The sequence below is a fragment of the Soonwooa sp. T0.1_25 genome, from assembly GCF_057652215.1.
This window is the reverse complement of sequence record NZ_JBYFBZ010000005.1, coordinates 115,343-173,013: the sequence shown is the minus strand read 5'-3', so window position 1 is coordinate 173,013 and position 57,671 is coordinate 115,343. Positions and strand designations below refer to the sequence as shown.

Sequence of the window (57,671 nt, the reverse complement as noted above, 5' to 3'; positions counted from 1 at the left end):
CATCGCACCATAAAATCTTTGAAGATATACTTCATCTTTCATCGTGCTTTCCCCTTTGTAATGCAGGATTGAATACTTTCCGTAGTAGTAATTTTGATAGCCATGTTGCGCAATCGTATAACACAAATCGATGTCTTCGCCATACATAAAGTAAGCTTCATCAAAACCTCCAACCTCTTGATAAACAACTTTTTTAACAATTAAAAAAGCACCTGTAAAAACCTCACATTCAGCGATTTCAAATTCTCCGATGTCGTTACGGTAATATGTTTTAGCATCCGATTTTTTAGAAAAAGGCGTAAATAATTTTTCAAAAGAATTGCGCATATCTGGCACAGACCTTTTACTTTCTGGTAAAAAAACACCTTGTTTATCATGCATTCTTACACCAAGACAACCAAATTTTGATTTAGAATCTGCAAAATCCAAAAGTTCTTTAATATAAAAACCTTCAATTTCCGTATCTGGATTTAGGATTAAAACATATTCGCCTTTCGCATGTTCGACACCGATATTATTCGCGATCGAAAAACCATGATTTTTTTGAGAAGCAATAAAATTAACTTTCGGAAACTCTTGAATTAAATTCTTCCAATCATCATTGGGAGACAAATTATCCACAACAAGGATTTCGAAATTAACATCAGTAAAATATTTATTAATCGACAAAATACAATTGCGAAGCAAATCCGCAACATTATAATGAACAATAACAACACTTATTTTTACCATCAAGTCCTTCTTCTATAGTTTTTCGTTATAAGGCAAACGATTGACGATCGATCTTCCTAACGATATTTCGTCAGCATATTCGAGCTCATCACCAACGGAAATTCCGCGTGCAATACTCGAAAAATGAACATTAAATTGCTTAAACTTTTTATAAATATAATAAGCCGTCGTGTCGCCTTCCATCGTAGCACTTAGCGCAAAAATCAATTCTTTAACTTCGCCAGTTTCCAGCTTTTTTTCGATACTATCAATATGCAATTGCGCAGGACCAACACCTTCCATTGGCGATATTTTACCACCAAGCACCAAATATTTCCCTTTGAATTTTGACGTATTCTCAATCGCCATAACATCGCGAACATCTTCGACAATACAAAGTACTTCCGCATTTCTTTTGTCATCCGCACAGATCTCGCAAATATCATTATCCGAAAAATTATGACAATCTTTACAGTATTTAATATCCGTCACTAAATTCTGAATCGCATTTCCTAAAGCCACACCTTGCGACGCTGGTTGTCTAAGAAGATGCAACGCCAAGCGCAATGCAGACTTTTTCCCTATGCCAGGAAGTCCAGAAATCTCATCAACCGCTTTAGCCAAAACTTTACTTGGATAATCCATTTACTTCTTAAGACTTTCCTTTCTTTCGTAGGTTACAAAACAATAATTGAATGCATTTTTTTCGTCTTTGCTATGACAATCTCTTTTGGTTTCTGCCCAAATTTTAGAATCAATTTTAGGAAAGAAAACATCAGCATCCATTTCTCCCTCAACAATTGTCACTTCCAATCGATCCACCAAGTTTATCGTTTGCGAGTAGATATTTCCACCACCGATTACAAAAACTTCGCTATCAATTTTTTTGGCATGCTTTAAAGCTTCTTTCAAACTTGGTACAATCAAAATCCCTTCTTCAAACCAATTATCCTTTCTACTAACCACAATATTGGTACGGTTAGGAAGTGGACGACCAATACTTTCGTAGGTTTTGCGCCCCATAATAATAGGATGACCAGATGTTAGATTTTTAAAATGTTTTAGATCTTCGGGAAGATGCCACAAAAGTTGATTATCTTTTCCAATGGCATTATTTTTCCCCATTGCTACAACAATACTTACCATGTTGAAAAAATTGCTTATTTTACAAAACTACATCTTCTACAGTTTTAAAAAAAATTTATACAACTTAGATTTTTAATTTTTGTAATTTTGATGTTTAAAATTTTAGAAAAATCATTTATGAAAAAATATTTCATCCTTTCCGCAGTTGCTTTTATGATGTTGATGTCATGTAATAAGGATAAGGAAATTCTTAATAATCTCAACGACTACAATATCTCCATGGAAAGCAAAGGTTATCACTTTGGTGACAAGCTTAACATTCCGCAAGAAGTTCTTAATAACGCAGAAAGCATCACGATTAATTTTGGCGATAAAGAAACGAGCAATTTAGTTATCGACCCTAAATTCTTCACACTTGGTGACAATGCGGTAACTTTTAATATCAAAAAGAAAGATGGCCAAGTTTTAACACAAGATGCCACCATTAATGTTTTTGCTAAAAACCCTGAAGCAACAATCGCCTACGACATCATTGCAGAATATCCACATAATCCTCAAAATTTTGTACAAGGTTTCCAAATTGAAGGTAACACCATCTACGAAAGTGATGGTCAAAACGGCGCTTCACAAATCTTAAAATATACACTTGGATCAACAACGCCAATTGTTGCAACTAAAAATCCGGAAGATGTTTTTGCTGAAGGCAGCACAATTATTGGCGATAAAGTCTACCAATTAACTTGGAAGAATAAAAAAGGCTTTATTTATGACAAAGCAAGTTTAAAACTTCTTTCAGAATTTGCTTATCCAGATGAGATTGGCGAAGGTTGGGGTTTAACTTACGATGGACAATATTTGATTTTATCAGACGGAACAAAAAGCATTTATTTCTTAGATCCGAAAAATCCATCAAAAATCGTTCGCGAAATCGCAGTTGCTGGCAATACAGAATCTTACGACCAAATTAATGAACTAGAATATTACAAAGGCTACATCTATGCGAATGTGTGGATGAAACCAATTATCTTGAAAATCGATCCAAAAACTGGTGAAGTTGTTGGCAAAATGGATTTCACAAACATTGCAAAAGAAAACACAACAAGCACAGATAACGTCCTTAACGGCATCGCCTTTAAAGGTGAAAATATGCTAGTTACTGGTAAAAACTGGCCAAAAATCTATGAAGTGAAATTCAAATAATTTCTAAAAATAAGAATTCAAAAAGTCCAAGTTAATGCTTGGACTTTTTTATTTATTTTTGAATTATAAATCGCTAATCTTATTTAATTAAATGAAAAACTTATTGTTTTTGTTCTGTTTGATGCCTTTTTTGTTGTTTAGTCAAACCGAAATAAAATCCGACAGCCTTAACTTAAGAGACAGTCAAGGGATTTATTTTGACGACTATGACAACATCTATTTGTACAATGCAAAAAGTTTTAGTTTCACTAAGTATGATACTTTAGGTCTTAAAGCTGCGCAACAAATGCTGCCAAGACCTTTCCGAGCACAAGCGATTAATAATCCGCTTAACATCGTTTTCTTTTCCGAGAACACACAAGAGATTAAACTAACGGACGCCAATCTTAATGACATCCAAAACATACGCCTTTCGGAGAATTTTAATTTCATAAAAAGAGTCTATGTTGAAGATCAACAAAGCCTTTGGCTACTGGATGATAGCTCGAAAAAGTTAATTCAATATAATTATAGAAATAACAAAATCGTTAACAGCTTCCCTTTTTACCAAAACATGGAAGACATCCTCGACATGTTGGTGTACGAAAACAAAGTTTATTTATTAAAGAAAAATTCTTTTTTAGTTTTAAATTTAAGAGGCGAAATTCTTGATATAATCGAACTAAATCTACCAACAAAACTAAAACGTGAAAACGAGACAATTTTAGTTTTTACAAAACCCGAACTCATCCAATATTCCACCGACAAAAAAGTAAAAAAATTGAGTTATAAACAAGACTCAGAAATTGTGGATAAAAATAAGTCAGGATTTTTGGTTCGCAGCAAAAACAAGCTATATCTTTACAAGCCCGAGTCGTAAAACACTCAAGCTTAATAATCAATAACTTAGAACAAAATAAGATCATGCATATTGCTGTAACTGGAAATATTGGCGCAGGAAAAACGACTTTAACAAGAATGCTTTCTAAACATTACGAGTGGGAAGCGCAGTTCGAAGACGTTGATCACAACCCTTATTTGGACGATTTTTATGGTGATATGTCAAAATGGTCTTTTGCATTGCAGATCTACTTTTTGGGAAGCAGATTCCGTCAAGTTAAAGAGATTCGTGACAGTGGAAAAAACGTTATCCAAGATCGTACGATCTACGAAGACGCACACATTTTTGCAGAAAATCTTGCAGAAATGAACCTGCTTTCGGAGCGCGATTATAAAAATTATTTATCAGTTTTTAACTTGATGAAAGACTTCGTTTCGGCACCAGATTTGCTAATCTATTTAAAAGCCGAAATACCAACTTTGGTACGTCAAATTGCGAAAAGAGGACGCGATTACGAGACAAGCATTAGTATCGATTATTTGTCAAAACTTAATAACAAATACGAGAGTTGGATTTCTAATTACAAAGAAGGAAAACTCCTAGTTATCGAAGTTGACAAATTAGATTTCGTTGAAAAACCTGAAGATTTTGGTTACATTCTGGAAAGAATTGACGGAGAACTGAACGGTTTGTTCTAGACAAAATTTCGGCAATTGAAGGATATGGCTAACTGCCAAAAATGAAGATTGACACTTTATTATTACAAAAATCCTAAAAAAACCTTATCATGTTAGAGGTTATATACAACAGTAATTGCCCGAAATCCCGAGCTATTCTCGAATACTTGGACGAGCACAACATCAAGTTCCAATTAATTGATCTAAAGACGCATCAATTATCTGTTTTAGAACTTAAAAATTTGGTTAAAAAACTAAATATTAAGCCGCAATATTTCTTAGACAGAATTAACAAATGGAAAGAAAAAACTGGAGCTAAAATCAAAGCTTTGACCGACGATAACATCTATGACATCTTACACACAACGCCAGATTTAATAGAAAGTTCAATCTTGATAAAAGGAGAGGTAGCCATGCTCGGAACACCGATTGACAACATCGAATACTTTGTTGAAAACCTATAACAAAAGGGCTTCGCTAAAAACTTCAAAAAAATTAACATAGAATATTCTATTTATTTTCAAAAAGATTTGTCAATGCGAAAAAATATTCGTTATTTTGCAACCTCAAATATCATATAGTAAAAAGAACATCGAGATATGTCAAGAATTTGCCAAATAACAGGTAAGCGTGCAATGGTAGGAAACAACGTTTCTCACGCAAATAACAAAACGAAAAGACGTTTTGAAATTAACTTATTAGAGAAGAAATTTTATCTTCCTGAGCATGATAAGCATGTAACTTTAAGAGTTTCTGCTCACGGATTAAGAGTAATCAACAAGATTGGAATCGAAGAAGCTATTGAAAGAGCTGTAAGAAACGGATTTATTAAATAATTTTAAGCAATGGCAAAAAAAGGTAACAGAGTTCAAGTAATTCTAGAGTGCACAGAGCACAAAGAAACAGGTATGGCTGGTATGTCAAGATACATCACTACCAAAAACAAAAAGAACACTACTGAAAGATTGGAGCTTAAAAAATTTAACCCAGTTCTTAAGAAGTATACTCTACACAAAGAAATCAAGTAATCTAATCCATTAAAGATATTTAAAAATGGCAAAGAAAGTTGTAGCAACCCTTAAAGATGGTTCATCTAAAAAGATGACTAAAGTTGTGAAAATGGTAAAATCTCCAAAATCAGGAGCTTACGTTTTCGAAGAAAAAGTAATGAATGCAGACGACGTAGATTCTTATTTGAAAAAATAATTCTACAAGATTTGTAATTGTATAAATTAACTACTCAATTTTTGGGTAGTTTTTTTATTATCTTTGAGGAAAGATTTTCTGAAACAAATATCAAACATTTTGGTTTCCAAATAATCTACAATCAAAAATTAAAATTCGAAATTCTCTGAAATGAGTTGGTTCAAAAAAATATTTAAAAAAGAAGAAAAAGAAAGTCTTGACAAAGGACTTGAAAAATCTAGAGAAGGTTTCTTTGATAAAATTTCTCGAGCAGTAGTTGGTAAAAGCACTGTAGATGACGAGGTTCTGGATGATCTAGAAGAAGTGCTGATCGCTTCCGATGTTGGTGCAGAAACAACCATTAAAGTCATCAAAAGAATTGAAGAACGTGTTGCAAGAGACAAATACGTTAACGTATCTGAACTTGACAATATACTAAGAGAAGAAATTTCGGGTTTGTTGCTAGACAATCCTCACGCCTCGACCGAGAATATTGATATGAGCAAAAAACCTTATGTCATCATGGTCGTAGGTGTTAACGGCGTCGGAAAAACGACGACTATCGGAAAACTGGCACATCAATTTAAATCCCAAGGTCTTAATGTCGTTCTTGGTGCTGCTGATACTTTCCGTGCTGCTGCGGTGGACCAATTGGTTATCTGGAGCGAGCGTGTTGGTGTACCAATTGTAAAACAAGCCATGGGGTCAGATCCTGCTTCGGTTGCATTTGACACGGTACAATCGGCGGTTGCGCAAAAAGCAGATGTTGTAATTATTGACACCGCTGGTCGACTTCATAATAAAGTTAATTTGATGAACGAGCTTTCTAAAATCAAACGTGTTATGCAAAAAGTTATTCCTGATGCACCACACGAGGTTTTACTAGTTCTTGATGGCTCTACAGGACAGAACGCTTTTGAGCAAGCAAAACAATTTACAGCAGCAACAGAAGTTAATGCTTTAGCGGTTACCAAATTGGACGGAACAGCAAAAGGCGGCGTGGTTATCGGTATTTCGGATCAATTTCAAATTCCTGTAAAATATATTGGAGTGGGAGAAAAGATGGAAGATCTACAACTATTCAATGGTATGGAATTTGTTGACTCATTTTTTAAGAAGAAATAATATTTTTTCCAATAAACACAAAATCACACAAAATATTAACTTAAAAAATTAAATTATGAGTTGGCTAGGATGGATAATTTTTGGATTAATTGCTGGAGCAATTGCAAAAATGTTAAGACCAGGTAATGATCCTGCAGGATGGTTAATCACCATTATTATTGGTATACTAGGGAGTATGTTAGGGGGCTTTATAGCTGACCTTATTGGTTTTGTCAAACCCGATAGTTTTTGGAGCTTTTCGAATTGGGTCTTCTCAATAGCAGGAGCTATTTTATTACTCTTCATCTATAGTAAACTGACTACTAAAAGATAAGCTTTAATATACTTAAAAGATAAAAACGTTTAGAATTTCTAAACGTTTTTTTTTATTTTATTGTAAATTACATAATATTTATTATTTTAGCATCATCAATCCTAAAATAATTTTTATGAAAAAAATCTTTACAAGTGTTTTAGCTTGCGGATTATTTACTACAGCTTTTGCACAATGGAGTCCGACTTCTATGCAAGGTGAAAAACTTCGACCAGAGATTAATGCTACAATACATTATTCTTTAGATTTAGATGCTTTACGTTCTCAACTTAAAAGCGCTAAAGAGATGGGCAAGGGAGCGAAACCAGTTATTGTATCCTTACCCACTCTGGATGGAAAAATAGAAAAATTTGCAGTTTACAGTCTTCCTGTAGTCGTAAAATCATTAGCCGACAAATACCAATTGGGCTCTTATACAGGGGTTGGTGTCGATGATCCTACGAAGTATGTTAGATTTAGTACTGCTCCTAATGACTTCCAGTCGATGCTTTATCAAAATGGAAAGTACGAATTTATTGAGCCTCAAAATGCTGCAAAAACTGTATATGCTGTTTTCCCAAAAACAAATAAAAATTCTACAGAAAAAGCTTTTGAATGTAAGGTAAATGAATCTTTTGCATCGAAACAAGATCTTGAAAAATTGGCTAAAAACTCGGATTTCAGTAATCGTGCTAACGATTTCCAAAAGAATAGCGACAAAAAATACCGTACTTATAGACTAGCATTATCTGTAACTGGTGAATATACGCAATACTTCGGTGGCGTTCCACAAGCGCTTACAGCGATGAATGCTACGATGACCCGGGTAAATGGTGTTTTTGAAAAAGATTTTGCAATCCATCTTAATTTGCAAGATTTCCCTCAATTAATATATACTGACCCTAATACCGACCCTTATTCTCCTGCCTCATCCGGAGCGTCAGGAGCTTGGAATAACGAAATCCAAAAAACTTTAACCAGTGTTATTGGAAATGCTGCCTACGACATAGGACATCTTTTCGGTAGATCTGGAGGTGGTGGTTCTGCAGGAGATATCGGTAATGTTTGTCGTGATGCAGGAGGACCGACTGATAGTACTTCAAAAGGATCTGCTTATACTTCACCTGGATCTGGTGCACCAGCAGGAGATAGTTTTGACATCGATTATGTTGCACATGAGATGGGGCATCAATTTGGTGCTTGGCATACCTTTGCTCACGGAATACACTCAGGCAGTGTAGCACATATGGAACCAGGATCAGGATCTACAATTATGGGATACGCTGGGATCACCAGCTATAATGTACAACAACACTCTGATCCTTATTTCCACGCTATAAGTGTAAAACAAGTTCAGGATTATGTTAACACGCAAGCTTGTGATGTTAACACACCTATTACTAATAACCCGCCTGTAATTGCAGCAATGCCAGACGTAACTATCCCTAAAGGAACTGCTTTCGTACTAACAGCTTCTGCAACTGATGCAGAAAACGATGCTCTTATTTATACTTGGGAGCAATATGATGGTGCTACAGCGGCTGTTACAACGGTTACAGGAAATAACACACAAGGACCAAAGTTCCGCTCAATAATGGGAACTTCAAGTCCAACAAGATACTTCCCTAAATTATCAATGGTATTAGCTGGTACACTAAGCAGCGCTACTGAATGGGAAGCTGTATCTAATGTTGCAAGACCTATGAATTTCCGAGTAACAGTGAGAGACAACAACCCTGATGTTAAGCAACAACAAACGCAATTTGGGGCTCAAAAGGTAACTGTTGGTAACGATGGACCTTTTAAAGTTAACACTACTAAAGTATATACCAACGCACCATCACCAATCCAATGGGATGTTGTGAATACAACAGCAGCACCTTATAATGTTTCTAATGTAAAAATAGACTATACAACAGACAATGGAACAACTTGGACAACATTAATTGCTTCTACACCAAATACAGGAACTGCAAATGCTGATTTAACAAGTTTAACATCAGGAAGCAATATTAAATTAAGAGTTTCTGCAATTGGAAATGTATTCTACGCAGTCTCTAATGTAACGGTATCGTCAATGGTTGGATGCGATGGAACTGCTCCTGCAGGTCTTACAGCCACCGGAATCACCCAAACATCTGCACAAGCAGCTTGGGATCCGATTGCTAATGCGACTTATAATTTCAAATACAAAAAAGCTGGTGATAGCAACTGGATAGAAGCTAATGGTTTAACAACAAACTCATACAACTTAACTTCTTTGAGCATTAATACATCTTATGACATTAGTGTAGCAGCAGTTTGTAACGGTACAGTTGGCGCATTTGCAAACTATAACTTTACAACAAAAGGCATAGAATATTGTACTGCTACAGCAGGAAATGCAACATTCGAAAGTATTAGCAATGTTACTTTTGCAGACATTAACAAAAACTCTACTGCAACAGTTGGTTATGAAGATTTCACAAGCGTTGTAGGTAATGTGACGAAAGGTACTACTTACGATTTCACTGCTAAATTCTCGGGTACAAGTTATTCGTCTGACCAAGTAATTGTTTGGATTGACTACAATAAAGATGGCGACTTCGATGATGCAGGTGAACAAGTATTAGTATCTGCTAAAAAGACTTCACCATGGACTGGTAGCATTACAATCCCAGCAACTGCAGCTACAGGAACTACAAGAATGAGAGTTCGTCTACAAGATACTTCTTTAGGTCCTAACGCAACACCTTGTGGAAGTAGCAATTACGGTCAGGTTGAAGATTACACACTTAATATAGGAACTTTAGCAGTTAATGATGTACAAGCTAACAATAAGTTACAAGTATATCCTAACCCTGCAACAGATATGATTAACATTTCTAATATTACAGCTAAATCTACTTACCAAATCGTAAATATGGCTGGTCAAGTTGTAGCAAATGGTCCGACAGACGGTAAAGTTCAGGTTTCAAAATTGGATAAAGGTGTATACATTATCACTGTTGAATCTAATGGTCAAAAATCTCAAACTAAATTCATCAAGAATTAATACATAAATTCTTAGTAATAAATAAGCCCTTCCAGATTTTGGAAGGGCTTTTATTTTTTTTAAAATTTTAAAAGAAATTAAAGTGAATTTAGCTTTTCAATAAAATCTTTAGTCGCTATTTCTAAGTCTTGAAAACTCGAATTATTATAGACTACGAAATCCGCTTTTTTAATTTTTTCACGCTCTGGCATTTGTTTTTCAATAACTTTCTCAACTTCACGATAAGTTTTCCCATCACGATCCATGACACGTTTTATCCTTGTATTTTCGTCCGCCGTAACTAACAAGCTTTTAAAACATTTTTTATGAAGTCCAAGTTCAAACAACAAAGCAGTCTCTTTAAACAAAAATCTCGCATCATGATTTTTAACCCAATTTTCAAAATCGATAGCCACAGCAGGATGAATTAAATGATTAAGCTGCTCTAGTTTTGATTTATCATTAAAAACAATATCCGACACATACTTTAGATTGTATACACCGTCAGTATAAGCCTTCTCCCCTAGTAATTCTTTTATTTTCTGAATTAAAACTTCATCTTCATTAACTATATCTTTTGCACAATCATCAGAATAATAAACTGCAAAACCTTCGCTCTCAAGAATCTCAGCTACACTTGTCTTTCCCGAGCCAATACCACCAGTTAATCCAATGATATTCCTTGTTCTTTGTTCTTCCATTTTAATAACCAAAAACTTCGTTGAAAGAATAAGTTTGATCCAGTCTTACACCTTTTTCAGTCATTTTTAAACTTGCTAATTCGTTGTGCGCATCATGTTCAAAATAAATAAGATATTCGTTATCCACACATTGTTTTAAGAATTTTTCCTTCTCAGCTACTGTCAACAAAGGTCTTGTATCATAGCCCATCACATACACCAACGGAATATGTCCAGCAGTCGCAATAAGATCTGCCGCAAAAACAATCGTTTTTTCTTGATATTGGATAACAGGCAACATTTGCTTTTCTGTATGACCATCCACAAAGATGACATCCATTTTCAATTCTGGCGCAAATCCATAATTTCCCGTTTTAGGAATCGGCAAAAAGTTAAGTTGACCACTTTCTTGAATTGGCAAAATATTCTCCTTTAGGAAGCTTGCTTTCTCGCGAGGATTTGGATTAACCGCCCAATCCCAATGGTTTTCATTAGACCAAAAATGTGCATTCTTAAATGCAGGACGATAACCCGATCTGTCATCATTCCATTCGATAGCGCCACCACAATGATCAAAATGCAAATGCGTCAAAAATACATCTGTAATATCTTCTCTTACGAAACCATACTTTGACAAGTTTTTGTCCAAACTATCATCGCCCCAAAGCGAATAATGTCCAAAGAATTTATCATCTTGTTTATTACCAAGACCGCAATCGATAAGGATTAATTTTTTACCATCTTCAACTAGCAAAGAGCGCGTACCGAGTTCGATAAGGTTTTTCTCATCAGCAGGGTTGGTTTGTTTCCAAATAGATTTTGGGACGACGCCAAACATCGCACCGCCATCTAACTTGAATTTTCCACATTGTATGGGATATAATTTCATATATATTTTTTATTTGATTTAAATTTAAAATAATTCGCCCGGACTTTTAGGCTTGGTTAAATTAAGATGCCTATAAGCTTTCTCCGTAACTTCCCTACCACGCGGCGTTCTAATAATAAAACCTTCCTGAATTAAATAAGGTTCATAAACTTCTTCCAAAGTTTCAGGATTTTCGCCAATCGAAGTTGCCAAAGCGCTGATACCAACAGGTTTTGCTTTAAAATTCTGAATCATCGTCAACAAAATCTTATTGTCCATTTCGTCCAAACCAAATTCGTCAACATTAAGAGAATCCAGAGCATATTTAGTAATATTAATTTCGATTTCACCGTTACCTTTTATCTCTGCAAAATCGCGTACACGACGAAGCAAAGCATTAGCAATTCTCGGCGTACCACGACTACGTCTTGCAATTTCGATTGCAGCATCTTCGTAGATTTTAATACCTAAAACTCGGGCACTTCTAACGATAATTGTCGACAGCAATTCGATATTATAATATTCTAATCGCGACTGAATCCCAAATCTCGCCAACAAAGGTTTTGTCAACATACCAGATCTTGTCGTTGCGCCAACCAATGTAAAAGGATTTAATCCAATCTGTACGCTTCGAGCATTAGGTCCAGTTTCTAACATAATATCGATCTTGAAATCCTCCATCGCAGAATACAAATATTCTTCAACAATAGGCGAAAGTCGATGGATCTCATCAATGAACAAAACATCGTTTTCTTCAAGGTTGGTCAACAAACCAGCAAGGCTTCCTGGCTTATCAAGTACTGGCCCAGAAGTAATTTTGCAACCAACGCCCAACTCATTTGCGATAATGTGCGACAAAGTGGTTTTCCCAAGACCTGGTGGTCCATGCAAAAGAACATGATCTAAAGCTGCACCACGGTTTTTGGCTGCTGCGACAAAAACTTCTAGATTTTCTAAAGTCTTACGTTGTCCCGCAAAATCCTGAAACGTCTGGGGACGAATTTGCTCCTCACTCATCAACTCTTCAGGCGAATAATTGTCTTTATCGGGATGAAGAAACTCCGGCATTGTGTTAAAATATTAATGTTGATACTCAAAGATAAGATTTTCTCCTCGGAAAAAAAACCTAGCAAGCGACTAATAAAAAATAAATTAAAAATTAGGTTTAATATAATTTTGTAAAGCACTGAATTAAAAGTAAATTTGTAGAAATCTAATAAAAAAAGTAAAAATATATGTCAACTTACGTAGTTGTTGGTCTTCAATATGGAGATGAAGGAAAAGGTAAAATAACCGACGTTCTGTCTGCAAAATCTGACTATGTTGTACGCTTCCAAGGTGGCGATAACGCAGGTCACACCGTATACGTAGGCGAGGAAAAATTCGTACTTCACCTTCTGCCTTCTGGCGTATTACAATGTAAAGGAAAATGCATCATCGCGAATGGCGTGGTTGTTAATCCTAAAGCATTCATCAAAGAAATTGAAACTATCGAATCTAAAGGTCTAAAAACTGACCACGTATTCATCAGCCGTAGAGCGCATGTTATCATGCCTTATCATATCTTGATGGACACTTACCGCGAAGAAGAAAACGGTGGTACACAAATCGGAACTACAAAAAAAGGAATTGGACCTTGCTACGAGGATAAAATTGCTAGAATTGGTATCCGAATGATTGACCTTTTGAACCCTGAAGTTCTTCGTGAAAAAATCGAAAAAAACTTAAAAGTAAAAAATTCAATTTTTGAAAAATATTTCGAAAAACCAACTTTAGATGTTGAAGAAATTTATAATGAATTCCTTGCTTTAGGTGAAAGGTTAAAAGACAGAATCGTTGATACAGAGCTAGAAATTAACGAAGCAATTCGTGACAACAAAAATATCTTGTTCGAAGGTGCACAAGCCTTAATGCTTGACATCGATTTCGGAACTTATCCATACGTAACATCATCTTCGCCATCGACAGGTGGCGTTTGTACAGGAGCTGGTGTGCCGCCGACAGCTTTACAAAACTTAATTGGGGTTGCAAAAGCTTATACAACAAGAGTTGGTAACGGACCTTTCCCGACAGAGTTGGACAACGAACTAGGTGAAAATATTCGTCAAATCGGAGGTGAATTTGGTGCGACAACTGGTCGTCCTCGTAGAACTGGCTGGTTAGATTTGGTATCGCTAAAACACGCTTGTATGATCAATGGTATTAATAATCTTGTGATCACGAAATTGGATGTTTTATCAAATATCGGAAAACTAAAAATTGCTACACATTACAAAACTGAAGACGGAAAAGTTATCGACTACTTCACATCTTCAACAACTAAATTGTACAATTACGAACCTATCTATGAAGAGCTTGAAGGTTGGGAAGAAGATATCACAAAAGCAAGATCTTATGATGAACTTCCTGCTAATGCTAAAAAATACATTGAGTTTATAGAGAATTATTTAGGCATCAACGTATATTTAGTTTCTGTTGGACCAGAACGCTCGCAAAACATTATCAGAAAAGAGTTATTCTAAAATATAAAACCTTTTAAAAGCTTCGAATTATTCGGAGCTTTTTTATTTAATTTAAGAAATTTTAAGTTTTTTAACATTTCTTTTTAACAACTTTGGAATTGTAATTGTCATTGCTAACACGATAAACAAAATTATTTCGTTATACATCATAACGATATAATTATAAAAGGAGATTGTTATGAAAAAGATATTTTTAAGCGGATTCGCTACGATAATGTTGGTTGTTTCTTGTAATAAACAAGATAAGCAGGTTGAAAAATCTTTAGAGCAACAAAAAATTGAATATCAAGCTCGACAATTAGACATTGAAAAACAAAAGCTAGCTATCGAAAAAGAAAAAATGGAGTTTGAAAAAACAAAAATGAAAGATAGCATTGCAAAAGCTGAAGAGACTAAAAAAGCCGTTGTTAACAATACGTCAACATCTACTAAAAAGAAAAGAAGTTCTGGCTCATCAAGCTATAACAACAATAATAGTTACGCCAGCTCATCTGGTAGCTCTAACGCTGGATCGTCTTCTGGTACAACAAACACGGCGCCTCAGAAAAAAGGTATGAGTTCTGCTGCTAAAGGTACCATTATTGGTACAGTTGGTGGTGCTGCAGCTGGGGCAATTATTTCTAAGAAAAATCCAGGACTTGGTGCTGTAATTGGCGGCGTTGTAGGTGGTGCAACTGGTTATACCATTGGTAGATCCGAAGACCGAAAGTCTGGTCGTGTACAAAGAAAGTAGTAGTTAGTTATATATTTTTATGAAAAGATTGTCTATTTTTAGGCAATCTTTTTTTATGCTGTATCTACTGCTGACAACAACTTTATTACTTATTATCTTTTATGGATTAGGAAATCTGTATCAAAAGTTGTTGCCTTTTTATGAAGAAAGAATTTCGACTAATATTTTTATTGGACTTTCGATTACAACAGCAATTTGGACATTAGCAGCTTTTTTCGTTCCTATTAATTATATAGTAGAAATAGTTTTTTCGATGGTAGGTATTATTTCTTTCATCTATTTTAAAGCCTATCAAAAGTTTTTTATCTTTTTTAAACGACAGTCAAAGTTTTTCTATTTCTGTTTGTTAGTAATATTGATTGTCGGTAGTTGTTACCCTTTCATTCTCGATCATTTTGGATATTATGTTCCAACAATTAAATGGACACAAGAATATGGATTGGTCAAAGGTATTTCTAATCTTGATATGCTTTTGGGACAATATTCGCCTTGGCATATTTTACAAACGGGATTTTCAAATTTTATCGATCCTTATTTAAGACTGAATATTTTTTTACTGATTGTATTTCTAGTCTACATTTTCGAATCTCGAGCTTGGATCGGTCTAGTTTTCACGCCAATATTTTTTGTTTTTGCACAATCGCCAAGTCCAGATTTACCAACCTTGATATTAAGTTTTATCATTGTTAAAGAAGTTCTCAGCCAATCGCGACATGCGAAGTTTTTGTTTCTATTGTCATGTTTAGCATTCATTATAAAACCTACATCCTTCTGGTTAATAATCTTTTCCTTCATTTATTTTTGGTTTATCAAACGCAACAAGGTTATTTCTTTATTGCCAGGCTTTTGTTTAATCCTACTCTATTTTTTAAAAAACATTTGGACGTTTGGACATCCATTTTTCCCTATTGGTTTTCCAGATTTGGGCTTAAGTTGGCAACCAAATCCAATACTTTTAGAACTTTCTAAACAAACCAGCACAGAGCTGAGTTACGATTTACAGTACAGTTATCAGGATATACAAAAATTCAGTTTTAAAGATTATGTTTTTAATTGGCTAAATCTTGACGGCATCAAAGGCATTATCCACAAATTATTTGTGTTAACTCTTGTTGGACTCATTTTTTTATCAGTTTTAAAAAAGAAAAAAATACTAAGTTTATTAGTAGGATGTATCTTACTAAAAAGCATTTTAGTGCTTATATTTTCTGCTCAATATCGTTTGTTTTTGGACGTTTTCTTAGTCTTTGGAATTTTAATTTTTGCTAAAACTTGGTTTTCATTTGCGAAATTAAGTTTTATAAGTCTATCGATTATAGCCATTATTATTTTAAGTATTCCGCAAACTTTACAAAATTCTATACCAAGCTTTAATCTAGGAAAAATGATGACTTGTTGGGATGCAAAACAATTATTGCGTCCATCTTTTTTTTCATTAAACAAATACAAAACTTATCAAATCGGGAATCTGAAATTCAATATTGTTAAAGATTATCCATTCTCGTTTGACACAGCCTTACCTGCAATTTCTCCCGATCATCTCCTCGATTATCAAAAAGCGGGCATCTTTCCCCAAAAAAGAGGTCTAGACTTAAAAAATGGATTTGTTTGGAAAAAAATGAGCCCCCAAGAACAACAGGAACTTCAACGGATTATTAATCAAGTATACCCTTAGCATCCCTCTATTCATCAATATTTAGGCATAAAAAAACCTCCACACGAGGTGGAGGCAAAAACACAAATGATGAAAAAAATTATTGAGATCGTAAATTAAGAGTAATAAAACTCCAATGTATTGATCTATGTTAAGAAATGAAAAAAGAATTTTTCGAGAATCTTAACGTCAGCGAATTTAAAGCATTTTTTATTAAATGCAAACTTTTTTTTCCATTTTTTTAAAACCATGCTATGCATAAATAATTTTTGCGAGAAAAAATATAATTCACAATTAATTAAGATTTCAATTAAAAAAACGAATAAAATCCTAAAAAATAATTTATTTTTAGTCGCATCATTAATGTACTTGAAATTTTTATTGTATAAAAATAATCACTTTTATAATTTTGACCATATTTATTAATCAAAACTTCAAAAACTATTAAAATATGTGCGGAATTGTATGTTTGTTTGATGCAAAACAAAAAACAGAGACACTGAGACCTCAAATCTTAGAAATGTCCAAAAAAATCAGACATCGTGGACCAGATTGGTCAGGAATATTCCAAAACGAAAAAGTAATATTCTCACACGAAAGATTAGCTATTGTCGATCCAACTTCTGGAAAACAACCTTTGTTTTCAACAGATGGAAAACTGGTTCTGGCAGTCAACGGCGAAATCTACAACCATCAAGAACTTAGAAAAGAATTTCCAGAATATACATTTTTAACAAAATCTGACTGCGAAGTTATTTTGCCTCTTTATCAAAAATATGGAAAAGACTTTTTAGAAAAGTTGAATGGTATTTTCGCATTTGCTCTTTACGACATCGAAAAAGATGAATACCTCATTGGTCGGGATCACATGGGAATTGTGCCTCTTTATCAAGCTTGGGATAAACAAGGTCATTATTATGTTGCCTCCGAACTAAAAGCATTGGAGGGTTTTTGTAACAAGATTGAAGAATTCCCAGCTGGACATTTATTATTTAGCCCAGAAGGTCACGAACCGCAAAAACATTATGGTCGCGATTGGGAATCTTTCGAGCAAGTTAAAGATAACGAAACTGACATTACAAAAATTAGAAAAAGCTTAGAAAAGGCTGTCCATCGACAATTGATGAGCGACGTTCCTTATGGTGTTTTACTTTCTGGCGGATTAGATTCTAGCATTATTGCAGCAGTTACTGCAAAATTTGCACGTCAACGCATCGAAAGTGGAGATACGCAAGAAGCGTGGTATCCAAGATTGCACAGTTTTGCAGTTGGATTGGACACCTCTCCCGATTTGGTCGCAGCAAAAAAAGTTGCAGAACATATCGGTTCAGTTCATCATGAGGTTAAATATACTGTTCAAGAAGGATTGGATGCCATTCGAGATGTTATTTATCATTTAGAAACTTATGACGTGACAACCATTCGTGCATCGACGCCAATGTATCTTTTGGCAAGAGCTATAAAATCTATGGGGATTAAAATGGTGCTTTCTGGTGAAGGCTCCGACGAATTATTTGGAGGATATCTATACTTCCACAAAGCGCCATCTGCACAAGCTTTCCATGAAGAGAATGTTAGAAAATTAGGAAAACTTCATCTTTATGATTGCCTTCGCGCTAACAAATCTTTAATGGCTTGGGGCATCGAAGGTCGTGTACCGTTTTTGGATAAAGAATTTATAGATGTTGCGATGACCATCAATCCAAAAGACAAAATGATTACCCCTGATCGTATGGAAAAATGGGTACTCCGAAAAGCATTTGAAGATCTTTTACCAGAAAATGTCGCTTGGCGTCAAAAAGAACAGTTCAGCGATGGCGTTGGCTACTCATGGATCGACACATTGAAGCAAGTTGCTGAAGAAACTGTCAGCGACGACATGATGGCAAACGCAAAATACTGCTTCCCAATTAACACGCCAATGAGCAAGGAGGAATACCGCTACAGAAGTATTTTCGAAGAACATTTCCCTAGTGATAGTGCTGCATCTTGTGTGCCGTCCGTTCCGTCGGTTGCTTGTTCTACCCCAATCGCTTTAGAGTGGGACGAAGCTTTCAAAAAAATGAATGATCCAAGTGGTCGTGCGGTTAAAGTCCACGAAACAGCCTACTAAATCAACATTAACGAATATTAAAAAAAGCGACTTCAAGATTGAGGTCGCTTTCGGTTTTATTTCCAATGTATAAGTCCTAACTTTGCAAAAAATACAGAATATTGGGACTTTTCAGAGTATATGTTGACTCCTTCAAAGGCTTATCCAAGGAAGCTTGGATGCTATCGATTGTCATGTTAATTAACAGGTCAGGATCGATGGTGTTGCCTTTTTTGGGTGTTTACATGACAGACAAATTAGGATTCGGATTAAAAGAAGCGGGATTGGTATTGATGTTTTATGGCATTGGTTCGGTTATCGGCTCTTGGATTGGCGGTTATCTCACCGATAAACTTGGAGAATATCGTGTCCAGAGTTTTAGTTTGTTTTTGAGTGCGCCGTTATTTATGTTCATTCCATTTTTTCCAACATTGGAAGGGATGATGAGCATTATATTAATACAAAGTATCATCAGCGAATCCTTTCGTCCAGCCAATTCTGTTGCGATCACAAAATATGCTAGACCAGAAAATATAACGCGAGCTTTTTCATTAAACAGAATGGCGATTAATCTTGGATTCTCAATTGGTCCAGCTTTGGGCGGAATATTATCGGCGATTTCTTATAACTTTTTATTTGGTGTAAACACTGTTGCAGCACTTATTGCAGGCATAATGTACGTTGTATTTTTTAGAAAAAGAAACATCATTTTTAAAGCTAAGCAAAAACTTAGAAAAAAAGAGGACATCATAAAACCAGTTGGAAAATCACCTTACAAAGACTTGAAATTCATTATATTTTCATTGCTTTGTATGTTATTCTCAATTTGTTTTTTCCAATTTTTTAATACAATTCCTATTTTTTATAAAGAAGTTGCGCATCTCGACCAAACCAGCATTGGATACATTTTAGGTTATAGTGGCTTTATCATCGTTGTTTTAGAAATGTTGATTGTTAACTTTGCAGAAAAGCATTTTACAATTGGACAAACCTTATTTGTTGGAGCTTTGGCATGCGGAATTTCGTATTCGTTACTGGCATTTGATCATCATATTTTCACCTTGTTATTATCGATGACAATCTTGAGTGTTGGTGAAATTTTAGCACTTCCATTTATGTCAACTGTTACAGCGATGCGATCTGAAGGCTGTAACAAAGGTGCTTACATGGGACTTAATGGGATGGCATTTTCGTTTTCATTCATTATCACACCGATTTTAGGAACTAATGTTGCCAGCGAACTCGGTTTTAATACACTATGGATTGGCTCAGGAATTATCCTTGCCATTGCAGCTGTAGGACTTTGGTGGATCAGCAACCTCATGCTACAAAATAAAAAATCCGAGCATTAAACTCGGATTTAGCTTTTAAATACGCTTCTTATTTCATATTGCGGACTTCGTTAAGGAAGTCAACAATATCGTCACCAGAATAATCTGCCATTCCCTCTGTGATATGTGCAACGTTTCCATTTTTATCGAAGATAACCGTCGTTGGTAAACTTCCTCGGAAAAACTCTGATGGGATATTCCCGGTTGGGAAATAAACTGGTAAATCAAGTTTTTTATTAGTCATAAATTTGACCGCTTTGTCTTTGTTAGATTCTGCTTCCAAAATCACAAAAGCGACATCTTCTTTGTCTTTAAATTTGTCATAAAGCTTTTTGATAGAAGGCATTTCGGCAATACACGGTCCACACCAAGTTGCCCAAATATTCATAAAAACAACTTTTCCTCTTAGCTCTTCAAGACTTAAAGATTTTCCTTTTACATCAACAAAAGACATTTTAAAATTAGATTCTTTTACGAGTTTTGGGTCATTCGCATTTCCCGTAATTTCGGCTGGTAATTCTAATTTTGGTTGAAAAAAGCCTAACTTCATAAGACCTTGTTGGGCATAAGCTTTAACTTCTGGGACAAAAACAATGGACAATGCAAGTCCAATCAACATTATATTAAATGATTTTTTCATTATATTTTTAATTTTCGGATTCATAATAATTTATTTTAAAAGAGTTTCTAACTTAAATATCAATTCAAATTTTAAGTAGAAAAAAACGAATAAAAAATTATGAAAAAAGTGCATCACGCTGCTGCTGATACAGTATATACAGCGGAATAGATCGCGAAAGTGGGAAATCAACATTAGAATTTTCTAATTGTTGATATTCTTGAAAACGAATTTTTGAATTAAAATCGAAGCTTAAATCTTCCGATTTCTTCTGTTGAATAGAAAACTTTTCTTGCTTATTTTCTAAAGCAGCAAAACTACAAGAGCTAACCGATTTAAGACTTTGTCCGCAATAATTTTCGATATTGAGACTGTGCGTCAATGCGATTTTGATACCGCAAGATGCCAACAAAATACCAAGGCTTAAACATAAAATGCTCAAGCTTTTTAAGAATTGTCGGTGCAAAATCAAAGTCTTCATCATTGCAAAATTAACATCAATAATTATTTAAAACTAATTTTTAACAAAGTTTATAATTCAAAAAAATCCGCTTCTCGAGAATTTCAAGAAACGGATTCACACACAATTAACTATAAATTTATTTTTTTGTAAACTCTGCAAAAACAGTGATGTCAACATTTTTACCGACAGCTGCTCCTGATGGATCATAGCTTACACCATAATCGAAACGATTAATTTTAAACTTAGTTTGGATACCTAACTTCTCATTCCCTTGTTGATCTTTAGTTTTTCCACCATAAGTCAAAGTCACAACAATTGGCTTAGTCACTCCCTTTATTGTTAAATAACCTTGCAACACATAAGTGTTATTTTTTGCTTTGTGGATCGATGTACTTTTAAAAGTCATCGTTGGGAATTTTTCAACATCGAAAAAATCAGCACTTTTCAAATGTTTGTCACGAGGCTCAACATCGGTATCAATAGAATTGGTATCAATTGTAAAATCAAATTTTGCATCTTTAAGATCTGCATCACTTGTTAAAATTGAAGCATCAAACTTATCAAAACGCCCTTGTACAAAGCTAATTCCCATATGTTTGATATTAAAATTAAATGAAGAGTGCATTGGATCAATTGTCCAAGTTGATTGCGCAAATGACATTGTCACGGCATACATTAACATAAAAGATAAGAATAATTTTTTCATAATAATTGAGTTTTAAAATGAACTGCAAAATTAGTAATATAACTAAAAAAGCTACTTGATGTATGATAATAAATCGTGGCAAAAGTTTACTTTTGTTTTTTAATTAAATTTTAAGAATGAGTTCTGCAACTTTATTATTACTATTCGTATTCTCATATTTTATCGGATTACTCGTGATTTCTTATTTTACAAGCCGTAATTCTGACAATCAATCTTTCTTTATCGGGAACAAAAAAAGTAAATGGTGGCTCGTTGCTTTTGGGATGATTGGGACGAGTCTTTCGGGCGTAACTTTCATTTCGGTTCCAGGTACAGTTGGTAAGATGACGGACGGCGCTTATCCGTTTGGTGGCTTCGAATATTATATGATGGTTGTTGGCTTTTTCATAGGCTACTTCATCGTTGCAGCCATTCTTCTGCCGCTTTATTATCGCATGAATTTGACTTCGATTTATACTTATTTGGGTAAACGATTCAATGTTGAAGCACACAAAATTGGTTCTGTATTTTTTATTATTTCCAGAGCGATTGGCGCGACAGCAAGATTATATTTGGTGGTTAATGTTTTGCAAATTTTCTTGTTAGAGCAAATCGGAATTCCGTTTTGGTTAACGGCCTTGGTCTTACTTTTAATGGTTTTACTTTACACGTTTGAAGGTGGTGTAAAAACCATTGTTATCACCGACACTTTGCAAACTTCTTTTATGATTATCAGTTTGGCAGCGTGTATTATTTACATCCTTAATCATCTTAATATTTCTGTTGGCGATGCTTATACACTTCTAGAAAAACAAAACTACACGCACCTCATCAACACAGATATTAATTCGAAAACATTTTTCTTAAAAACCATTATTGGCGGTATGTTTATTACGATTGCGATGACCGGGCTTGACCAAGAAATGATGCAAAAAAATATCTCTGTCGACAATCTTAAAAACTCAAAAAAGAACATGTTGACCTTTGCAGGAACATTGTTGATTGTGAATTTTGCATTCTTATTTTTAGGTGGTCTTTTGTATTTATTTGCATTGCAAAATGGTGCCGAATATGCACAAATCACCAAATTGGTTAACGGACAAGAAACGATACAAAACCTTTTCGGGATGAAAGATGCAGCAGGAAATGTTAACAACATTATGGGTGACGACCTCTTCCCTGCTTTGTCATTGCAAGGTTATTTCCCGATTTTTATTTCGGTGATTTTTATTATTGGACTTATCTCGGCATTGTTTCCTTCTGCTGATGGTGCTTTAACAGCCGTTACAAGTTCTTATTGTGTCGACATTCTTAACATTAATGAAGACCAAACAAAATCTGAAAAAGAGAAAAAACGACTTCGTATGAAGGTACATTTAACTTTTACAGTAGTTTTCTTTATTTTAATTATGATTTTTAAAGCAATTAACGACAAATCCATCGTTTATCTCATCATGGAAGTTGCAGGTTACACTTATGGACCACTTCTAGGATTATTCGCTTTTGGAATCTTTACTAAATATCAAATTTCAAAAAAAGGAAGCATTTTAGCGGTAACTTTAATCGCGCCAGTTTTGACTTACGTTATCAATTATCTTGTAACCAATTATACGTATTACCGCATCGGTGTTGAATTAATTGTGTTAAACGGACTACTAACTTTCATCGGATTATATTTAATTAAAAACAATAAAACAATCGAACATGAAAAAGCTTAGCATCTTTTTTCTTTTAGGAATGTGTCAATTTATTTTTGCACAAAATTTTGAAGTTTCTACTTTAAGAATTGGTGACCTAAAAGTCTTTATGCCAAAAACTGAAGCTGATAAAATTGCAAAAAAAGCGCTTCAAACTTTTGAAGATTACGAAAAAACCAACAAGGTTAGTCTTAATGGAGAAAATGTTGATGTGACATTGATGGACCAATGGGTTGACGAAAACAAACCAATGCAAAAGCAAGTCTATTCACTTAAAACGAAAAGTCCAAAATTCAAAACAAAAAGCGGAATGGGCGTTGGTAATACAAGGGATCAACTTATCGACACTTATAGAAATTATGCAAATTTCGAAGTTCATCAATATAAAGATGAAAACGGCAAAAATGACAAACAATCTTTTTTTACATTAAATGATTACGATGCTGGCACTTACTTAACTTTTGTGATGGAAAACAATATTGTTGTAGAAATCATGGTCGGAATGAACGAAGGTTGCTAAAGTCTAAATTAACAAGCAAGTAACACCTGTTAAGTTTCGAAAACAAAAACAAAAATCGTAAATTCGCAACACGAAAAAATTTAAAAATGAGTAAAAATATCGAAGAGCTAAAAAGCTTGAGTACACAAATCAGAAGAGACATTGTAAGAATGGTTCACGCAGTTAACAGTGGACATCCGGGCGGATCTCTAGGATGTGTAGAATACTTCACAGCCCTTTATGGAAAAGTAATGAACTACAACTTGCCTTTCACAATGGAAGGTAAAAACGAAGATTTATTCTTCTTATCAAACGGACATATTTCTCCGGTATTTTACAGTACACTAGCTAGATTTGACTTCTTCCCAGTAACAGAATTAGCAACTTTCAGAAAGCTTGATTCTAGATTACAAGGTCACCCAACAACACACGAAGGACTTCCTGGTATTCGTGTAGCATCTGGCTCTTTAGGACAAGGACTTTCTGTAGCTTTGGGCGCTGCGCAAGCTAAAAAGTTAGATGGTGACAAGTCAATTGTGTATTCACTTCACGGTGATGGCGAATTACAAGAAGGTCAAATTTGGGAAGCTTTGATGTATGGCGCAGCTAAAAAAGTTGACAACATCATCGCAACTATTGACTACAATGGAAGACAAATCGATGGCGATACAGATGATGTATTAAGCCTTGGTGATCTTCATGCAAAACTAGAAGCTTTCGGTTGGTTGGTTCTTGAAGAGAAAAACGGAAACGACCTAGAAGCAGTTATCGCAATTTTAGAAAAAGCAAAATCGGAAACTGGAAACGGAAAACCTGTTGCTATTCTTCTACATACAGAAATGGGACAAGGTATCGATTATATGATGGGATCTCACGCTTGGCATGGTAAAGCGCCAAACGATGAGCAATTGGCAAGTGCACTTCAGCAACTTCAACTTGACGAAATCACAGACTACTAAACATCTAATAATCGAAACAAAAAAGAAATCCTCATGAAATATACATATACAGAAAAAAAAGATACAAGATCTGGCTTTGGAGCAGGTTTGGCAGAATTAGCAGATACCAATCCAAATGTTGTTGCACTTTGTGCTGACCTTATTGGTTCTCTTAAAATGGAAAAATTCATTGAGAAAGCACCAGAAAGATTCTTCCAAGTTGGTATCGCAGAAGCTAACATGATGGGTATGGCAGCAGGTCTTACCATCAACGGAAAAATCCCTTTTGCTGGGACTTTCGCGAATTTTGCAACATCTCGTGTATACGACCAAATCCGCCAATCTATCGCTTACTCTGGCAAAAATGTAAAAATCGCAGCATCTCACGCAGGTCTTACTTTGGGTGAAGATGGCGCAACACACCAAGTTTTGGAAGACATCGGCATGATGAAAATGCTTCCTGGTATGACAGTAATCAATCCTTGTGATTATAACCAAACTAAAGCAGCGACTTTGGCAGCAGCTAAACACGAGGGTCCAGTATATTTAAGATTCGGACGTCCTGTAGTTCCAGTTTTCATTCCAGAAGATATGCCTTTCGAAATCGGTAAGGGTATTCTTTTGCAAGAAGGTACAGATGTGACGATTGTTGCAACTGGTCACTTGGTTTGGGAAAGTCTTTTGGCAGCGGAAGTTTTAGAAAAAGAAGGCATTTCTTGTGAAATTATCAACATCCACACCATCAAACCTTTGGATGAAGAAATCATTCTAAAGTCTGTTGAAAAAACTGGTAAAATTGTAACGGCTGAGGAGCACAATTACCTAGGTGGTTTGGGCGAATCTGTTGCAGGAATGTTGGCGAGAAGAAGACCAACGCCTCAAGAATTTGTTGCAGTACACGATACGTTCGGTGAGTCTGGGACGCCAGCTGAGTTGATGAAGAAATACAAAATTGATTCGGACGCAGTAATCGAAGCGGTTAAGACAATCATTAACAAAACAAAATAAATTAAATCCGCACTTAGTTGCGGATTTTTTTTCAATATGTTTAAACGAGCTCTCAATATGCTGACAACCGAGCACAATATTCCAATTGAGAAGATTGGAAACTTTAATGGTGTGGAACTTTGGATAAAACGCGAAGACCTCATCCATCCTGACATTTCTGGCAACAAGTATTGGAAGCTTTTTTACAATGTTAAATATTATTTGGAACAAAATCCAAAAAATCCAAAACTCATCACTTTTGGTGGTGCCTTTTCCAATCATATTGCGGCGGTTGCAGCTTTAGCAAAAACTTTAAACATCCCAAGTCTTGGCATTATTCGAGGTGAAGAGTTAAAAGATAAAATCCACGACAATCCTACTCTTTATCAAGCTTTTAATAATGGAATGGAATTTAATTTTGTTTCAAGGGAAAGCTATCGCAACAAATCTTTTTTAAGCCAAAATTTAAAACAAAACTTTCCAGAAGCTTTGATCATTCCAGAAGGAGGAAGTAATAATTTGGCAGTTGAAGGCATCCAATGCATGCTCAATGAGCATACTAAAGATTTTGATTATCTTTGCAGTGCAGTTGGCACAGGTGGAACGATTGCTGGGATTTCAAAATTTGCTGAACCCCATCAAAAAGTTATCGGAATAAAAGTTGTCCAAGACGACAGCCTCGAAAATCTTATTAAAAATTGGTCAGGACAATCAAATTTTGAATTATTAAATGCCTTGGAAGCGCGTTATGGCAAAATAACAGACGATAATATTCGTTTTATAAATGATTTTTATAAACGATATCAAATTCCGCTAGATCCAATCTACACAGGAAAAATGATGCAAAAATTAATGCAACTTATCGATAATAATTATTTCGAAAAAGGGACAAAAATTTTAGCATTTCATACTGGAGGATTGCAAGCGACAGCGGGTGCTAACCAACAACTTCAAAAGAAGAATAAAACATTGATTCAGTTTTAATTCTTTTAAAAATTTTGAAACTTAAAACAATTATGAAGAGAATATTTGCTTTAGTTTGTATCATGACGCTTGGATTTGCCAAAGCACAAACTTGGAAAACGGAAGATCAATACATCCAACGATTTGCGAAATACGCGGTCGAAGAAATGGAAAAATATAAAATCCCAGCAAGTATAACTTTAGCGCAAGGCCTTTTAGAAACTGGCGGCGGACAAAGTCGATTGGCTCAACAAGGCAACAACCATTTCGGTATCAAATGTAAAGAAGACTGGATTGGTAAAAGTATGAAGCATACGGATGACGCACCTAACGAATGTTTCCGCGTTTATGATGATCCACGTCAATCTTACGAAGATCATTCTATTTTCTTGTCAACTCGTAAATATTACACCAAGCTTTTTGATCTGGATATGAAAGATTATCGTGCTTGGGCACATGGTCTCAAAAAAGCGGGTTACGCGACCAATCCACGTTATGCTTATATTTTGATTGATAAAATCGAAAAATACAAACTCTACGAATTTGATAATACGTCGACAGATCAAGTCTATTACGCCGTTCTAAAATTATATCCTGCACTTAATAATGATGCGGTTTTTATGGCACAAATGGACCAAAACAAAGCCAATTCTAAAGTAACGCCTCCGACTGTTAAAGCAACTTATGAGCAAACATCTTACGCGCAATATCAAAAAGACGTCAACAAACAGAGCGAGACACTTTCTGCTCCAGCTTTACTTAAAAATATTTTGGTGAAAAATCATCCAAATGGTGGTATGAAGTTTTTTGTTGTTCCAGTAGATACAGACGTTGCAACGATTTCTAAAAAATTCGGAATCAGCGAAAAGAAAATCATTAAATTCAATGAGCTTAATAGCAATACTTTGAAGAAAAATGACATTGTTTTCTTAGACAAAAAGTCATCTTCTGGTAATGTTGATACTTACAAAGCTGAGATTGGTGAAAATATGCACGACATTTCTCAGAAATTTGGGATTAAACTTTCCAAACTTTATTCTAAAAACAGAATGGACGAAGGTCAGCAACCACGCGTTGGGCAAGTGATCTATCTTAAAAATAAAAAACCGAGAAGCTAATTTTAATTGACGATTTTAGATTTAGGATTTTAGATTGATTAATTAAAAACAGTTTTTCAGACAATAATAAATTCATAACAAAACATGTTATATCAAAGAAGTTCTGCCTTATTTGACGAGGCACAAAAGTATATTCCTGGTGGTGTTAACTCGCCTGTAAGAGCTTTCAAATCTGTTGGAGGCGTTCCTATTTTTATGAAATCTGCGAAAGGCGCTTACCTTACAGATGCTGATGATCGCACTTACGTTGACTACATCAACTCTTGGGGACCTGCGATTTTGGGACACACACATCCAGTTGTTTTAGAAGCAATTCAGAAACAAGCAGAACATGGTTTTTCTTACGGAACACCAACCGAACTAGAAACCGAAATTGCAAAACTTATCGTCGACAATGTTCCGAATATCGACCAAATCCGTATGGTTTCTTCTGGAACTGAAGCTTGTATGAGTGCCATTCGTTTGGCTAGAGGTTTTACAGGAAGAGACAAAATCATCAAATTCGATGGTTGTTATCATGGACATTCGGATTCGTTTTTAATAAAAGCTGGAAGTGGCGCTGCAACTTTCGGAAATCCAAATTCGCCTGGTGTTACCAAAGGAACGGCGCAAGATACTTTAATTGCTACTTATAACGACATCGAAAATGTTGCTGATATTTTCCGTCATAACCAAGGCGAAATCGCAGCTGTTATCGTAGAACCTGTAGCAGGAAATATGGGTTGTGTTTTACCAGAAAATAATTTCCTTCAAAATCTTAAAAAAGTTTGTCAAGACAATGGCGCTTTATTGATTTTTGACGAAGTGATGACGGGTTTCCGTTTGGCTTTTGGTGGCGCACAAGAAACTTTTGGTGTTGACGCTGATATTGTAACATTCGGGAAAGTTATCGGTGGCGGAATGCCAGTTGGTGCATTTGCAGCTAGACAAGAAATTATGGATTTTTTAGCGCCTAACGGTCCAGTCTATCAAGCTGGAACTTTGAGTGGAAATCCTTTGGCGATGCGTGCTGGTTTAACAACCTTAGAGTTGATTAAATCTGATAAAGATTTTTATAACAAAATCAATAAAACAACTGAAACTTTAGATTTCGAAATTGGAAAAATTCTTAACGAAAAAGGCTTAAAACATCGCATCAACCGAAAAGGAAGTATGATGTCCATCTTCTTTGAAACCAACAAAGTTTCGAACTTCCAAGAAGCCTACGATTCGGTTTACACTTGTGTTTTCAATAACTTCTTTCAACAAATGTTAGCAAACGGAATTTATCTTCCGCCAAGTGGTTACGAAACTTGGTTTATCTCCGCTGCGATCCAAGATGCAGAAATTGATAAAACTCTAGAAGCCGTTAGAAAATTTGAATTTTAGATAAAATAAAATCCCCAAGATTATTGGGGATTTTTCTTTGTTATTTCTTAACAACTTTTCTACTAAGCGTTTTTTGATTTTCTAATGTCACATTAACAATGTAAATACCAGAAGGCAGAGATTTGAAATCGATACTATTTTTAGATTTTACGCGACTTACGACTTTACCACTTATATCAACAATATTAATTTCTGATACCTTTACACTTGTTGAAATATTAAGAATATCTGCAACAGGATTTGGTGCCAATTTAATTTCAGAATCTTTGTGATCTTGTGTTGACAAATAATCGACAACATTCAAAGTATAATCTTCTGTTTCGCCGTAAGCATCATTCATATTACAAGCTTTATCGGCTGTTGCTCCAGATTGCGTCACAGTTGCTAATCTTACACGCATTCTGTATTCTCCATTTGCTATATTGTCTGGGATTGTAATATCTTTTGATAAAACACCTTGGTCAATCGTACCAATATAAGTGAACTCGTGCGGCTCAAACAAGAAATTTTTATTATAATCTATCCAAACCGAAACCGACTGATTGTACCAACCGTAACCTATTTCCGCTTCAAAATTATAGGTTTCGCCTTTTTTAACATTTGCTTTTTTGGCAGTAAAATCATTAAAACCATTTGTAGAACAATCTGAAGCGTTAACTAGATCAGCAAACTTCACATTCTTTATAACTGCCCCATCCGAACAGTCCAAAGTTGGCTCACAGTAAACATCTCGAACATCTAAGAAACATTTTACTTTTCTATCTACAAATTCATAATCATTGTTTCCGCAATTAGAATTAAGATGTGTATAAAATCTAACTACAATATCTTCAGCTGGTTTGAAAACGACTTTGGCACTACCCGACGCCAGAATTGTTGGATTAGCTGTATTTTCTGAAATCGTAATAAAAGCTGGACCATTATCTAAGGTCGCTGCAAATTCGTAACTAACATTTTTTGTAAGCTTCACCATCGTATACTCACCAGTAAAACCCCACTCTGCCACAATTTCATTAGAATTATTACAAACAGGTGTTACAACTCCTGAAGGATAAACGCCGTTGGGAGCAATAGTACAACCAGTAATCTGCGCATGCATCAATGTCCCGAACGATAAAAGTCCGAGAGTCGATAAAAACTTCTTCATATAAATTTTATTTTTAGTCCCAGCGAAGATATAAATATTAAATAAATCGAAATAATTGAAAATTTTTAAATATAAAATAAATATAATCTCTAAAACACTACAAATACACTACAAATCGACGAAATTAAAACTAACTCAAGAATAGTCTGTATAAAAAAGCTTGTCAATTGACAAGCTTTTTGTTTGTATTTAAAAAAGAAAAATAAATTACTTTTCTAAATATTTTTTTAAACCTTTTAGAATTTCTGTCCAACCAATGTCATAGTTTTCTACTTTAAAATCGTCTCCAGCATCAGACAATTCGTCAATATTGTTGTGATTAAGATTTACAATCGTTTTACCATCCTTTTCTGAAAGCGTCCATGTTAAATGCGTTACAGCTTTGCTAAAATCAGGATGCTCCCAAGTATGTTTAAAAATCTGATTAGGAATAACTTCTACAATTTGACAACGATGCCAAAATCTGTTCTTGCCACCAGGTTCAAAAAAATTAAAAACAGCATCTTTTTCTAATATAAAATCTGGAATATCAAAATACCAATGTTTCATGTCATCTTTATTGGTTAATGCTTTCCAAATTTTTTCTATTGGAGCATTTATGATAATTTCTTTTTCTACCTTAGTTTTCATAGATTTTAATTTTCAGGTTTTGCTTTATCATATTGTTTTGGAAAGAAACAATTTTCATTATTTTCAAAACTATTAAGCACCGGGAAATAAGGATTTCTTAAAAGTTCTCTTGCAAGGAAAATTAGATCCGCTTCATTATTTTCAAGAATTTCTTCCGCAGACTTGGCATCAGTAATCAAACCAACAGCGCCAGTTTTAATACCAGTTTGTTGTTTTATCTTTTGCGAAAAAGGAACTTGATATGAGTTGAACAACGTAATTTTGGCACCAAAAATATTTCCGCCTGAAGAAACATCAATTAAGTCCACAGATTTAGTTTTTAGGACTTCTGCCAATTTAACATTCTCATCGATATCCCAACCGCCATCTGCATAATCGGAGCCCGAAACGCGTACAAACAAAGCAACATTTTCATCGATAACTTCATTAATCGCTTCAACAATTTCTAAAAGAAAACGGATTCTATTTTCGAAACTTCCACCATATTCATCGGTTCTTACATTCGATAAAGGCGATAAAAATTGATGCACCAAATAGCCGTGCGCCGCATGAATTTCTATAACATCACAACCCGCTTCTACAGCACGTTTGGCCGACTTTTTAAAATCTTGAACTAAATCTTTTATAGCATCAACACTTAAAACTGTTGGCTCACAATCGCTCGGCTGAAACGGAATCGCACTTGGCGCAACGACTTCCCAACCACCATCTTCCTTAGACAATTGTTTTCCGCCCCAAGTTGATGACTTTCGCCCTGCATGCGCTAACTGAATCCCAATTTTGGACTTCGTAAACTTATGTACAAAATCGACAATCTTCTTTATCGACTTTTGTTGCTCATCATTCCAAAGTCCTAGACATTTAGGTGTGATACGACCATCAGGAATAATGCCTGTCGACTCAATCATGATAAGTCCAGCGCCACCTTGCGCGCGACTAGCGTAATGTACAAAATGAAAATCATTAGCAACACCATCTTCCGCCGAAAACATACACATTGGCGACATAACGATTCGGTTTTCTAACGTGACATTTCGAAAACTTATTGGCTCGTACAACTTCATTATTTCGAGAGTTCTAAAAGTTTAGTTTTTAATAATTCGTTGTTATCAAAATAAACAGGGAAGCGCATTTTCTTACTATAACTTTCCCAATTACCTTCAAAAACAACCAAAGCCAAATTATCGATAAGTGTTTTCATCGCTAAACTTCCAGTAAAAATGCCTGTATGTTCGTGAAGTTTTTGTTCTTGAAAATCGAATTTATAAAAGAGAGTTGACATCTTAGAATTTCCCATTTGAGAATTAGAGTCAAGCGTTAAAGTTCCTGTAAAATCGCAAATTATCCCTTCGACATCCGATTTTCCTTTCACTTTTATTTCCTTTGGAAAAGCCGTAACATCAACTTCTGTAATATTAACTAAAATTGGGGCTCCATTATTTATTTTTCCGACAAAAGCATTTTTATCATTTAATAAATAAGTTTCCAAAGCTTCTTTCGTTTGTGAAAAAAACAAGGCGGAAAATAGAAATACAAAAAGATAAATTAATCTCATAATACCCCGAATTGCGCTAAGTGATGATCGAGATGTTTTGCCATCATATTATTCCATTCTTGAGAATTGAGTACGCCAAAACTCGCACTTTCTTTACCATCAAAAGCACTTGCACCAAGTTGTTGCGTCTTTTGAAGAAAACCAATTAATCGTTTTTTTTCTGTTTCAAAATCTTTGCGATCTTTGACCACAAACATTGGTCCCGTCGGCAAATTTTGTTTGTACGGAAGCGCGTTAGTCACTTTAGGTTTCACGAATTTTTTCATCATCCATCTTGCAAAAAATCCAGGCTTTTTATGTTTTTGTGGCTCATAAATTAACTCGTAAGTCACATTGCAATGCGCTAACATTTGGTCAACGGACATTTTGCCCCACTTTGCCGATGTTTCTGGTGTTAATTGATTAATTGCTTTGATGTAAACCTCAACATCTGAAGCATTAAATATATTTCGCATGATAAAATTTTATGAACTTAAAATTACTTTAATTTTCTCTTGAAGAAGACGATTAGCTTGTTTTTTTTTTCCACATTAAAAACAAGTATAAAATGACCAAAATTGCTCCAAAAATAATTATAAAACTATCCAGTTTTGTTTGACTTTGGCTTATCTCATCAAGATTTTTTTTGTTTTATTTTTGAATATTGTCAATACTCGTCTTAATAGATTGCAATTCGTTTTGCTCTCTTAGAAAGCGCGTTTGCAAGTGTCTTTGATTGTAAATATTATAGTTATTAATATCGTTAAGAGCCAAATAATTTTCCGCAATCACTTTGTAGATCCCTTCATTTAAAAGTAAATCGCCAATATTAGCAGCCAAACTATCCGCTTTACTCAGCAACTGTAAGGCTTCTAGATGCTTAACATTCTTCATGTATACATCCGAAAGTCCTTTGTAAGCAAATGCTTCGAGACTTCTGGCTTTTTCTTTCTGAGCAAAATTAATGGAATTAAGAAATGATTCTTCAGCCTTATTTTTATCATTTAGATCCAAATAACAATATCCGATATTATAAAAAACGACACTTAGATTAACTTTAGATTGCAATGCTGGTGCAATTTTTTCAAAATTTTTGACAGCAATTGTAAATTTAGAAAGAGCCAATTCTGGATTTAGTTGACTTTTATAAATCATACCTCGCACCGCATAAGCCTTTCCTAAAACGGAAAATTTTATCCTAGAACTATCAGGCATCTTTTGACTATGTTGGTCAATTTGGTCAAGAAAACTTAGACTTTTATTAAAAACCTCCATCTGTTGATATTGAATCGCAATCGAGATCAAAATCTGAGCTTTGGTATCGGAGTTGGTAATCTCGCCCAACAAATCCTGAACTTTGGTGACGGAAATTAATGACTTATCAAAATCGCGTTTTGCAATGTATGCTTTGGAAAGTGTTAAATAAAGTTCTGCCTTTTTATTAACATCGGATTCATCTTTTAATAACTGATTCGAAATTTTAATCGTCTCTTCAGGATTTCTAAAAAGATGGTCTTTAGCTTTATTAAACAAGGCTTCGCGAGGATTAGATGCCAATGTCAAAATCCCAAAACTACAAAGCATAAAACATATTAATAATTTTTTCATTTGTTGCTTTGATTAAGCTGTTGGATATACGCATTGGGTGACATCCCTGTAATTGATTTAAAAACAGTTGTGAAGGCACTGTGCGACGAAAAGCCCGAAACATCAGCCAAATAACTTACTTTATAATTAAGATATATCGGATTGGTTTTCAACACTTAAGCTATGTAATTAACTCGTAATTCATTAATGTAAAGATGGAAATTTTTGCCATTATATTTATTAATAATTTCTTAAAGATACTTTTTATTGGTTTCTAACTGTCCTGCGAGAACAGCCAACGACATTTCTTTATTTAAAAATTGATCGGAATTTTCTAGCTCGTCCAACTTTTGCAAAATCTCGTCTTCTTTCTCTTTAGAAATTAAAATACTCTTCTTCGGTTGTTTAACTTCTGACTCTTGTGGCTTGTTGTCATCTCCAATTTGAGGTTCCGAAGTTGGCTTGGATAAATCCGCCTTTGCGTCAGACAATTTTTAAAAATACGATTTTTGATTTTTAAAAAGGTCCAATTGTTTCGCAAGCTCTTCTTTTCTTTTATATTCAAAAAAGTAATAAATCGCTAATTCCGCAACAGCAACAGCAAAACCAATTAGTAAAAATCTTGTTAAAAAACTAGCATCTTTATGGCCTTGCTCCAGACTTTGTTGCTCCCGAAGTTCTGTCAATTTTAACAAATATCGGATGGTTTCTTTCTGACTGGCATCTATTTTTGCTCTGCTATCGACAAAAAGTTTTTCGTAAAATCTATACTTATCTTCGTTTTGAAGTGCGAGATAACTTTTTGACATCTGATCATAAATCCTAGATTTTAAAACCAAATAATCAGCACCTTCCACATATGCTAAAGCTTTTTCTAATATAGAAATCGCTTCCGAATAGTTTTTATCTAAAAAGCTAAGTCGCGGCAATCTTTCGTAAGTCAAACTGTATAAAAACACTTGCTCCGACTTGTTATCAACAACTTGCTTTGTTGCAAATAATATAGTTTTTGCCCTGTCAATTTGTTTGCGATTCAGGTCAATACTTGCTTGTAAAAGGTCATTTTCTGTTTTAATAATAAAATTCTCAGTGGTCTGACTTTTAAGATAAGTGTCACTTTTTTGAAACGAACTGAGAGCTTCATCCGTTTTTTTATTCACCGAAAAATTGATGGCTTGTAGTTGATAAATCTTCGCAATCGTAATATTATAATTTTCGTCCGATTTGTATAAAGATTGATCTTTCAACAATTCTGAACTCAATTTTGAAGATTGTGAATAGAGCTTTAAATTTTGATATTGTTCCGCCAAAGCATAATCTCTAATAAGGTTTGCAAAGTCTTGATTACTCTGGTGCAGAATATTATTATCTTTATCCAAAGACATTCTCACAGATTGCACGTAATCACCCTTCATCGCATAAGCTTGCGCCATTAGGTTTTGTAAAACCAAACGATGTGCCGGATTTTGCTCACTTATTATAAAGCTTTGTATAAAGTTAATGGCCTCATCTGGATTCTGATAAATCTTTTGCACGCTCTTATCCACCAATGATGAAAAGTCATTATTCTTTTGTCCGTTTAACAACGAAAACATCAAAAACATTAAAAGAATTAGATTCTGGGGACGCAACATCTAACAAAAATAGCTTTTTAAGTGATTGCTGACTAATATTCTTAAAATATTTTTTTTCAAATTTTAGAATTTACAAATACATAAAACACTGATTTTAATTAAATTAAACATTTAACACTTTAAAATTTCATGAATCTTAAAACACATCTATTTTGAAAAAATGAATAAAGCCTTTAAAATTGTAAAACTTAATTTAAAGAAGAAAAAATATAATAAAGAGTTACAAGCGTTTGTTTCAAGTGATGTCAATTTCGTTATTCGGAACAATGTCTTATGGACAATTTTATATTACTGGCGAAGGACTGCAACCAATGGATGTTAGCATTAACGGAACAGTTGTAGGGAGCCAAGGTGGAAAAAACCAATAGATGTGGAGCCCAACTCAGTCAATCGTTAATGTGGGCGGACTAACGACTGGTAACCTAATCGAGAATGTCGTTGTCTGTGATAATGTTTCAAGAATCGCTGGTTATATGACCAATCCTCAAAATAACCTTAACGAAATGGCGAGCTATGACAAAAATAGTGCGAGTTAGACTTATCATCATGGTCTTGCTCAAAGTCAAGATGGTCTTAATAGCTCGAATTGGGGTGTATCTGCAGACGGATTTACACTTATAGGTTATGGCATCTTATCGAATACTGCTACCAGAGCTATCAAATAGACTGCTGAAAATGGTATCGAAAATCTAGGAAGTCTTTTCCCTGAAAAAAGTACAAGAGCTAAAGGCATAAGCGCTGATAAATCTGTTGTTGTTGGTTTTCAAGATTTAGCATCTGGTCAACGTGCAGCAACATATTGGAAAATGGGGCACAAACGGTTATCAATAACGCACAAGGAACACCTACTTTTGGTGAAGCCAATCGTGTGTCAGCAGACGGAAAAGTTATAGTTGGTATTGTTGGTACCTACCCTTTTGTATACACCGAAGAATCAGGTTACCAATCTATTACACACGAATTATCTAGCAATTTCAATCGAGGTGGCGCAGCTGACGTAACCGCTGACGGGAAAAAAGTTGTCGGGTTTTTCCGAAACTTCCCAGGAAGCCCCTACGGTGGTGATGGTTTCATCTGGTCGCAGACAAATGGTTTGTTTAACCTTAATACTTATGTATCAAGTTTTGGCATCGATTTAGGAAATTACACTTTAGCGTTACCTCTTGCCATTTCTGGCGACGGAACCAAAATTGTTAGTGTTGCAAGAACCCCAGATTTTAAAACTTATGGCTTTATGGTCGATCTTACCACTAATCTTTCTACTGGAAATACATCCGCAAAATCTGATATCAAAATCTACCCAAATCCCGTAAAAGATGTCTTAAACATCACTAATGCTAAAAACATTAAATCTGTTGAAGATATTAATATGACAGGACAGAAAGTTGCTTCTGTAACAACTAATCAAGTTAATGTATCCAACCTTCCAAAAGGAAATTACATTGTAAGAGTTACTGACGCGACTACAACAACGACACAAAAAATCGTAAAAGAATAGGTTAAATCATATTTTTTAAGTTTAGGTTATAAAAAATGAGCGACGGATTAATCCGTCGCTCATTTGCTTTTTTTTAGCGTTTAGCGTTTAGCGTTTAGCGTTTAGCGTTTAGCGTTTAGCGTTTAGCGTTTAGCGTTTAGCAAAATTAATTCATAATTCATAATTCATAATTCATAAATCAAAAACCTATTCCTTAATTTCCATTTTAGAACCTGCTGTATGGCTGTTCATTTGAGGTGCGTAATAGTTTTGCAAAGTTGAAATCCCTGTTGAAAAAACACCAGAAGCATTTGCCACCAAATCATATTCAAAAACATATTTTCCTTTCGGCATATATTCGATATAGAAATTAGTTGACGCATCTTTTGTCGATTGATAATAGCCAAGATTATTTTTCCATTGATAACCAGAGATAACATCCAAAGGCTCCGTTCCCGCAGCGCGCATATCCTTCAACTGAACATATTCCATATTTCGGTCGGTGTTAAGAATCATTCTCACCGTAATTTTATCACCAACTTTTAATGGCGTATTTACAGTAATTGGTTTTAATTCTTCACCATTTTCAGTTTTAATTTTTCTGAAATATTCTTTTTTAATAGAGATATAACTTTCAGAAGATTTTATTTTATCCAAATCCTCATAATATTGCCAGAACAATCCTCCTTGTACAATTCCAGCACCCGTTTTTGTTACTGTTACTTTTCCTAAAGATTTATCAACATTAGAAGAAGTTTCGCTCATTTTGATATAACCAGTCGCTTTTTGTTGCGCTTGACTCATATCTTTATTTCCCCAAACAATTGTTGCTTTATCACTTTCTGGCGTTGTCCAAGATTTACCAGAGTTTAAAATCGTAAAAATAACCTCAGCTGTACTTCTCGAAGTTCCCCATGAGTTAACTTCTTTTTGAGTAATTAACCAAATTTTCAAATCTTCTATAAACTGAATATCATTTGGTTTCAAAGTATTAAAAGCTTCCAAAGCGCCTGCATGATTCACAACTTTTGAAGAATACCAACCCCAATCATTAAGATTTTGTTTCCAGTAGACACCTTGCGTTTTAGAATTTGTAGACGTTTCTTTAAGATAAGTCATCAATTTTGTAGACACATCTTTTAATCCATATTGATCAAATAACATCGCCGCTCTATGTAATCCAAAGAATGTAAAATCTGCAAACTTCGCCGTTTTTGCTTTTTTAATAACAAGATTTTTCAAAGCTTTTGGATTAGCAGTCAAAGGATAATCTTTCTCCCAATAATGTCTCGCATCCAAATATTCTAATGAAGCATTGCTCCAAGGATTTTCTTTGCGAACATCCCAATAACGATTGACATTGCTATCCACATAATTAATTAATTTCGAAATCATTTGTTTTTGAGAATCCGATTGATAATCTTTAACATTGTGCTTTAACCAAAGGTTTAATTTTCCCAAATTTTTAAGAATATACAACGACAAATAATAAGAACTCGGATAACCAGAATACCAACTAAAACCTCCATCAGGATTCTGAAGTTGTAACAAAGCCTGCCAATCATCAAGAATCGAATTACGCATTGTGTTTGCATCAAACAATCTAGACAATTTCGTCATTTGCTCTTCCTCGGTTTTACTCTCCAACATCCAAGGCGTTTCATCCAAAAGAAGTTGTTTTAATTCTTGATTTTTTTCAAGGTTTGATGTTAAAAGTCCTTTTGATTGATATTCGTCAAAAATCGTTTTCATTCTTGGATTTGCACGGAAAACTTCAGACGCAATAACATCCGCAAACCATTTGTTAAAGATAACATCTGCCGAGTTTTTGGTCTCGTTTTTAAGACTTGGCAGGGCAAACATCACTTCCCAAATAGGATTGGTCGTCAGCTCCAAAGTATTTCTGACATTAGAAACTGTCGTCGAATTGTTATTAATTAAATTCTCAATTTCAAAAGTTTTAGTTTCGCCTTCTTTTACAAAAATCGGTGTCGCATCTGTCACCAACATTCTGTTAGGAAGCACTGCAACAGCTTTTTGTTCGCCGTCAGAATATTCACCAGCTTTCGCAACAACTTTTATAATAATCGACGAAACATCTTTCGGTGTCGTCAAAGTCCAAGACAAAGCGGTACTCGAATTTTCTTTTAAACTAAAAGCTTGTTCAACATTATAACCAGCAACTTGCGTAAGATTAGTTAATTTAAATTTCTCCGAAATATCTTCATTGGTAAATGCATCCAAAATCTGAAGTTTTGCATAACCAGTCAAAGCTTTTGATACCAAACTGTTGATTTTTGTTTGGAATGTCAACACATCACCTTCTCTTAAGAATCGAGGATAATTTGGCGTCACCGAAAAGTCTTTTTGCGTTACCACCGTTTTTTCCAAATAAGCAGATTTTGCATCTTTAGTATGTGCGAGCAACATCAATTTCCATTTGGTTAATGCCTCAGGCGTTGTAAATTCGAAACTTACATTGCCTTTATCATCAGTTACTAAACTTGGATAGAAAAACGCCGTTTCATTTAGGTTCTCACGAACTTTGATGTTTTCTAATTCTTTGTCCTCTGTATTATAATCAGCAGATTTATTTTTAGGTTCTGCAATCATATTTTGCACAACTTCCACATTATCATTGGAAAACTCCTCCTTAGAAGCAGCTGCCCTCTTCATAACTTTAGCTGATGGTGCTGCAGCCATTGCAACTGCGCCAGCATTAGATTCATAAGTCAAAGATTGACTTACAAAATGTGGTTGCATCCAATTAAACTGTGGCTCACGGATATTTTTAGTATTCGAATATTTAAGGCGTTTATTATAATACAATTGCTTCAAAGCTGTATTAATACGATAATCGTTGATGATGTCGCTTCTATAAAATATATTATTAAATGAATATCTGTTAGCTGCAAATTTGTCCAAAGACATGTCATACATATTCGCCAAAACCTCAGCCATCACTTTTTCGTTTTCTGCGCCAGAAACTGTCAACGTCCATTTTTCCTTAGAATTTGGTTGTAACTTATCACGGAAGGTTGTGGTTTCAATTTTCAAAGCATCCTCTTTTCCTTTTATCGGAACATACAAAGTTTCGATTTGAACATCATTAAAACCTGCTAAAACGACTTGCACATTAAGAACTTCCGATTTTTCAGAAATGTTAATTGGATAATTTAGGAAACCATTTTTCAAATCTTTTCTTTCGAAAACAGTATTGCCGTCACCTTTTTGAACATAAATATTTGCAATCGCATCTGGAACCGCCGAATAAATCATCAGATTAGCCGTTTCTCCAATTTTGTATTCTTTCTTGTCAAAACTTGTGTTAAGGAAAGTTTTTTGTTTAGAATTCAAACTCGATTTACTCCAAACTTGAAAATCCTGACTCGTTTTGATGCTGTCTTTACCTTCAATATTATAAAAATCTAATCTGTAATAACCAGCATTTAGTTTACCAATGTTGAATACAGAATCTTGCGCCGTTTTATCAAATAAAATACGTTCTGAATTCCAGTTTTTTGGAAGATCGGTTTTATCAAATCGATCATTTGGGAAAAGATTTACAAATTCTGATTTCGACATCTTCGGCAAATCCTGAATTTGATCTTTAAATTGACTTCTGAAAACGCGTTGCGGCTCTTCCAACTTCGTCAATTTAGCATGATAAGATTTTTTAAGATTTTGATTGTTATAATTTTTCGTTTCAACATTTAATTTAATATCATCATCCGAAAATTGGTCTTTAAGCGGCGTTGCATCGATATAATGCGAAACCGACGACACAGTCAAATTTGTATCTGCAGATTGCGTTTCGCCAGCAATATCCGTCGCGCTTGCATTTATGTTGTATTGATCAACTTGGACGCCTTCTAGTTTTTCGTCCTTTTTTAAATCTAAAATAATCGTGAATTCGCCTTTGTCATTGGTTTTGGTTTCTCCCAAAATCGAATTTTCGTTATCATAAATTCTTGGATACCAAGAGAAGTATCGCCAACGAATATTTTGTTTTTTAATCTCATATTGAATGTTAGAATTAGACAACGGAACACCCGAAAACATCGTTGCTTTTCCTTTTAATTCAATCTTTTGACCGTATTTATATTCATCTTTAATCGGTTCAAAATTCAATTCGAAAGTTGGACGTTTGTATTCTTCGACCAAGAAATCTTTTTGTTCCGAAATATCTAATTTTACATCATCAATCACTAAAGTGAAATTTCCATTAAGCTTCGACTTTGGCAGCGTAAAACTTCCGTTATATGAACCAAAATCATTAGTTGTAAAACTTTGCTTTGCGATTTCTTCGCCATTCGCATCTTCCAAAACAATTTCTTGCGAAAGCTTTGCTACAACAGATTCTTTATTAGCATCCAGCTTTGTATTTATAACTTTGAAATAAACGATTTGTCCAGGACGATAGATTTGTCGATCAAGGAAAATCTGTGCTCGATATTCTTTCTTCGCTCTATTTTCATTTCGATAATCATTGTTAGAGCCATAAGTTTGTCGTAGCTCGACATCTCCAGTTTTGGTATCTTGTAAAAGATGATAACGATAGTAAGATTTCTTAGTGGTAATCGGCAATTGAAAGCTCGAATCTTTGTTAATCGTCACCACATTGTTAGATATAGATTTTGCATTCGGAAGATATTCGAAAACCTTTAAACTTGGATTTTTTATTAAACTTCCGTTATCAGAATTAATCCACAACAACTCCGAATTATCTTGATTTTTATTGGAAATATTTTTATAAATCGACTTTGCGGCAGACACTAAAAAATAATTGCCATAATAATTAATTGGATTGTCGCCATCGACCAAATATTCCAGCATATAGATTCCTGCAGGAAGCGCTTTAACCTCAAATGATGTTTTATGGGTTTGAAAATCTTCTTTTGTTGGAACTTCAAAATTTTCAGTTTTCACTAATGTTTTTTTAACACTTGAAAACTTCGAATTATATGGATCAGAAACAAAACTTAAAAATCCTAAAATATCGTCTTTAACTTGATAAATTTTCAACTGAATGTTTTTCACATTTTTAGCTTCAACAACGACCTGAAATGGTTTGTTAGCTAAACTTGTCGGCTCAAGATAAAGATTAGCATTAGGTTGAATAATGCTGTTTTCTAGATTTTGAATATTTCCTAAAAATCCAGATTTTGGGTATTTTGATTTTGCATTTTTAATAATTTCTAAAGCTTCTTTTTGCTTTTTATTTGTTATTAAATCCGAGGCAAGATTTGACGCAATCAGCACTTTGTAATCGCCTTCTGTCGCATCATTATACAAGACTTGCCATTGCTTTTTTAAGCTTTTATCATTAGGATTTCTTTGGATTTGATAAGCTAATTTTTCAGACTTAAAATACAATTTTGCATTCCCAGAATTTGTCGTTATTAAATCATCATAAACTTGAAGAATTGTTGGTTGATTCGCGTCTAATTCATTCTTAGTAAACAAGTTAGAATCATTTAAAAATCGAACATATTGCGTCGACGCCCAATCTAACATCGTCGGAAAATATTCTTCATCATAAGCGCCATTAAAAATACTTTTATAGGAACTTAAATTAATCGATTTAAGTTCTTCTTTTTTGTCAAAAACCAGTTGATATTGTTTTAATAAATAGTTTTTGAAACCGAGATTAGTCCAAGTCTCAATCTGAGAAACATCTTGATTGTCAACATTGGTACGACTTCTAATTTTCCATTGTACAGAATCGTAATAATCCTTGATAAATTCGGCTTTCAAAACCTCCAAAACCAAATCTTCCTTACCAGAAAAAGAATTTTTTGTTTCTTCAATTTTTTTAAAAAAACGACTGGCATTATCATTTTCGGTATCGTCAAAAATGGTTTTAACAATGCTAAAATCACCTTTCAGGGCTTTAATTAACTCTGGTAGATTTTTATCTTTCATGGCTTGTTTTTGAATATTTTGAAAAATCGTTTGGTTGGACTTAAAGTTTCCTTTCTTCGCCTGTTCTTTAATGATTTTCCATTGTTGCTCGTAGTAATTCTGTCCAAAAACTGGAGCCGAAAAACTAGTCAATAACAACAATCCTAAAGTAGGAATGAGTTTTTTCATAAACTTTTATTTATCAAAATCACATTACAAAAGCTACAATTTTGTTTACTTTGTAATATAATGTCAGTTTTAAAATTAGCAAAAATATATATTGTAGACAGCCAAATTTATGTTTCCTTAATGGGAACAATGTTGGCTGCTTTTTTCTTTTTGGAACAAAATACATTCCGTTTTCCCAAGCTGTACCTCATTTTTCTAACATTTTTCAGTGGTTATCTTTATACAAAATACCAAGGGCAAGGTCGAATATTTAAAAAAATATTAATATTCAATTTTTTTACTGGTATTATTTGCGTTCTCCTGATCATCAGAAATCATAACGAAATTGTCTTATTAAAATGGTTATTAATAGTTGTTCTGGGACTTTTGTACAACAGTAATTTTCTTGCGAACACCATTCGTAACATACCATTTGTCAAAATTTTCTATGTTGGACTAGTTTGGGCCTTATCCTTTGGATTCTTAGGATTGCCAGAAGTTAATTGGCCAATTATCGGATTTAGCTTTTTTTTCATCTCCGCACTTGTTTTGCCTTTTGATATTCGCGATATGAAATACGATACAGTCGTCACTTTCCCGAAATTAATTGGTATCAAAAACACAAAATTACTCGCCTATTTTTTGATTATTCTAGCAAATATCATAAGTATTTTATTTTTCAGAATAGATAGCATTATTGCATTATTGTTAACATCTTTTGTAAGTTGTATTTTGATATTCTTCGCATCTGAAAACAAAACTGATGCTTACTTTTCTTTTTGGATAGAAAGTTGTTCCGCACTTCCACTCATTATTTACTTGGCGATTAAATATTACCTCCTTTTTTAAGAATCCGATTTGACTTATCTTTGTAGGACTAAATCAATTTCTATTTTGAGAATTAATAAACTCAGTCTTCGTAATTTTAAAAATCACGATTATCTACAGCTAGATCTTTCTGCGCAAATCAATTGTTTTGTCGGAAATAATGGCGTGGGAAAAACGAATATTCTAGACGCTTTGTATTATCTTTCTGTTGGTAAAAGCTTCCTCGGAAACTCCGATTTTAACAATGTTAAAAACGATTGCGATTTCTTTAGCATCGAAGCGGAAGTTCAAAATGAGAAGAAAGAAGATATTCTCAAAATAATTCTTAGTAAGGAAAGTAAGAAAGTGATTAAAAAAAATGACAAATCTTATGACCGACTCGCAGATCATGTTGGTTATTTGCCATCCGTTATTATTTCGCCTTATGATCAAAATTTAATTTCGGATTCTGGAGAAAGCCGCAGAAAATTTTTAGATGCGATGATTTCTCAAACTGATAGCGATTATCTTTTTGCTTTAATACAATATCAAAAGACCTTACAACAACGAAATGCGCTTCTAAAAAGCTTCGCAAAAAATAGATATTTCGACAAAGATAGCCTCGAGATTTATAATGAGCCTTTGATAAAACATGGCGAAAAAATATTTGCAAAACGTAAAAACTTTGTTGAACTTCTTAATCCAGTTATGCAAAACTTTTATCAAAGTATTTCTGGCGGAAAAGAAGAAGTTTTTATAACTTATCAATCGGACTTAGAACAAGATTTTTCTGATTTGCTTACTCAATCTTTAGATAAGGATCGGGTGCTAACTTACACTTCCAAAGGCATACATAAAGATGACTTGCTTTTTGAAATGATGCATTATCCCATTAAAAAAGTAGGATCGCAAGGACAACAAAAGACTTTTTTGGTTGCGTTAAAACTTGCACAAATGATTCGTATCAAAGAATTGACTGATAAAACACCCATCCTTTTATTGGACGACATCTTTGATAAACTAGATGATAAACGTGTAACACAGTTAATTGATCTTGTTAATCAAGAAAATTTTGGACAAATCTTTATTACAGATACACATAAAGAACGTACAGAAAGTATTTTGAAAGACATTAAAGAACCAATCAACATCTACGAAATCTAAAAATAAAAAATGCCAGATATATTCTGGCATTTCGCATATAATAGAATGGTTATTAATCACATTTAGACATTCACGATAATTGAAAAAAGCTTAGTAGTAGTCTTTGTCTAAATATTTCTATCAAAATTTCAAAAAATATCTAAAAAATCCAAAAATCAGGGGTGGACATTGGGGTGGACAAATTATTTTACAAATAAGCGATACTGATTATCAACTACATATAAAATTTCAAAAAAAAATAATTTGATACACTTTTTTTGGATATATTTGTTAATATGATAAAAATATACCTCTATTTTTTCTTTTTTGCATTTTGCGGAGCCACTTACAAAGCACAACAACTTGAAAATTTGTCTACAATCGAGACAAATTATGTTGTAAAAGCCTCAGAAATAAACAGCGAAAAAGAACTTATCACATTTCTAAACTCAGATTCGTATAAAATAATAAGTAACAAAAAAGAAATCATAAACAAAGTTGTATTAGCAAACTTTTTTTCAAAACAATTAGACAGATCTAATCCTAAAAGTCTTCAACTTTACAAAGATGCGTTAAAATTATCGTCAGATATCAAAGACAAGAATTTTTTGATATGGTTTTATACAAGCTTTGGATTCTATTATTATACCTATAATGATTACCCCAACGCATTACCTTTATTTTTAAAAACATCAAAACTATTAGAAAACAATCACGATAAGGACATTATTGATTCTTGTAATATTTTAAAATTAAATGGCTTCTTTTGGTCCACAATTGAAGATAACAATAAAAGTAACGAATATCTCGAGCGCGCTTTACAACAATGCTCTACTAATAACCAAAACTATGGGACAATACTTAACAACATTGCCCTTAATTACATCAAGTTAAATAATTTTCAAAAAGCACTGACATATCTAGAAAAAACGAAAGCTGCCGCCGTTAATATTAATGATAAAGTCCGTTATGCAAAAGCTTTAGGAGATATTGCCCTTATAGAAGCTACTAGAAAAAATTATGATAAAGCCGTAAATCTTCTTAAAGAAGACATTGCAATATCTGATAAAGAAAATAGTGACAGAAATAAGATGTTCGCCGAAATTCGATTAGCTACAATTTACATCGATATGAAGCGCTACGAAGACGCAAAGAAACTCTGTAATGATGCTTTAGATTATATTAAGACAAAGACTTATTTAGCAAGTTACGAACTTGATATCCAAAGACTGCTATTGAAAATTTCAATAAATGATAAAAATGATAATGCAGAATTGTATGCAAGAAGAAGAATTGAAAGTCTGAATAATCAAATTATATTACAAGATGGTGTTGAAGCCGTAAAAATGGCAAACTGGCAAAGCCAAAAAGAGCGTGTAGAATGGCAATTAGAAGCCGAACAAAACAAAGCGGAAAAGTCAAAAGTTATTAAATGGTTCTTACTTGCAGTCAGTCTTTTGCTCTGTGGCCTTGTTGCAAGTATTTATCAACTTAATAAAAGAAAAATTCGTTTACTGAAAAGTAGTTTTGAAAAACAGATTTTAAAATTCAAATTAGACCAAGTTGAGTCCGATAAAAAATTACAATCGACTAATACTTCTTTAGCAAGCTTCAAAGCCTATTTGGTTGACAGAAATAAACATATCGACAAGATTGACACTGAAATTAGCAAACTCCGAGAAACAGGAAGATCAACAAAAACACTTTCCGCAATGGAGGAATTAAAGATATCGCATTTGGTTACCGACGAAAATTGGAATAAATTCAAAGAGGTTTTTATCCGAGAAGAGCCAGAATATTATCAATACATCATCAATTCCTTCCCAGGTTTAACAGAATCTAACCTACGCATTATCCTTCTTAACAGATTAGATCTTAACAATATAGAAATCGCTCAACTATTAGGCCTTAGTGTTGATGGCGTTAAAAAATCAAAGCAGCGACTTCGTAAGAAGTTCGACAATGACGATACTTTTGTAATTTAAAAACTATAAAAAACTAGAATCAAACGAAAAAGGTAACAAATCTCGAACCGATTTTGTTTTAAAAATCTCACCTTCTAGAGAAGCAAAATAGATTTCGATAGGTTGATCTTGTTTAGCCTCATACTCCAAAATACTTTGGCGACACGCACCACAAGGCGGAATTGGTTGAGAACTAAGCATATTACGAGGTGCACCAATCACAAACATTTTAGTAATTTGTGCTTTAGGAAAATTCGCAGATGTCCAGTAGATGGTCGTTCTTTCTGCACAAAGACCAGAAGGATAAGCCGCATTTTCTTGATTACTTCCTGTAATAATCTCACCATTATCAAGCAAAAGTGCACAGCCTACCAAGAAGTTAGAATAATTTGCGTAGGCATTTTCTCGAACTGCTTTTGCAGCTTCAAAAAGTTTCTTTTCAGTTTCGTCAAGATCCTCATATGAAGGAATCACGTGAAAACTGATTTTGATTTCTTTTTCCATTTTTCAAAAATCGGAGGGTAAAAGTACGCCTTTTTTAGTTATCACAAAACTATTTTTAATCTTTAGTAACGAAATCTCCGATTATCTTTTTTCTCTGACAAAATTTTCTTAGCTGTCAATCGTTTTTCAATCTGACTTTTACGTGGTTTTGTCTGCTTTCGTGGTTTTTGAACAACAACAGAAGCATTAACGATATTAAGAATTCTTTCGATAGCAATCGCTTTATTTTCAAGTTGCGTTCTTGCTTCGGTAGACGTCAATTGCAAAACTCCGTCGTTGTTAATACGATTTTTTAATTTTTCCAAAATCAACTCAATTTGCTCATCAGAAAAAAATTTAGTTTCCGAAACTTTCCACATCGCAGTAACCGCCGTCTCAACTTTATTTACATTTTGACCGCCAGCACCACCACTTCTTGATGTTTTAAAACTAAGTTCCTTAGAAAAATCATTCATCTCTGTATCTATTAATTATCGCTTTCAAATCTATTCGGTTCACTTTTCCGTTTGGAGTTCTCGGGATATTTTCAATAAAGATAACATCTTTTGGACGATCAAGCTTACGACGGTAATTTATATTTGAAATTTTAATTTTTAAATCTTCACTCGGCGGAGCCTCAACAACTGCGATCATTTTTTCACCCAAAACGTCATCAAGAATCGCTGTAACAACAACTTCGTAAGGTATTTCTTTCTTTATTAAAGCTTCAACTTCTTCAGGAAAAATTTTGGCACCACCAGAATTAATTACATTATCAATTCGTCCTAAGAATCGAAATTGATTTTCCCCAATTATCTCGACCAAATCGTTGGTTACAATAAGATCCGGACTAATATTTGGTGCATTTATAATAAGACATCCGCTCGGACTAATACTAATATTAACACCTTCAAAACAAGTAAAATAATCTTCAGTAATTGGATAAATCTTTCGTAGTGCGACATGAGACAAAGTTTCGGACATGCCGTAAGTCTCAAAAATCTCTTGATTTGAAGTTTTTAAACTGTCATAAATTTTCTTTTTTAAACTTTCCGAAACAGCTGCTCCGCCAATAATCAGTTTTTTAATTAAATGTAATTTATCTAGAGAATGCTCCACTTGCAAAGGCGTCATTGCACAAAAATCGACTTCTGCCTCTAAATTTGCAAGCGCATCCGACTTAGGCTCTAAAACATTAAGAATAAGTTGACGTTCGATAGCGCGAATTACCATCATTTTGCCAGAAATATATTCTATCGGAAGACACAAAGCAGCGGAATTTCCTTTTATTAAACCTAAAAAATCGCAAGTCATCTTTGCCGAAGCAAACATTCTGCTTTTTTCGACTTCAAAAAGCTTTGGAATTCCTGTCGAACCAGAACTTTTTATGCTTGTTGTGGGCTTATCGGAAAGGCATTCTTGAAAAAATTCAAAAACTTTTGTTTCAAAGTCATTTTTAGGCTTCACTATATCTAGCTGAATATCAGAACAGTCGATTAACATTGATTTTTTTATGAAATTATTTTGTATAAAATTATGAAATTTTTTGCAAAATATTTTGGAAGTTAGAAAAAAAGGCGTACATTTGCATCACAATAAACGACAGACCCATGGTGTAACGGTAGCACTCCGGTTTTTGGTACCGTCTGTTGGGGTTCGAATCCCTGTGGGTCTACATTGCAAAACAAGCAATCAATTGATATTCAGTTGGTTGCTTTTTTATTTTTCCTATTTTTAGCCTTTAGGACAAGGCTTGGGGCAAGGATAATAAAAATAATTAATCATTAGATTGATTAGCAGGATTTTGATTTAACAAGGATTTCATTGCTAAACAAAATCATATTGTTTAAATCAGTTACAAGTTTTATAAATGATTTTGACAAGTAAAATAATTATCTCTTAAATTCACTCTAAATTATGTAACTTCTGACCATCATTGGGATATTGCTATTATGCTCTACCAATATTTACGGATAATTTGAATCAATTGCAAAAGGTTTTTAAAACTTTACAAAAGACAAAAAAGTATTCATAATTAATTGCAATTCAATTACATAAAGCAAATCCTGCGACTTATCTAATGTATTTACTATAGAATCTAAAAAGGCTTATTAAGCATATCAAATCACTTTCAGTTGAAGAATTTTTTCCAAAAAATTGACTTGAAATCAAATTGAAAATGCCCCCACCCGCTGAAAAAAATTGGTTTTCCTTTTGCCTGTGAGGGGGCGTAGTTTATGTATATACTATTTGGTCTCGGATTTATTAGAATTTTTTAACTTTTCTCTCAACTCACCCACCATACACGTTGAGTACAATTCAATTTTTTCCGAACTAATCTTTTTATAGACTTCAATCTTATTAAAACTTAGTAACTTAACACCTGATACATTTCCTGTATTAAAAGAATTTACATATTCAAACAAGAATACCGCAAAAAGGCTGTCGTTCTCAAGCCTTGACCAATCTCTACCATATTCATCTTTATAAGTTTGTAAATCTTTATTTTGTACACTAAAAAACACAGGTACACCTTTAACATTTGCATCAAATAATTCATCAAATTTATCTTCATCTACAAAGACAAAATTTATCATATCAAATTTTCCGAAAAAATTGAAGAAAAAGAAGTCACCATAATAGTAAACTTTGAATAATTCTTTGCTATAGTCAAAATTATTTTGGCTTTGCCTTTCTTTGTTTTCAGCTTTTTCTTCACTCAAAAAATCATTTGAGAGAAAATGTTTTTTGAAAAAATAGCCAAAAGATAGCATATAAGCGACTATCGTAAAAACCAACTTAATCTTATCTCTTCTCGTGGTTTCTCCAAACTCTTCGTCTAATCCATATACCGAATATATGCTTAATAATACCAAGGAAAGTAGAACTAAGCCCACAATAGCTAATGGAATCTTTTTAATTTTATTAGGATACACCATCAAAGCCAGTTCAATACCAACTGTTACTGCAATTAAAGTAGATACAAATTCAGCCCAAATTGATAACGAAGTACCAAAATCATTTTTTTGTAATAAAACCGCAGTTACTATATCAATTATTCTGGACAAAAACATTCCAGCAAATAAAGCTGGAATAAAGAGAATATATCTGATGAGCCTCATTATTCAGTTTTCTTTCTTATCATAAATCCTGTTACAAATCCAAAAAATAGAGTTTCAAGAAGAAAGTGAGCTAAAATAAACCATCCAATGAATTTCAAAATATTCAAAAAGGAAAATTCAAAATCGTCAAACATTGAATAAGCAAAATAGAATGGAACAGCAAACATCAATAGTTTCAGTAGTAACATAATGGCTTTCCCTGTTGTTGAATAAGAACCAATTCCATACAAGTCTAATACAGTATTAATTTTGTAGGGGGTTTGTTTTCCGATAAACATAATAGTTGAGTTTTTATTTCATCAGCCCACAAAATGAAGTTTGTTAAATAGAAAAAGCGTGTGGGTTCAAACATCGTTGTAAGAGGCTCGGCAAAGCCCACAGCAAACAAGTCCTACTAACACACGCCCAGAGGGGCGGTGCATGAGACTTGTTATTCTTGCTGTTAAAATTTTGCCGATTTCTTACAGAATAACAGAGTTCAACGCTCCTATAAAGAATTTATATTAATTTTTTAATTCACTCAATTTCAATTTTCACAAATTTAAAATTTTCTTTCTTTTTATGTCCATATATTTACAGTTTACAATTAAATGCTTTAATCAATCTTTGGTCAATTGTATGATTATTGTAGTTATTTAATAATAGTAAGTTTCGTTTCTGTCATTACTAATCTTCCTTTGAATAAAGAGACTTTGCCTTTCATAAAAACCTTTTTGTTTTCAATTCCCCCAATAGGTGACATGTCAAATCTTTTTTTAAAGATTCGGTCAAAGCAAACTAAATAAAGTTGTTGGAAATATTCTCCTGTAAGTCCTATTTGGAATTCTTTATTATAGAGTCTTATCAACTCATCGTCATCCTCATAATAAAGTCTAAAAAATAAAAACCTGAGGAGATTATTCTGATTGACGTAAACCTCTCCATCTTTTGAAAATCCTGAATTGTCACTTTCATTTTGAGACTTCTTCATTTCATTTAATATATCATTAAAATATTCTTGAAGTAGTTTTTCCATTATAGTTTTTGTTTGATGTTAATTCAATTAAAAATTATTGAGGTTTAATTTTAAGGTTTCTACTTCGCTTTTTAAATCCTCAATTTCTCTTTCTAAATTCAAAACTTTGTCATTTATTTCATCATTGTTAAATGAACTGTCAAAGCTTTGATTTGACCAAACATCTTTTTTTACATTAATGTTCTTTTTGATTGAGTTAATTTCTTTTTGTTGTTTATAAATGATAAAAGTTAAAAAGACTGTAAAGGTTAAAAGTAACAGGGTTAAAATTTTGTTGATTGTTTTCATGTTGAATTAATTAATAGTTATGAGTTATTTTACTTAACAAAGCTTGGCTAAATTAAATTTATAAGGAAAACATTATTTATGGTTTTCTTTATTTTTTATTATTTAATTTTGATTCTAGTGTCTGTTTCCTCTGATTGTTCTAACATAACTGTTTCGTCTGTATAAATAATTAATATTCTGTTTTGCTTAAATTGTTTCATTAATTCTTTTCCAATAATTAATACCTCATCTTTAAAAATATTTTCATCTAAAGGAAATTTAGGATAATTAATAAAATCAATTTTAAGGTGTGGCTCTTTTTGGTTATTCAAAACAATTACTGTTTTTGACACAGAAGCACTTAAATAAATATCTTTTTCTTTTGAAAGCTGTTTTTGTAATTCTGATAGTGATTCAATAACTAAATTTTCATCAATCTGTTTTTGAGTATAGCCATACTCCAAACCAATAAAAATACTTGCTTGCAATGTTTTGATTTTTGTTTCTTTAATTTTCATTTGTAGGCTCGGAGGTTTTCAAGTTATTTTATAACATAACAATACTTTATTGATAGAGAATTTTTAAAATCTTTATCTGAATGGTATTCAATTGAATAATTATGGAAATGTTTACTGAAAATGAAGGAAAACAACATATTTTTATTATTTGGGTTAAATAATCACATCGTTTTAGCACCTTCGCCTGTTGTGGTCAAGCAGGTTGCTCAGTCTTTATAGACTAGTCTTGATGATAATGTAAAAGTAAAGATTATTTTTTTCTTGACAAAATATTAAAATAAAAATGCAAAATACTGTTAATCAATATTTTGCATTATTATTTTCAGCTAATTTTATAAAATCGGCAACATTAGGGAATAATAGGAGTAAATTTTTATTAAGTATTACTAATATAAATATTATAATAATTTAATTACCAATTGTCTATTACTATAATATCTTTTAATATATCTTTTTTTATTGTTGTTACCTCACTTAATAATTGTTCTACCTCTTCCTTTAATAAATGGATATTTTGTTTAGTGGTTACTAAAGAATCGTGAATGCTCCAAATAGGCATGTTTTTATGGTTTTTGTTAATTCTTAAAGCAACATAATCTAATAAGCAGTACGATTCAATATGACTTAACAATTTATCAAAATTTACACATTCATCTTTTATAAATTTCATTATCTTACTTATACTTGGGTAAATTGTTCTAAATTGTTTTGCTTCCTTTGTTGTTGTTCTCGGACTGCTGAAAAAGACTTCCATCATTACAGATTTTGCGTAATCTCTTTTGGTTTCAAAAGATTCTTTAATTCTTGGTTGCTCAAAATCAATTTTCCTTCTTTTTTTTAATTTGCTTCTTGGTTCGATGTAATTGATTTTCATTTTATAAGTTTTTCCTTCTTCATCATTTTGAATTTCTAAATGATTAGAAAAATTTGTATAAAAATCTTCTGTTAAAATAATTTCTACGAATCCTATTATTTCGTCTCTATCCACATCTAAATTACATAGTTCCTCAAATTTCTTTTTAGATATTAATTTTGATGCTCCGATTTGTTTAACCAATTTGTAATCTTTCTTTAAAAAAGCCTTTAGAAAAACCGCAAAAAAGAACGGTTGAGAAGCTCTAATATCAACTGCACTTAATCTATCTTCTTTGTAGTACAAACATTTTCTTAACTCTTTGTTTGTTCTGGTTAAATTAGTATGTAAGCGATTATCAGAATTGGGATTAATAGAATATTTCCAGTCTTTTTTATTATACTCTGATATTAATTGCATTCCCGATTGATATTTGGCGTAATTTAGCTCTTTGTAGGGCTTAATTATCTCAAAAGCTAACATTATATCTATTGTTAAATTATCATCAAAATACCGAACTAAATGAGGTCTCTTTTTGAGATGAAATTCTTTCTTGTCACTTATTGAATTAGCGTTATCATTTAGTTTTTTATTTTTTTCTTTTTCGAATTTTTTCAATAAAGATTTATCTGTAATTATATATTCAATAATATCATCAAATAAATACTTTTCTGTTAATCTGTATTGGTTGCTTGTTCCTTTATCCGTAGAATAATTAAAGGCTTTTTCAATAATTTTACTATCGATAAAAAAATCTAAATACTTTGTATATTTCGAGAAAATTCCTTTTAGTTTTTCAGAATTTAAGCTAACTAAATAATTTTCTTTTTCAGTATTTCTGTAATGACTTGGTAAGCTAATGAATAGACTTAAAAAATAAACGGCAATATCTAATTTGATATGAGGTTTATTATATTCGTTCAATTCTAAAATAAACCCTTCCAAATCTTTTAGAAGGGTTTTTTGAATGAGGACTGTTTTATTCTCCATAACTCATTCTTTTTTGACCGTTAATATACTCCTGAACCTCGCAGTTTCTGTATAATACTCTTCTCCCAACTTTGTGAGAAGGTATTTCTCCACTTCTACTACGATTGTTTAAAGTTCCTTTTGAGATTTTCAGTCTCTTGCAAACTTCTTCTCGTGTCAAATACTCTGAATCTGATTCAGATTTTTTAAATAAATCTGAAAATCTTTCTAATTCACTTGAAACTGCATTTTTTACAATTTCTGCTAAACTTTCAGGTGTTACCTGTACTAATTTTAATGTTTCCATAACGTAATTTTATTTGATTAATAATGGAACAATTAAAATGTGGATTTTGAGGATGGAAAAATTTTTGGTGATTGTTAATTAAAAAAAAAATAACCCTCTGTAATCTTTATGATTAGAGGGTTTTTGAATAATTTTAATATTTTTTCAGAAAAAAAAGTTGCTGTTTTTGTGGATTTTAATAAAAAATATCTTTTAAAGAATCAATTTCAGTTTTATATTTTGGTTTTCTATTGACATCTTTTTTTGCATTACTTTTCATTTTTCTAATGTCTTTAAAGCTCTTATCAATACTTTCAAATTTGAACCTTTCCGCCCACCAATTATCATATTTTGTATTGTTTTGTTTTATACTTTCAATGAAGAATTCTTGAAGGGTAGAGATTAAGTAACCATAATCACTTAGAGTAAATTGTTTATTTGAGTTAAAATGTTTAGAAAGATTAATTTTATTTTGAATTTTATTGTTAATTTTAAAGACTTCAGTAAAATCTTTTTTTGAAGGACTGATATTAATTAGTTCTATGAGTTCATTGTATAGATTTTCTATTTTATCAAAATTTCTATTCCCAAAAACAGTTAGTGGAATCTCATCTTCTCTTTTTATGTCTCTTAAAATAAGATGATTATCATATAGATAAGATACTAATTCTTTCAATTTATTAATATGATAAGCATTTATTTCTTTTTCAGTTGTCAAGCTATATTTTATGTCTAAATCACTATTGTTATCTAATTGTATTAATTTTTGTGAAATAGTAATTTGGTAATTGTTTAATTCCTTTATTTTCAATTCACAGCCCCTCACGAAATCAAATAATTCTTGTTTGTATATTTCAAACCTTTCTAGTTTGGATTGTTTTTCAAAATGGTTAACTACTGTATCGTAAGAATTATCAATAAGGCTTTTGAAAAGTTCAAAATTCAACAGTTCAAGAGTTACATCTGGGTTTATTATGAAATTTATTTTATTGATTTTTTCCGAGATATAATCCTTGTAAACATCAGAATCTATTAAATGATTTTTATATGTATTAATGATTTTAGTTCTTAGGTCTGTGAGAATTTTCTTTTTTTCGGCAATTGTGTTTTTAAGTTTAATTCTGCTTCTGCTATTATAATTTTCAGGATTTATTTCTAGTATTTTATCAGTTAGTGGATTTAGGATTTTACTAATGAGAAATGTACAAAAGAAGCTGTTTCCAGTAAACTCAATGAACATTTTATTTACAAGAAAAATTAGTTCGGATGTGTTCTTTTTTAATTCTTCAAGATTGTTGTTTCCTAGAATAATCTCTAATAAAGTTTCTATTTTTGAATATGTCATAATTAAACTGCATTTAAATTTATGATTTTGCCGTTTTGTTTTTTCAACTCTTCAATTTGTTTTGATTGCAAATCAGCTCTTTGAAGTTTTTCATTTCTCAACAATATATTTTCTCTTCTAATCTTTTCATGTTCAGAAGTAGGTTTGAAATAACTTTTAAAAGTTCCTTCGTTTGTATGTCCTGTAAACTGCCATATTTCAAGTAAATCCCATCCCTCCATATATCTATTAGTACAAAAACTTGTTCTTGAATTATGAAAGGTTATTTTATCTTCGTATTTGTTTTCAATGAACTTAACACCTTTGTTTGTGGCTATTTCCTGTAAAATTATCTTTTCTTTGAAATATGGAATTTCTCTAAAAATTTCTTTCAAGTATAGATTGGCATTCTGATTTGATAAAGCAATACTATTAATATTACCTCCATATTTTAAAAGTATTTCTTCTGTATATCCAAAAAATGGAAAACTTACATTTTTCTCTACTTTAGAAGTAAGAATGTGAATTGTTTTATTGCTAAAATCTAAATGTTTAGGATTGATTCTCGTTAAATCTTCAAATCTTAAAGATGTATGGCAGCCTAAAATAAACAAATCCCTTACTTTTTCAAACCTCTTATTGTTACTAAAATCGTATTGATATAAAATAGTGATTTCTTCTTCTGTTAAAGCAATTTTATTATTAGATGTAGCTTTAGGTAAAAAGTCGTTTTGCATAAAACTTCTATTGTTGGTGTGTCCTTCGGTAAATGCCCATCTTAATAATTGACTTATTCTCTTCACTCTTGTTTTAACTGTGGCAGATTGTTTTTTATCTTTTCCATTTAATAACCAGTTTTGAAATTTTAGACAAGTTGTTACATCAAAAGTATCTATATCTAAAACGATTCTATTTTCCGATGCAAATTTTTTCAAATCAGAATATGCAACATTAAAACTTGAAATGTATGACTTATGCAACGGCTTTAAACCTCCTGCAATAGCGTTGTCTCTTTTTAAGTATATTATTTCCATGAAATCATTATAGATGTCATCAAAACTTTTTTTCTTTTTATTTACCGTCTTTAGTTCTCTTTCATTAATAGCATTTGTTACAATAGTTTTAAGTTCTTCTTTTGTTGGAAGTCTATTATATTGTTCATTGAATTTATTATGAAAATCAGGAATTTTAGTTTTAAACTTGTTGAGTTTATTGTTTAGCTCCTTTTTATTTTCTCCAGACAAAATTTTCTTTTCAGTCTTTTCCCAATCCTTAGGTAAAACTTTTATTCCTGTTGTAAATCCAGTCTGAAAATCTTTAAATAGATATATCCCTTTAATAAGTGTTGGTTTATCAGAATTAGGTTCTTTTAGTCTGAATGTAACCGTTCCGACTTCTGAATTAAATTTTGTTTCCATTGATGTAGGTTTTATGAAACAAATCTACTAAATAATTCAATTGGGGCAAGGTGTGGGACAAGGTAAATTTTGAATTTTATTATTTCTTATTGTTT

General features: G+C 33.1%; 59 protein-coding genes, 1 tRNA gene and 1 riboswitch (1 of these 61 cut by a window edge). Of the genes, 29 read left to right on the top strand and 31 right to left on the bottom strand.

Annotation, left to right across the window (positions count from 1 at the left end; translation table 11 throughout):
• The 3 genes in view from AC23MB_RS09070 to AC23MB_RS09060 are tightly spaced (at most 9 nt apart) and all read right to left on the bottom strand, a layout consistent with a single transcriptional unit that may run on beyond the window.
• Positions 1-735: the 5' portion of a glycosyltransferase family 2 protein gene (locus AC23MB_RS09070; protein WP_487787053.1), read on the bottom strand. 111 nt of this gene lie to the left of the window's left edge; only the first 735 of its 846 coding nucleotides appear in the window; the start codon lies at positions 733-735; its stop codon lies beyond the left edge, outside the window.
• Positions 736-744: 9 nt separating this feature from the next.
• Entirely contained in the window at positions 745-1,356 is a 612-nt protein-coding gene (recR, locus tag AC23MB_RS09065) for a recombination mediator RecR (protein ID WP_312321838.1), read from the bottom strand.
• Positions 1,357-1,857 (bottom strand): dihydrofolate reductase, encoded by a 501-nt coding sequence (locus tag AC23MB_RS09060; protein WP_374329664.1) that lies wholly within the window; start codon positions 1,855-1,857, stop codon positions 1,357-1,359.
• Between the two features lie 117 nt (positions 1,858-1,974).
• On the opposite strand from AC23MB_RS09060, the gene AC23MB_RS09055 reads away from it, so the two are divergent.
• The 10 genes from AC23MB_RS09055 (at position 1,975) to AC23MB_RS09010 (ending at position 10,130) form a co-directional block, all read left to right on the top strand.
• The gene (locus AC23MB_RS09055) at positions 1,975-2,997 is read left to right on the top strand and encodes a glutaminyl-peptide cyclotransferase (protein WP_312321836.1); all 1,023 of its coding nucleotides are present in this window, start codon (positions 1,975-1,977) and stop codon (positions 2,995-2,997) included.
• Between the two features lie 91 nt (positions 2,998-3,088).
• Entirely contained in the window at positions 3,089-3,856 is a 768-nt protein-coding gene (locus tag AC23MB_RS09050) for a hypothetical protein (protein ID WP_374329660.1), read from the top strand.
• 44 nt (positions 3,857-3,900) lie between these two features.
• Positions 3,901-4,515 carry a deoxynucleoside kinase gene (locus tag AC23MB_RS09045; RefSeq protein ID WP_312321834.1) on the top strand — a complete coding sequence of 205 codons (615 nt, stop codon included), beginning with the start codon at positions 3,901-3,903 and terminating at the stop codon, positions 4,513-4,515.
• Between the two features lie 89 nt (positions 4,516-4,604).
• Positions 4,605-4,958, top strand: a complete 354-nt coding sequence (locus AC23MB_RS09040) for an arsenate reductase family protein (protein WP_487787052.1) — start codon at positions 4,605-4,607, stop codon at positions 4,956-4,958.
• Between the two features lie 135 nt (positions 4,959-5,093).
• Positions 5,094-5,330 (top strand): 50S ribosomal protein L28, encoded by a 237-nt coding sequence (gene rpmB / locus AC23MB_RS09035; protein ID WP_300670021.1) that lies wholly within the window; start codon positions 5,094-5,096, stop codon positions 5,328-5,330.
• Positions 5,331-5,339: 9 nt separating this feature from the next.
• Positions 5,340-5,522, top strand: coding sequence for a 50S ribosomal protein L33 (rpmG, locus tag AC23MB_RS09030; RefSeq protein WP_079666092.1), 183 nt, complete (start codon positions 5,340-5,342; stop codon positions 5,520-5,522).
• Between the two features lie 25 nt (positions 5,523-5,547).
• Entirely contained in the window at positions 5,548-5,700 is a 153-nt protein-coding gene (locus tag AC23MB_RS09025) for a DUF4295 domain-containing protein (RefSeq protein ID WP_312321832.1), read from the top strand.
• Between the two features lie 150 nt (positions 5,701-5,850).
• Positions 5,851-6,804, top strand: coding sequence for a signal recognition particle-docking protein FtsY (ftsY, locus tag AC23MB_RS09020; RefSeq protein WP_487787051.1), 954 nt, complete (start codon positions 5,851-5,853; stop codon positions 6,802-6,804).
• A 55-nt stretch (positions 6,805-6,859) separates the two neighbouring features.
• Complete coding sequence (locus tag AC23MB_RS09015; protein WP_313029110.1) at positions 6,860-7,117, top strand: GlsB/YeaQ/YmgE family stress response membrane protein; 258 nt, start codon at positions 6,860-6,862, stop codon at positions 7,115-7,117.
• A 115-nt stretch (positions 7,118-7,232) separates the two neighbouring features.
• Complete coding sequence (locus tag AC23MB_RS09010) at positions 7,233-10,130, top strand: reprolysin-like metallopeptidase (protein ID WP_487787050.1); 2,898 nt, start codon at positions 7,233-7,235, stop codon at positions 10,128-10,130.
• Positions 10,131-10,207: 77 nt separating this feature from the next.
• On the opposite strand, the gene coaE is transcribed toward AC23MB_RS09010, so the two are convergent.
• Genes coaE through ruvB form a run of 3 tightly spaced genes read right to left on the bottom strand, consistent with a single transcriptional unit; the run spans position 10,208 to position 12,725 of the window.
• On the bottom strand, positions 10,208-10,810 hold the full coding sequence (gene coaE / locus AC23MB_RS09005) for a dephospho-CoA kinase (RefSeq protein ID WP_313029105.1): 603 nt from the start codon (positions 10,808-10,810) through the stop codon (positions 10,208-10,210).
• A 1-nt stretch (position 10,811) separates the two neighbouring features.
• The gene (locus AC23MB_RS09000) at positions 10,812-11,678 is read right to left on the bottom strand and encodes an MBL fold metallo-hydrolase (protein WP_313029100.1); all 867 of its coding nucleotides are present in this window, start codon (positions 11,676-11,678) and stop codon (positions 10,812-10,814) included.
• A 24-nt stretch (positions 11,679-11,702) separates the two neighbouring features.
• Positions 11,703-12,725 carry a Holliday junction branch migration DNA helicase RuvB gene (gene ruvB, locus AC23MB_RS08995; protein ID WP_312321825.1) on the bottom strand — a complete coding sequence of 341 codons (1,023 nt, stop codon included), beginning with the start codon at positions 12,723-12,725 and terminating at the stop codon, positions 11,703-11,705.
• 167 nt (positions 12,726-12,892) lie between these two features.
• Here ruvB and AC23MB_RS08990 point away from each other — a divergent pair, with 167 nt between their 5' ends.
• From AC23MB_RS08990 to AC23MB_RS08970, 5 genes are all read left to right on the top strand, one after another.
• The gene (locus tag AC23MB_RS08990) at positions 12,893-14,179 is read left to right on the top strand and encodes an adenylosuccinate synthase (protein WP_079666084.1); all 1,287 of its coding nucleotides are present in this window, start codon (positions 12,893-12,895) and stop codon (positions 14,177-14,179) included.
• 178 nt (positions 14,180-14,357) lie between these two features.
• A complete protein-coding gene (locus AC23MB_RS08985) occupies positions 14,358-14,912 on the top strand; it encodes a YMGG-like glycine zipper-containing protein (protein WP_487787049.1) in 555 nt (184 codons plus the stop codon).
• A gap of 55 nt (positions 14,913-14,967) precedes the next feature.
• Complete coding sequence (locus tag AC23MB_RS08980) at positions 14,968-16,587, top strand: DUF8201 family protein (protein ID WP_487787048.1); 1,620 nt, start codon at positions 14,968-14,970, stop codon at positions 16,585-16,587.
• Between the two features lie 430 nt (positions 16,588-17,017).
• Positions 17,018-18,679 carry an asparagine synthase B gene (gene asnB / locus AC23MB_RS08975; protein ID WP_487787047.1) on the top strand — a complete coding sequence of 554 codons (1,662 nt, stop codon included), beginning with the start codon at positions 17,018-17,020 and terminating at the stop codon, positions 18,677-18,679.
• A gap of 158 nt (positions 18,680-18,837) precedes the next feature.
• The gene (locus AC23MB_RS08970; RefSeq protein ID WP_374328952.1) at positions 18,838-20,010 is read left to right on the top strand and encodes an MFS transporter; all 1,173 of its coding nucleotides are present in this window, start codon (positions 18,838-18,840) and stop codon (positions 20,008-20,010) included.
• A gap of 28 nt (positions 20,011-20,038) precedes the next feature.
• Here AC23MB_RS08970 and AC23MB_RS08965 read toward each other — a convergent pair whose 3' ends face one another.
• The 3 genes from AC23MB_RS08965 to AC23MB_RS08955 all read right to left on the bottom strand — a co-directional run bounded on the left by AC23MB_RS08965 (position 20,039) and on the right by AC23MB_RS08955 (position 21,777).
• Positions 20,039-20,629 carry a TlpA family protein disulfide reductase gene (locus tag AC23MB_RS08965; RefSeq protein WP_487787046.1) on the bottom strand — a complete coding sequence of 197 codons (591 nt, stop codon included), beginning with the start codon at positions 20,627-20,629 and terminating at the stop codon, positions 20,039-20,041.
• A 97-nt stretch (positions 20,630-20,726) separates the two neighbouring features.
• Complete coding sequence (locus AC23MB_RS08960) at positions 20,727-21,050, bottom strand: hypothetical protein (protein ID WP_487787045.1); 324 nt, start codon at positions 21,048-21,050, stop codon at positions 20,727-20,729.
• 157 nt (positions 21,051-21,207) lie between these two features.
• A complete protein-coding gene (locus tag AC23MB_RS08955; RefSeq protein ID WP_487787044.1) occupies positions 21,208-21,777 on the bottom strand; it encodes a YceI family protein in 570 nt (189 codons plus the stop codon).
• 116 nt (positions 21,778-21,893) lie between these two features.
• Between AC23MB_RS08955 and AC23MB_RS08950 the strand changes: the two genes are divergently transcribed.
• From AC23MB_RS08950 to hemL, 7 genes are all read left to right on the top strand, one after another.
• The gene (locus tag AC23MB_RS08950) at positions 21,894-23,474 is read left to right on the top strand and encodes a sodium:solute symporter (protein WP_487787043.1); all 1,581 of its coding nucleotides are present in this window, start codon (positions 21,894-21,896) and stop codon (positions 23,472-23,474) included.
• Positions 23,461-23,973, top strand: a complete 513-nt coding sequence (locus AC23MB_RS08945) for a hypothetical protein (protein ID WP_313029067.1) — start codon at positions 23,461-23,463, stop codon at positions 23,971-23,973. The genes AC23MB_RS08950 and AC23MB_RS08945 overlap by 14 nt, the downstream gene beginning before the upstream one ends.
• A gap of 86 nt (positions 23,974-24,059) precedes the next feature.
• Positions 24,060-24,911: a transketolase gene (locus AC23MB_RS08940; protein WP_313029065.1), complete on the top strand. Its 852-nt coding sequence runs from the start codon at positions 24,060-24,062 to the stop codon at positions 24,909-24,911.
• A gap of 33 nt (positions 24,912-24,944) precedes the next feature.
• Positions 24,945-25,898, top strand: a complete 954-nt coding sequence (locus AC23MB_RS08935) for a transketolase family protein (RefSeq protein WP_313029060.1) — start codon at positions 24,945-24,947, stop codon at positions 25,896-25,898.
• A 36-nt stretch (positions 25,899-25,934) separates the two neighbouring features.
• Positions 25,935-26,861 carry a 1-aminocyclopropane-1-carboxylate deaminase/D-cysteine desulfhydrase gene (locus AC23MB_RS08930; RefSeq protein ID WP_487787042.1) on the top strand — a complete coding sequence of 309 codons (927 nt, stop codon included), beginning with the start codon at positions 25,935-25,937 and terminating at the stop codon, positions 26,859-26,861.
• 32 nt (positions 26,862-26,893) lie between these two features.
• Entirely contained in the window at positions 26,894-27,958 is a 1,065-nt protein-coding gene (locus AC23MB_RS08925; protein WP_313029054.1) for a glucosaminidase domain-containing protein, read from the top strand.
• A gap of 84 nt (positions 27,959-28,042) precedes the next feature.
• Positions 28,043-29,326, top strand: coding sequence for a glutamate-1-semialdehyde 2,1-aminomutase (gene hemL, locus AC23MB_RS08920; protein WP_487787041.1), 1,284 nt, complete (start codon positions 28,043-28,045; stop codon positions 29,324-29,326).
• Positions 29,327-29,366: 40 nt separating this feature from the next.
• Here hemL and AC23MB_RS08915 read toward each other — a convergent pair whose 3' ends face one another.
• The 9 genes from AC23MB_RS08915 to AC23MB_RS08875 form a co-directional block, all read right to left on the bottom strand.
• Positions 29,367-30,473, bottom strand: a complete 1,107-nt coding sequence (locus tag AC23MB_RS08915) for a T9SS type A sorting domain-containing protein (protein ID WP_487787040.1) — start codon at positions 30,471-30,473, stop codon at positions 29,367-29,369.
• A 207-nt stretch (positions 30,474-30,680) separates the two neighbouring features.
• Complete coding sequence (locus tag AC23MB_RS08910) at positions 30,681-31,103, bottom strand: SRPBCC family protein (RefSeq protein WP_487787039.1); 423 nt, start codon at positions 31,101-31,103, stop codon at positions 30,681-30,683.
• 5 nt (positions 31,104-31,108) lie between these two features.
• Entirely contained in the window at positions 31,109-32,167 is a 1,059-nt protein-coding gene (gene namA / locus AC23MB_RS08905; RefSeq protein WP_487787038.1) for an NADPH dehydrogenase NamA, read from the bottom strand.
• Positions 32,167-32,658 (bottom strand): hypothetical protein, encoded by a 492-nt coding sequence (locus tag AC23MB_RS08900; protein WP_487787037.1) that lies wholly within the window; start codon positions 32,656-32,658, stop codon positions 32,167-32,169. The genes namA and AC23MB_RS08900 overlap by 1 nt, the downstream gene beginning before the upstream one ends.
• Entirely contained in the window at positions 32,655-33,113 is a 459-nt protein-coding gene (locus tag AC23MB_RS08895; protein ID WP_487787036.1) for a DUF1569 domain-containing protein, read from the bottom strand. The genes AC23MB_RS08900 and AC23MB_RS08895 overlap by 4 nt, the downstream gene beginning before the upstream one ends.
• 175 nt (positions 33,114-33,288) lie before the next feature.
• Positions 33,289-34,245, bottom strand: a complete 957-nt coding sequence (locus tag AC23MB_RS08890) for a tetratricopeptide repeat protein (RefSeq protein ID WP_487787035.1) — start codon at positions 34,243-34,245, stop codon at positions 33,289-33,291.
• Positions 34,242-34,400: a helix-turn-helix domain-containing protein gene (locus tag AC23MB_RS08885; RefSeq protein WP_487787034.1), complete on the bottom strand. Its 159-nt coding sequence runs from the start codon at positions 34,398-34,400 to the stop codon at positions 34,242-34,244. The genes AC23MB_RS08890 and AC23MB_RS08885 overlap by 4 nt, the downstream gene beginning before the upstream one ends.
• Positions 34,401-34,475: 75 nt before the next feature.
• Positions 34,476-34,715: a hypothetical protein gene (locus AC23MB_RS08880; RefSeq protein ID WP_487787033.1), complete on the bottom strand. Its 240-nt coding sequence runs from the start codon at positions 34,713-34,715 to the stop codon at positions 34,476-34,478.
• 3 nt (positions 34,716-34,718) lie between these two features.
• Entirely contained in the window at positions 34,719-35,858 is a 1,140-nt protein-coding gene (locus AC23MB_RS08875; RefSeq protein WP_487787032.1) for a hypothetical protein, read from the bottom strand.
• 242 nt (positions 35,859-36,100) lie between these two features.
• Between AC23MB_RS08875 and AC23MB_RS08870 the strand changes: the two genes are divergently transcribed.
• The 3 genes from AC23MB_RS08870 to AC23MB_RS08860 all read left to right on the top strand — a co-directional run bounded on the left by AC23MB_RS08870 (position 36,101) and on the right by AC23MB_RS08860 (position 37,356).
• Entirely contained in the window at positions 36,101-36,226 is a 126-nt protein-coding gene (locus AC23MB_RS08870) for a hypothetical protein (protein ID WP_312324352.1), read from the top strand.
• Entirely contained in the window at positions 36,227-36,394 is a 168-nt protein-coding gene (locus tag AC23MB_RS08865) for a hypothetical protein (protein WP_312324351.1), read from the top strand.
• 263 nt (positions 36,395-36,657) lie between these two features.
• Complete coding sequence (locus AC23MB_RS08860) at positions 36,658-37,356, top strand: T9SS type A sorting domain-containing protein (protein WP_312324350.1); 699 nt, start codon at positions 36,658-36,660, stop codon at positions 37,354-37,356.
• 186 nt (positions 37,357-37,542) lie between these two features.
• Here the strand turns inward: AC23MB_RS08860 and AC23MB_RS08855 are convergent, their stop codons facing one another.
• Complete coding sequence (locus AC23MB_RS08855) at positions 37,543-43,428, bottom strand: alpha-2-macroglobulin family protein (protein ID WP_487787031.1); 5,886 nt, start codon at positions 43,426-43,428, stop codon at positions 37,543-37,545.
• Between the two features lie 60 nt (positions 43,429-43,488).
• Between AC23MB_RS08855 and AC23MB_RS08850 the strand changes: the two genes are divergently transcribed.
• The 3 genes from AC23MB_RS08850 to AC23MB_RS08840 all read left to right on the top strand — a co-directional run bounded on the left by AC23MB_RS08850 (position 43,489) and on the right by AC23MB_RS08840 (position 47,342).
• The gene (locus tag AC23MB_RS08850) at positions 43,489-44,256 is read left to right on the top strand and encodes a UbiA prenyltransferase family protein (RefSeq protein WP_313029026.1); all 768 of its coding nucleotides are present in this window, start codon (positions 43,489-43,491) and stop codon (positions 44,254-44,256) included.
• 45 nt (positions 44,257-44,301) lie between these two features.
• Complete coding sequence (recF, locus tag AC23MB_RS08845; protein ID WP_313029023.1) at positions 44,302-45,378, top strand: DNA replication/repair protein RecF; 1,077 nt, start codon at positions 44,302-44,304, stop codon at positions 45,376-45,378.
• A gap of 350 nt (positions 45,379-45,728) precedes the next feature.
• Positions 45,729-47,342, top strand: coding sequence for a tetratricopeptide repeat protein (locus AC23MB_RS08840; RefSeq protein WP_312323323.1), 1,614 nt, complete (start codon positions 45,729-45,731; stop codon positions 47,340-47,342).
• A 3-nt stretch (positions 47,343-47,345) separates the two neighbouring features.
• On the opposite strand, the gene cdd is transcribed toward AC23MB_RS08840, so the two are convergent.
• The 3 genes from cdd to AC23MB_RS08825 form a co-directional block, all read right to left on the bottom strand.
• Positions 47,346-47,825, bottom strand: a complete 480-nt coding sequence (gene cdd / locus AC23MB_RS08835; protein ID WP_312323324.1) for a cytidine deaminase — start codon at positions 47,823-47,825, stop codon at positions 47,346-47,348.
• A gap of 62 nt (positions 47,826-47,887) precedes the next feature.
• Positions 47,888-48,280, bottom strand: a complete 393-nt coding sequence (arfB, locus tag AC23MB_RS08830; RefSeq protein WP_312323325.1) for an alternative ribosome rescue aminoacyl-tRNA hydrolase ArfB — start codon at positions 48,278-48,280, stop codon at positions 47,888-47,890.
• Positions 48,273-49,307 (bottom strand): AMP-binding protein, encoded by a 1,035-nt coding sequence (locus tag AC23MB_RS08825; RefSeq protein WP_313029016.1) that lies wholly within the window; start codon positions 49,305-49,307, stop codon positions 48,273-48,275. Before AC23MB_RS08825 ends, arfB begins: the two co-directional genes overlap by 8 nt.
• A gap of 101 nt (positions 49,308-49,408) precedes the next feature.
• On the opposite strand from AC23MB_RS08825, the gene AC23MB_RS08820 reads away from it, so the two are divergent.
• Positions 49,409-49,479, top strand: a tRNA-Gln gene (locus tag AC23MB_RS08820).
• A gap of 571 nt (positions 49,480-50,050) precedes the next feature.
• Here AC23MB_RS08820 and AC23MB_RS08815 read toward each other — a convergent pair.
• The 9 genes from AC23MB_RS08815 to AC23MB_RS08775 all read right to left on the bottom strand — a co-directional run bounded on the left by AC23MB_RS08815 (position 50,051) and on the right by AC23MB_RS08775 (position 57,576).
• Positions 50,051-50,926 carry a hypothetical protein gene (locus AC23MB_RS08815; RefSeq protein WP_243548739.1) on the bottom strand — a complete coding sequence of 292 codons (876 nt, stop codon included), beginning with the start codon at positions 50,924-50,926 and terminating at the stop codon, positions 50,051-50,053.
• A complete protein-coding gene (locus AC23MB_RS08810) occupies positions 50,926-51,204 on the bottom strand; it encodes a hypothetical protein (RefSeq protein ID WP_487787030.1) in 279 nt (92 codons plus the stop codon). Before AC23MB_RS08810 ends, AC23MB_RS08815 begins: the two co-directional genes overlap by 1 nt.
• 353 nt (positions 51,205-51,557) lie before the next feature.
• Positions 51,558-51,941 (bottom strand): hypothetical protein, encoded by a 384-nt coding sequence (locus AC23MB_RS08805; RefSeq protein WP_243548741.1) that lies wholly within the window; start codon positions 51,939-51,941, stop codon positions 51,558-51,560.
• 27 nt (positions 51,942-51,968) lie between these two features.
• Positions 51,969-52,229 carry a hypothetical protein gene (locus AC23MB_RS08800; protein ID WP_243548742.1) on the bottom strand — a complete coding sequence of 87 codons (261 nt, stop codon included), beginning with the start codon at positions 52,227-52,229 and terminating at the stop codon, positions 51,969-51,971.
• 98 nt (positions 52,230-52,327) lie between these two features.
• Positions 52,328-52,726 carry a hypothetical protein gene (locus tag AC23MB_RS08795; RefSeq protein ID WP_243548743.1) on the bottom strand — a complete coding sequence of 133 codons (399 nt, stop codon included), beginning with the start codon at positions 52,724-52,726 and terminating at the stop codon, positions 52,328-52,330.
• Positions 52,727-52,853: 127 nt separating this feature from the next.
• Positions 52,854-52,964: riboswitch (SAM-I-IV-variant riboswitch) on the bottom strand.
• Between the two features lie 174 nt (positions 52,965-53,138).
• Positions 53,139-54,569 carry a hypothetical protein gene (locus AC23MB_RS08790; protein ID WP_243548744.1) on the bottom strand — a complete coding sequence of 477 codons (1,431 nt, stop codon included), beginning with the start codon at positions 54,567-54,569 and terminating at the stop codon, positions 53,139-53,141.
• Positions 54,559-54,855, bottom strand: coding sequence for a helix-turn-helix domain-containing protein (locus tag AC23MB_RS08785; RefSeq protein ID WP_243548745.1), 297 nt, complete (start codon positions 54,853-54,855; stop codon positions 54,559-54,561). The genes AC23MB_RS08790 and AC23MB_RS08785 overlap by 11 nt, the downstream gene beginning before the upstream one ends.
• Before the next feature lie 175 nt (positions 54,856-55,030).
• A complete protein-coding gene (locus tag AC23MB_RS08780; RefSeq protein ID WP_243548746.1) occupies positions 55,031-56,179 on the bottom strand; it encodes a hypothetical protein in 1,149 nt (382 codons plus the stop codon).
• Between the two features lie 2 nt (positions 56,180-56,181).
• A complete protein-coding gene (locus AC23MB_RS08775; RefSeq protein WP_487787029.1) occupies positions 56,182-57,576 on the bottom strand; it encodes a tyrosine-type recombinase/integrase in 1,395 nt (464 codons plus the stop codon).
• Between the last annotated feature and the right edge of the window lie 95 nt (positions 57,577-57,671).

Bases quoted from the DNA above. Each gene is read 5' to 3' on its own strand.
- recR (WP_312321838.1), bottom strand. From the start codon at position 1,356: ATGGATTATCCAAGTAAAGTTTTGGCTAAAGCGGTTGATGAGATTTCT.
- AC23MB_RS09060 (WP_374329664.1), bottom strand. From the start codon at position 1,857: ATGGTAAGTATTGTTGTAGCAATGGGGAAAAATAATGCCATTGGAAAA.
- AC23MB_RS09055 (WP_312321836.1), top strand. From the start codon at position 1,975: ATGAAAAAATATTTCATCCTTTCCGCAGTTGCTTTTATGATGTTGATG.
- AC23MB_RS09050 (WP_374329660.1), top strand. From the start codon at position 3,089: ATGAAAAACTTATTGTTTTTGTTCTGTTTGATGCCTTTTTTGTTGTTT.
- AC23MB_RS09045 (WP_312321834.1), top strand. From the start codon at position 3,901: ATGCATATTGCTGTAACTGGAAATATTGGCGCAGGAAAAACGACTTTA.
- AC23MB_RS09040 (WP_487787052.1), top strand. From the start codon at position 4,605: ATGTTAGAGGTTATATACAACAGTAATTGCCCGAAATCCCGAGCTATT.
- rpmB (WP_300670021.1), top strand. From the start codon at position 5,094: ATGTCAAGAATTTGCCAAATAACAGGTAAGCGTGCAATGGTAGGAAAC.
- rpmG (WP_079666092.1), top strand. From the start codon at position 5,340: ATGGCAAAAAAAGGTAACAGAGTTCAAGTAATTCTAGAGTGCACAGAG.
- AC23MB_RS09025 (WP_312321832.1), top strand. From the start codon at position 5,548: ATGGCAAAGAAAGTTGTAGCAACCCTTAAAGATGGTTCATCTAAAAAG.
- ftsY (WP_487787051.1), top strand. From the start codon at position 5,851: ATGAGTTGGTTCAAAAAAATATTTAAAAAAGAAGAAAAAGAAAGTCTT.
- AC23MB_RS09015 (WP_313029110.1), top strand. From the start codon at position 6,860: ATGAGTTGGCTAGGATGGATAATTTTTGGATTAATTGCTGGAGCAATT.
- AC23MB_RS09010 (WP_487787050.1), top strand. From the start codon at position 7,233: ATGAAAAAAATCTTTACAAGTGTTTTAGCTTGCGGATTATTTACTACA.
- coaE (WP_313029105.1), bottom strand. From the start codon at position 10,810: ATGGAAGAACAAAGAACAAGGAATATCATTGGATTAACTGGTGGTATT.
- AC23MB_RS09000 (WP_313029100.1), bottom strand. From the start codon at position 11,678: ATGAAATTATATCCCATACAATGTGGAAAATTCAAGTTAGATGGCGGT.
- ruvB (WP_312321825.1), bottom strand. From the start codon at position 12,725: ATGCCGGAGTTTCTTCATCCCGATAAAGACAATTATTCGCCTGAAGAG.
- AC23MB_RS08990 (WP_079666084.1), top strand. From the start codon at position 12,893: ATGTCAACTTACGTAGTTGTTGGTCTTCAATATGGAGATGAAGGAAAA.
- AC23MB_RS08985 (WP_487787049.1), top strand. From the start codon at position 14,358: ATGAAAAAGATATTTTTAAGCGGATTCGCTACGATAATGTTGGTTGTT.
- AC23MB_RS08980 (WP_487787048.1), top strand. From the start codon at position 14,968: ATGCTGTATCTACTGCTGACAACAACTTTATTACTTATTATCTTTTAT.
- asnB (WP_487787047.1), top strand. From the start codon at position 17,018: ATGTGCGGAATTGTATGTTTGTTTGATGCAAAACAAAAAACAGAGACA.
- AC23MB_RS08970 (WP_374328952.1), top strand. From the start codon at position 18,838: ATGCTATCGATTGTCATGTTAATTAACAGGTCAGGATCGATGGTGTTG.
- AC23MB_RS08965 (WP_487787046.1), bottom strand. From the start codon at position 20,629: ATGAAAAAATCATTTAATATAATGTTGATTGGACTTGCATTGTCCATT.
- AC23MB_RS08955 (WP_487787044.1), bottom strand. From the start codon at position 21,777: ATGAAAAAATTATTCTTATCTTTTATGTTAATGTATGCCGTGACAATG.
- AC23MB_RS08950 (WP_487787043.1), top strand. From the start codon at position 21,894: ATGAGTTCTGCAACTTTATTATTACTATTCGTATTCTCATATTTTATC.
- AC23MB_RS08945 (WP_313029067.1), top strand. From the start codon at position 23,461: ATGAAAAAGCTTAGCATCTTTTTTCTTTTAGGAATGTGTCAATTTATT.
- AC23MB_RS08940 (WP_313029065.1), top strand. From the start codon at position 24,060: ATGAGTAAAAATATCGAAGAGCTAAAAAGCTTGAGTACACAAATCAGA.
- AC23MB_RS08935 (WP_313029060.1), top strand. From the start codon at position 24,945: ATGAAATATACATATACAGAAAAAAAAGATACAAGATCTGGCTTTGGA.
- AC23MB_RS08930 (WP_487787042.1), top strand. From the start codon at position 25,935: ATGTTTAAACGAGCTCTCAATATGCTGACAACCGAGCACAATATTCCA.
- AC23MB_RS08925 (WP_313029054.1), top strand. From the start codon at position 26,894: ATGAAGAGAATATTTGCTTTAGTTTGTATCATGACGCTTGGATTTGCC.
- hemL (WP_487787041.1), top strand. From the start codon at position 28,043: ATGTTATATCAAAGAAGTTCTGCCTTATTTGACGAGGCACAAAAGTAT.
- AC23MB_RS08915 (WP_487787040.1), bottom strand. From the start codon at position 30,473: ATGAAGAAGTTTTTATCGACTCTCGGACTTTTATCGTTCGGGACATTG.
- AC23MB_RS08910 (WP_487787039.1), bottom strand. From the start codon at position 31,103: ATGAAAACTAAGGTAGAAAAAGAAATTATCATAAATGCTCCAATAGAA.
- namA (WP_487787038.1), bottom strand. From the start codon at position 32,167: ATGAAGTTGTACGAGCCAATAAGTTTTCGAAATGTCACGTTAGAAAAC.
- AC23MB_RS08900 (WP_487787037.1), bottom strand. From the start codon at position 32,658: ATGAGATTAATTTATCTTTTTGTATTTCTATTTTCCGCCTTGTTTTTT.
- AC23MB_RS08895 (WP_487787036.1), bottom strand. From the start codon at position 33,113: ATGCGAAATATATTTAATGCTTCAGATGTTGAGGTTTACATCAAAGCA.
- AC23MB_RS08890 (WP_487787035.1), bottom strand. From the start codon at position 34,245: ATGAAAAAATTATTAATATGTTTTATGCTTTGTAGTTTTGGGATTTTG.
- AC23MB_RS08875 (WP_487787032.1), bottom strand. From the start codon at position 35,858: ATGTTGCGTCCCCAGAATCTAATTCTTTTAATGTTTTTGATGTTTTCG.
- AC23MB_RS08870 (WP_312324352.1), top strand. From the start codon at position 36,101: ATGTCAATTTCGTTATTCGGAACAATGTCTTATGGACAATTTTATATT.
- AC23MB_RS08865 (WP_312324351.1), top strand. From the start codon at position 36,227: ATGTGGAGCCCAACTCAGTCAATCGTTAATGTGGGCGGACTAACGACT.
- AC23MB_RS08855 (WP_487787031.1), bottom strand. From the start codon at position 43,428: ATGAAAAAACTCATTCCTACTTTAGGATTGTTGTTATTGACTAGTTTT.
- AC23MB_RS08850 (WP_313029026.1), top strand. From the start codon at position 43,489: ATGTCAGTTTTAAAATTAGCAAAAATATATATTGTAGACAGCCAAATT.
- cdd (WP_312323324.1), bottom strand. From the start codon at position 47,825: ATGGAAAAAGAAATCAAAATCAGTTTTCACGTGATTCCTTCATATGAG.
- arfB (WP_312323325.1), bottom strand. From the start codon at position 48,280: ATGAATGATTTTTCTAAGGAACTTAGTTTTAAAACATCAAGAAGTGGT.
- AC23MB_RS08825 (WP_313029016.1), bottom strand. From the start codon at position 49,307: ATGTTAATCGACTGTTCTGATATTCAGCTAGATATAGTGAAGCCTAAA.
- AC23MB_RS08815 (WP_243548739.1), bottom strand. From the start codon at position 50,926: ATGAGGCTCATCAGATATATTCTCTTTATTCCAGCTTTATTTGCTGGA.
- AC23MB_RS08810 (WP_487787030.1), bottom strand. From the start codon at position 51,204: ATGTTTATCGGAAAACAAACCCCCTACAAAATTAATACTGTATTAGAC.
- AC23MB_RS08805 (WP_243548741.1), bottom strand. From the start codon at position 51,941: ATGGAAAAACTACTTCAAGAATATTTTAATGATATATTAAATGAAATG.
- AC23MB_RS08800 (WP_243548742.1), bottom strand. From the start codon at position 52,229: ATGAAAACAATCAACAAAATTTTAACCCTGTTACTTTTAACCTTTACA.
- AC23MB_RS08795 (WP_243548743.1), bottom strand. From the start codon at position 52,726: ATGAAAATTAAAGAAACAAAAATCAAAACATTGCAAGCAAGTATTTTT.
- AC23MB_RS08790 (WP_243548744.1), bottom strand. From the start codon at position 54,569: ATGGAGAATAAAACAGTCCTCATTCAAAAAACCCTTCTAAAAGATTTG.
- AC23MB_RS08785 (WP_243548745.1), bottom strand. From the start codon at position 54,855: ATGGAAACATTAAAATTAGTACAGGTAACACCTGAAAGTTTAGCAGAA.
- AC23MB_RS08780 (WP_243548746.1), bottom strand. From the start codon at position 56,179: ATGACATATTCAAAAATAGAAACTTTATTAGAGATTATTCTAGGAAAC.
- AC23MB_RS08775 (WP_487787029.1), bottom strand. From the start codon at position 57,576: ATGGAAACAAAATTTAATTCAGAAGTCGGAACGGTTACATTCAGACTA.